A 57,671-nucleotide genomic window follows, 5' to 3' on the forward strand; every position below is an offset into this window, starting at 1 on the left:
CTTCATTCATACTCTTCTTAATCAAGTTTCCGTTTTATTCTTTACATATTTCCTTTCAATTTATACAGTGCATTCATCATCAAATACACTCTTATTCAGCTAGAAAGCCATCTTGAAAAAATTAGTCTTAGATGTCTTCAATCGTTATTTAACAATTTCTTTTGATCATTTAAATATTCTTCATGTCTCCCATTTTTATTTAGAAGGCTTTTAATTTTTCACTTATAACTATTCAATAAATCAAAAAATAGTCCCCTAATTGCACACTACTGTCACAACAACAGAAAATGGAAGTGCCTTAGGTCTCGCTCCTTAAAAAATGAGTGGAAACCTAAGTCTTTTTTAATGAATACTAAGCGCAAAATAGTCTTTAAAATTAAAATCTAATTAACTTTTTTTCTCAAAAATAATAAGTTATTAAATTTTCTAGGACATGTTAATATTCTTCTTGTTAAATAGTGGAATAATATGGAATACTAATGCTAATAACTATTATTTTATTTGTTGAATAATAACTTCAGGAGTGTCTTATGAATAAGATTCGGATTAGTAAAGTAGGTTTATTTAAACTATTTTTCATTTCAATATTACTAGTTACATTTATATTTGTTGGAAAAAACGTACTTTTAAACTTCGACTTTAAAATGTTCTTTAACTATATGGAGTCACTAACCTTAATACAGTACTTTTTGATTTTCGCATTAGGAATTATAGCCGTATCTCCAATGTTTTTATATGACTTTGTACTTGTAAGACTATTAAAATTAGATTTTAGTTTTCGAAAAATATTAATGGTAGCATGGCTTGCGAATACTTCCTCAAACCTAATTGGTCTTGGTGGGGTTGCAGGTACCACCATTCGAACTCTTTTTTATCGAAAAGATCGCACCGGACCCGAAATTGTTAAAGCAGTGAGTAGTGTAACGATATTCTTACTTTCTGGATTATCGATATTGAGCTTAGTTTTATTTACTGGAATATTTGATTTATCATTTTTAAATGAATATAAGTATTTATATATCGCTATAATCATTGCAATTTGTTATTTCCCGGTAATGTTTTTAGTCGTTTATTTAAAACGTAATTTTTTCTCGGAGGATTTTTCCGCAAAATATATGCTTTCACTGGTTGTCATTTCCTTATGTGAATGGTCTTTTATTTTTTTATTCATTTACTTTATTTGTTTATTTTTGCATATCGACATTTCAATCATAGAGGTATTACCAGTTTTTTTAGTAGCGTCTGTTGCAGCACTTTTAAGTATGATTCCAGGCGGTTTAGGATCTTTTGATTTTATTTTCCTACTAGGTTTTACATACTTTGGAATTGATAAGGAAACGACACTTCTTGTTTTATTGATTTATCGTTTCAGTTATTTCTTTTTCCCGTTTGCTTGCGGGATTGTTTTAGCTCTTAAATTATTATGGAATAAAATAAATCAATCATTTAATAATATTCCAAATCAAATTTCTACTTATATAGGACATAAACTTTTAACGATTTTAGTATTTTTATCTGGTGTTATTCTTTTAGTTTCTGCTGCCGTGCCAAGTATGCTTTTAAGAATTAGTCTCTTAAATTTAATTTTACCTTCGACAATTATTAATATTTCACATTTAATTTCGGTCACAGCAGGTTTTACATTGTTAGGGCTCTCTCGTGGAATTGATTATAAAGATAAAAGAGCATGGTATATTACACTATTCATGCTAATTGTTGGGGCAGTTACAACCTATTCAAAAGGATTAGATTATGAAGAAGCACTTTTTGTATTAGCAGTTGCTTTTATATTATTTATTTCAAAGAAACAATTTTATAGAGAAAGCTTCGTTCTAACTTGGGGTAAGCTTATTGTTGATAATTTTATTTTATTTTTCTTTTTAGGTAGTTATTTACTCATTGCTTATATCAATCTACCTCAAACAAATGTCAAAATACCTGCTAAATACTTACCTTATATCCTTGTTAATTCGAGAGATATCGTGATAAGTGCAGTACTTGGTTTTGCAGCTGCTTTACTATTTTTTTATATCGCATTTTTTAAAGTTAAAAGAAAACAATTTGAATTTATAAATACGAAAGCTGAAGAAGAAAAGATAAAAGAACATTTTAATAAGTATGGTGGCACAGAACTATCACATTTGGTTTTTTTACATGATAAATATTTATTCTGGGCTCAGGATGAGACAGTATTATTTATTTTTCAGCCATATGCAGACAAATTAGTTATTTTAGGTGACCCTGTTGGTGAAAAATCTCGTTTATATCCTGCCATTGAGGAATTATTAAACTATGCTGATCAATATGGGTATACCCTCGTCTTCTACCAAGTAAATTCAAATTCACTATCCTATTTACATGAAAACGGTTTTGATTTCTTTAAACTTGGTGAAGAAGGATTTACTGATATCTCAACATTCTCTTTATCAGGAAAACGTAATAAAGGTATTCGTGCACTCTATAATAAATTTGAACGAGAAGAATATAGTTTTGAAATGATTGAACCACCTTATTCAAATGAATTCTTTGCGGAATTAAAGGAATTATCACAAGAGTGGTTGAAAGGGCGAAAAGAAAAAGGGTTTTCACTTGGCTATTTTGATGAGGATTATATCAAACTTGCGCCAGTAGCTATCATTAAAAACAATGAAAATAGAATGATTGCTTTTGCATCCATTATGCCAAACTATAATGAGCATACGATTTCAATTGATTTAATGCGTCATAGAGTTGACGCTCCAAAAGGAATTATGGACTTTATGTTTGTTAACTTAATTGAATGGTTTAGGTCTAAAGGTTTTCATTATTTTAATGTCGGTATGACACCTTTAGCAAACGTTGGTCTATCTAAGTATTCATTTACAAGTGAAAAAATTGCAGCGCAAATTTATCAATATGGACAATTTTTATATCACTTTCAAGGTTTAAGAAGCTTTAAAGAAAAATATGTTAATTCTTGGACTCCTAAGTTTTTGGCATATCATAAAAAAACATCCTTACCAATCACCATGCTACAAATTACTTCATTAATTTCTAGGTCTAGAAAAGATTAAATTTACTGCCAGTTAATGTATTGAACATTGACTGGCTTTTTTTGAATAAACCGGTTTCCATTTCAAACCTACTCAATTATTAATCAAAATTAAAAAATTGGTAAAAAATAATAGTTATTATTGCTTGCAAAATCATTTCTTATCAATTATGATTGTGTCATATTAAATTGTGCACAACTAATATAGAAGGATGTTGATTGAATGAATAAAGAAAATCAGCTTTTGCTTGAAAATCAATTATGCTTTTCAATTTATGCTTGTTCTCGAGAAATTACCAAATTGTATCGTCCAATCTTAGATGAAATTGGTATAACGTATCCGCAATATCTTGCATTGCTTTCACTATGGGAAAAAGATCAACAAACTGTAAAAGAACTTGGGGAAACTCTTTTGTTAGACTCAGGAACTCTTACACCAATGCTAAAGCGAATGGAAACTGCGGGACTAATTTCCCGTATTCGTGATTCAAGTGATGAGAGAAAAGTATTTATCACATTAACTGAGGAAGGTATTAAATTAAAAGAAAAAGCTTTCTGTATACCTGAGAAGTTTTTTAAGGAAAGTAATACTACTCAAGAAGAATTTTTTACAATGCTAAATCAAACAAAGGCTTTATTAAAGAAAGTTCAATCTGCAAATGAAAATAAAAAATAGTAATTTATATTAAGGAGAGATTGTAATGGAAAAATTATATACTGCTACAGCAACTGCAACAGGTGGACGTGACGGAAGAGTTATTTCATCAGATGATTTTATTAATTTATCACTTAAACCACCAGTGGAATTAGGCGGACCTGGTGGAGCAACGAATCCTGAACAACTTTTTGCTGCTGGCTATTCCGCTTGCTTTGACAGTGCATTAAATTTAGTAGCTCGTAACCAAAAAATTAAACTAGAATCTACATCAGTAACAGCAAACATAACAATTGGTAAAGACCCTGCTGATGGAGGGTTCAAATTAGCTGCTCAACTTGATGTAAAAGTACAAGGTGTTCCAACAGAAGTAGCTGTAGAGCTAGTTAAAGCAGCCCATGGAGTATGCCCATATTCAAAAGCAACTAGAGGAAACATGGATGTACAATTAAGAGTAATTGGATAATATTTAGCATAAAGGGAGAAGTTTAATTGCCCCCTTCTCCCTCTATCATTATCCTTGTTCTATTAACGTTTCATATTTTAATGAATCGTCTTTTGTGAAGAATTTTCTATAGGATAGAAGTGTTGAGGAGAATACACTAATTGCAATAGCGCCAATTAAAATACACTCTATTAGCAATTGATATTTAATTGCATATAAAGGACTTATGCCAGCAAAAATCATTCCCGTCATTGAGCCTGGTAAAGTAACAATTCCTACAGTTTTAGCTCGATCAATTGATGGAATTAAGGCAGCTTTAATAGAATTTTTTATGACATGATTTGAAGCTTGTTTAGTTGTTGCCCCTAAGCATAATGCAGCTTCAATTTGATTTTTACTTGCCTGAATTTCCACTCTAAGTCTCGTTAATGCTAAACTATTTGCATTCATTGATGTGCTAATAATCATACTTGAAATTGGAATAACATATTGAGCCTTCAACGCAATTTTGTTTGCTACCAATACAACTCCTAAAGAAATTATGACACCTAGCAAAATACTAATAAATGAAATAAGAAATGCGCCTTGAATTTGTTGTGACCTCTTACTCGAAGTATAAGCACCGAATAAAATCATACAAAACAAAATAATGATTACCACCAATAAATGTTGAATTTGCAGAATATACTCAAGTACATAGCCCATAATCATTAATTGAATAACTGTCCTAACTGAAGAAATGCCAATGTCCTTTTCAACACCAAGTTTTTGATAATAGGATAAGGCAATAGCAATTATAATTAATAAAAATGTCAGAGATACTCCTGTAATAGGTAAATTACCTTCCAATTTTTCACCTCTTTAAGCAATTGTAGAAAGAAAATTTCTCCCTAATTCCGTGCTTGGATTCATAAAAAACTCATTAACTGGACTCACTTCTACTAATTTCCCATCAATCAGTAACCCTATTCGGTCAGCTATTTGTTGAACTAGATCCATATTATGTGTAACAAGAATAATCGTTAAATTTTCTTCTCTTTTTAAAGTTAATAGAAGCTCCTGAATATGTAGAGTCGATTGTGGATCTAATGCTGAAGTAATTTCATCACATAATAAAATAGTTGGTTTCATGGCTATTGCTCTAGCAATCGATACTCTTTGCTGTTGACCAATCGAAAGTGTTGAAGCATTCCGATCAAGTAAATTCGTTTCTAATCCTACTTTTTCTATTAAAGATTTCGCAACTATTTTCGAATCTGTCTTATCATAGCGTCCGTTTAACTTGGCTCCAAATAAAATATTATCCCCAACGGTCCCTTCAAATAATGAAGGTGTTTGTAGAATCATTACAGCACTTTTTCTTAAACTTTGAGGCGTCATTTTGTATATTGATTGTCCATTTAGTTGAATTTCACCTTTGCTAATACCCTGTAATCGATTTAATGTCCGAAGCAATGTTGATTTCCCCGCTCCTGACGTTCCAATTAGGCAAAAAACTTCACCCTTATTCGTTTGAAAAGTAATGTTTTTAAGGATCGGACTACCAAGAATTTCTACACTTATATTGTTTATTGATAAGGACATTTTATTTCACCTCTTAGTAAATGAAAGGTGCCCCATTCAAGGACACCACAGACTGTTGACATGCGCTTGCAATCAGTCTGAAAATCAAACGTAATTCTACAAACTGAGGTGCCCTACTTTTAGGACACCTTTTTAAAAGTGATTAAATTATTTTTCTTCCTCGCCCGTGAGGTATGCAAAGTGGCGTTCCAAATAATGGGTCCTTCACAATATCGCAATTCATACAGAAAACGTCACAGATTAAGTTCTGATTAATGATGTTTTCTGGATCGCCTTCTGCATAAACTTTACCATTTGAAATCGCTACAACGTTGTGTGCATAACGACATGCTAGGTTTATATCATGTAGTACCATAACAATGGTACGCTGTTCTTTTTCATTTAATTCGTAAAGTAAGTCTAATATCTCAATTTGATGTGTTAAATCTAAATATGTTGTTGGTTCATCTAGTAAAATTGTATCTGTATCCTGAGCCAATGTCATCGCAATCCATGCACGTTGGCGTTGTCCACCTGATAATGAATCGACTAATTGATCCTTTAATTCATACATATTTGTCATTTTCAAAGCATGATTTACTTTTTCTTCATCTTCTTTTGACCATTGTTTTAACCAAGTTTGATATGGATATCTTCCTTGTTTTACTAATTGAAACACTGTTAACCCTTCAGGTGCAGTAGGACTTTGAGGCAGGATTGAAAGAGTGCGTGCGATTTCCTTTGTAGGTCGCTTACTTATTTCTTTTCCATCAAGTAAGATCGTTCCACTTTTTGGTTGAAGTAATCTAGCAAGAGAACGAAGTAATGTTGATTTTCCGCACCCATTAGCTCCAATTAAAACTGTTATTTTTCCTTTTGGGACTTGAAAATTTAATTCGTTTATAATTGTACGATCATCATACGATAACGTTAATTTTTCTGTTTCGATTGCACTCGTTGACATCTTATCACCTTTTTCCAGTCTTAAATAATAAATAGATAAAATATGGTGCACCAATTACCGCAGTAAATACACCAGCAGGTATTTGAATTGGACTAAAAACCGTTCTTCCAATTGTATCAGCTATTAATACCATAATCGCACCGATTATTCCAGATAAGGGAATCAATGCACCGTAAGAAGCACCTACTATTTTCCGAGCAATATGAGGTGCAATTAGTCCAACAAATCCGATTGCTCCTGCAAATGCAACTGCACCAGCTACTAATGCTGTACTTATAAATAACAAGATTAGGCGATTTTTTTCTACTTGAACTCCTAAGCCTGTTGAAACTTCATCTCCAAGTTGCTGCGTATTAATATGTCTAATTAACGATAAAGCTAGCGTGATAAAAACTAAAGTCCAGACTGTAATGATTTTAACTTGTTCCCAGTTCGCTCCATATACGCTCCCGGTTAACCACATATTCGCTTCAGTTGCTCTAAAAATAGGTCCAATAATCATAAAGAATGAAGTTGTGCTCTGAGCTAATGCTGAAAATCCAACCCCTACTAAAACTAATCTTAAAGGCTTTAATTCCCCATCCTTATAAGCAAAAGCATAGACAAATACTAAACTTATGATGGCACCGATAAATGCCGCTAATGGTAGCCATTTTATACTTACTGTTAATTGATTCGTACGATTATCACTAAAAATAGCTAAAAATAATACAACCGCAGCACCTGCCCCACCTGTAATTCCAAGAATATCTGGAGATGCTAGTGGATTTCTAACTAGTCCTTGAAGAATTGCTCCAGCGATTGCTAATGAAATCCCAGCTAAAATTGCAATAATGATTCGTGGCATTCGAAATGCTTGTATAAATAATTCATCTATTTTTTCACCTTCACCTAGAATAACAGATAATACTTTTGGAATTGAGATATAGCGGTCACCTAGCGTTAAGCTCACTATAAATGAACTGATCAGTAAAAGAATGGCAATTATTAAAACAGAAAATGATTGTTTATTTAATAGTATTGAAAAGTACTTGTTTCTTAATTTGATCATGTTCATTTAAATGTACCGCCTTTTCTTGCTAAGTAAATAAAAAATGGTGCACCAATAACTGCGGTCATAATACCAACTGGCGTTTCTTCTGGCATTAAAATATAGCGAGATCCTACATCAGCTAAAAGAAGTAAAATTGCCCCGCAAATACCACAAAATGGAATCATCCAGCGATAATCATTTTTAATGAATGTTCTAACTATTTGAGGGACTATTATACCAACTAATCCTATAGGTCCTGCTATACTTACAGCACCACCTGCTAGTATGATGACTAATACAACTAATGTCGTTTTTAATAAAGCTGTATTTTGACCTAAAGCCCTTGAGACATCTTCTCCTAGCATAAATGTATTAATCTTTCCACCAAGTGCAAGTGAGATCACCCAGGCTATGACGATATATGGTAATACCATATGTAAAGTATCAAGTGAACGCCCTTGAACTGAACCCGCTAGCCAAAATAGTACTTGCTCTAATGCTACTTCATTTGTTACTAGTAAGCCTTGGGTGATGGAGCTAAACATAGCTGTAATTGAAACACCAGCTAAAGTAATTTTTAATGGTGTCGCCCCGTCTCTCCCTATTGAACTTAACCCAAAGACAAATACGGCTGATAATGTAGCCCCTATAAATGAAAGCCATATAGTCGCATTAGGAGATTGTAAATGGAAAAATGTCAGACTAAATACAATTAACATCGAGGCACCAGCGTTAATTCCTAGAACGCTTGGTGATGCTAGAGGATTTTTCGTTAAAACTTGCATTAATAAACCAGCTATTGCTAAACTTGCTCCAACTATTGAAGCAATGATTGCTCTTGGTACTCGTACATTTTTAATAATTAACTGTTCATTAGACCCATTAAATTGTGTAAATGAATGGATTAAATTTGTAAGACTAGTATGCGTATATCCTAGTAAAATACTAGAAAAAAAACAGATCATTAATAATAAAATAAAAATTACTAATACGATAACTTTTAATCTTGGGTGAATAAGCATTTTATATCTCCTACTATTCTATTCTCTTCTATTAGTCTAAATGATATGAATTATCAAGTCAATGAGAATGATTTTCATTTTCTTATTGACTTCTAATCAAATCTTAATCTATAATACTATTTGTCAAGACAATTGATAATCATTATCAACTAAAAAGGGAGACCATTCTATGAAAAAACTAAAATTTTCCTCACTAATTGCTCTATTCATTGCAGCAATTATGGTATTAGGTGCATGTGGCACAAAAAAATCAGACGAAGCTTCTGGTAGAGAAAGTAAAAAAGCAAATACAATTACGATTAAGCATGCAATGGGTACGACAAAAATTCCAGTTAATCCAAAAAGAGTCGTTATTTTAACAAACGAAGGAACAGAAGCTTTACTAGCATTAGGTGTGAAACCAGTTGGTGCTGTTAAATCATGGACAGGAAACCCTTGGTACGATCATATTTCTAAAGATATGGATGGCGTAGAAGTTGTAGGTGTGGAAAGTGAAGTTAACCTTGAGAAAATTGCTGGTTTAAAACCAGATTTAATCATCGGTAATAAAATGCGTCAAGAAAAAGTGTATGATCAATTAAGTGCAATTGCACCAACAGTTTTCGCTGAAACATTACGTGGAGATTGGCAAGAGAATTTCAAATTTTATGCAAAAGTTTTAAACAAAGAAGAACAAGGTAATACAGTATTAGCTGATTATACAAAACGTGTTGATGATCTAAAAGCAGAATTAGGTGATAAAGTAAATCAAAAAATATCAATGGTCCGTTTTATGGGCGCTGATGTACGAATCTATCACCAAGATACTTTCTCTGGTGTAATTCTAAAACAATTAGGATTCCAACGTCCTGAAGAACAAAATGCTCCTGATTTTGCTGAAAAAGGCGTAACAAAAGAACGTATTCCAGCAATGGATGGAGACTACCTATTCTACTTTACATATGATGACGGTAAGGAGTCTGGTTCTAAGCTTGAAAAAGAATTTATAGAAGATCCATTATTCAAAAAGTTAAATGCTTCTAAAAATGGACATGTCATAAAAGTAAATGATGTAACTTGGAACACTGCTGGTGGAATCAAGGCTGCTTACTTAATGTTAGATGACATTGAAAAGACCTTTACTAAATAAAACAATTTAAAAAGTTTACCTTTATTGTCAGATTAAACGACAATTTAGGTAAACTTTTTATTTGTTCTACGCCTGCAATACTTGCTTATCCTGCTTTCTCTGCATCTTCAGCAATTCCTGCAATTAACGTAAGCATCATATGCTCTTGGTCCCAATATTCATTGTTAAATTTTAAACTATTAGGGGTTTTTGCAAATGTTTTGAATCCTAGTTTTTCATATAGTTTTTTTGCTGTTTCATTACCTTCTATGATATTTAATGTAAGTTGTTCAAGTCCAAAGCTTTTTGCTAAGTGGATCGCTTCTTCAATTAGAAGATAGCCTGCCCCCATTTTCCGAGCACTAGGTGAAACATAGACAGACTCAATTTTTCCTTTATGCTCTGCTTTAACCTTTTCAAATGTTTTTAAAGTTGCTACTCCAATTAATTGACCTTTGTCAGTAAATGCACCAATCGTATAATTTTTATCTTGATCCAATATTTCTGCTTTGTATTCAATAGGGTCATCTTGATCAAGTATTTCATCCATAGTTGTAATAAAAACTTCAGGATTCTCTTTTAAACCTTCTAAACGAATATTAAGATAGATTTCTGCATCTTCTTTAGTTAATAAACGTATTTTCATACTATCCCTCCGTAGTTGTTGCAAAGTATATTTTATAGAACAAATGTCAGGTTTTCAACGCTTTCAAAAACTAAACTCTAGTAAACTCACATTGTCATAAACTTGTAAAAAACATAAAAAACGCTTGTGTACCAAGCGTTTAGACGATTCTCTTTTTATTATTTTTTTCAATTCCTGTTACAGAAATGTTAGGTTTGTCATAGTCATTAAGTAAACTTTACTTAATCAAATAAGCTAGTTTTTTATTAAATAAACCCTTTCTGGTCTACCGATCGTACCATATGCTAAATCCGCTAATACTTTTCCTTCAGATACTAGATATTCTAAATATCTCCGGGCAGTAGTACGACTAACGCCAATTTCCAGTCCTATATTCTCAGCAGTCATTCCGTTATGAACTTCATTTATCACTAGTAACACCTTATCTAAAGTAAGCTTATCTATGCCTTTAGGGTATATACTTTGTTCTTCAATCACCGAATTATTTTTTCCAATTAAACCGTCGATTTCTTCCTGAGTTAGATAAGCACTTTTTGATTGTAGGCTTTGCACTTTATTTGAATAATTTGCATAACGAATTAGAGACTTTTTAAAACGATCAAAAATGACTGGCTTAATAATAAAATCAAATACCCCATAATGTAACGCCTTATTAACTGAGTCGATTTCTTTGGATGCTGTAATCATAATAACATCTGCCAAAATTGAATTTTTCTTCATCCATTGTAAAAAATCTAAGCCATTCATATCTGGAAAATAAACATCTAATAATACTAGCTGCGGTTTTAGGATCTCAATTAAATCAACTGCTTCTTGATAATTGGTTGCAATACCGATTACACTAAACCCTTCTATTCTTTCAATAAATCGCTGATGTATTTCTGCAATTCTACTATCATCTTCAACTATTAACACTTCTATTTCTATTAAATTCTTTCTCATCGTATCTGTTACTCTCCTTTTGGCGTTTCGGAATGGCAACAATAAATGTAGTTCCCCCATGTTCATTTGAATGAAAAGTAATCTGTCCGTTTAATTTATGGAGTAATCTTTGAACTAGATGTAGTCCGATCCCTGAATTTTTAGATTGCTCCTTAGTAGTCATACCATATTCAAAAATCTCATCGATTAACTCTTCGGGAATTCCATTTGCATTATCCTCTATTTCAATTACTAAATCTTCACCTAAATCAGTTAGAAATAGTGAAACAAGTTTTTCTGTTTTATTCGTTTCTAATACTGCATCGAATGCGTTATTTAATAGATTTCCTATTATCGTTATTAAGTCTTCCCTATTTATTTCTTTAGGTACATCTGCAAAACTACTATTATAATCAATGTTAAAGTCTACTTTTAACTCATTAGCTAAACTTATTTTACCTAAAAGAAGTCCTGCAACGACTGGGTCTGAAATTTCTTCCATAATAAGGTGGATAATATTTTGAGTTATATTTGATTCCTTTGAAATCAATTCAATCGCTTCCTGATACGATTCAAGCTGTATTAAGCCTAAAATTGTATGTAACTTATTTGAATATTCATGTGCCTGTGCTCTAAGGCCTTCTGAATATGCTTTTATTTGCGATAGTTCATTTAGCAATTTATTTAATTCTGATTTTTCCCTAAAGGTTGTGACTGCTCCAACAATTTTAGAATTCACACCAACAATCGGTATACAATTAATAATCATTACTTTTTCATTTATTAAAAACTCTACATCATAAATTGGCTTACCCGTTTCAACTACTTTCTTCAGATGTGAATTAGGCAATATGTCTTCTATTTTTAATCCTCTGAGCTTTATATTATTAGAAATAGAAAGTACTTTATGAGCATTTTCATTTACTACCGTAATCTCTCCGTATTCATCAATCGCAATGATTCCTTCATGAATCGATTCTAAAATTGCATGTTTTTCTTTGTACATCCTTCCAATTTCCTTCGGCTCCAATCCGAATATCGATTTTTTAATATTAAATGAAATTAAAAAAGCTGCTCCAATTCCAAGAAGTAATATGACAATACTATTTTTTATTAGTTTTTTACTAAACGCATTTGCCTCATGATCGATATCTTTTATTAAGTAGCCTACAGAAACAACTCCAATTACGTTACCATTATCATCAAAAATAGGTGTTTTTCCCCTTAAAGAAGGGCCAAGTGTACCTGTCGATTCTGATACGATTTCCTGTCCCTTAAATACTTTATCATTATCTCCTCCAACCATTTTCTGACCAATTAGTAATGGGTTCGGATGTGAATAACGTAGTTCATTTAGATTTCCTACAACGATAAATTCCGCTCCAACTTTTTTTCGAATCTTTTCAACGATAGGCTGAATGATCCCAGATGGATTTTCACTTGAAAATGCTTCACGAACTTCAGGCATATTTGCCACTGTTTGAGAAATGGCTAAAGCCTTTAATCCCTTTTCATGTTTAAGGTTTTTTAGAAGCATTTCTTGAGATACTATTTCAAAAACACTACTTATAACTAAAATAAGAACAGAAATAAAGATGATTAACTTATAATGTAAACGCATAAAATTTCTCCTTATATTTTTATAATAATCAAAAAACTCCTTTAATAAAAGGAGTTTTGTTAGAATATTTTAAGCTTCTACATTAATAACTACTTCCTTACCCTTTAATTTCATAATAATTGGAATAAGAATCCAAAGTAATCCAATTATTAAAAATACTAATGAAATAGGATGAGTAAAGAAAATACTATAATCACCATTTGATACGGTTAAAGCTCTTCTTAAATTATTCTCAATCATTGGGCCTAAAACGATTCCTAATACTAGTGGCGCGATTGGAAAATCATTCTTTGAAAGGAAATAGCCAAAAATACCACATGCTATTAATAGAAATAAATCATTAACAGATACTTGAACGGCATAAACACCAAATATTGAAATGGCTACAATTAGTGGCAATAAGTATTTCTTCGGCGTCTGAATAATTTTTGCAAATATTTTTACTAAAGGCATATTTAAGATAATCAGCATTACGTTACCAATGAACATACTCGCAATTAACCCCCATGCAACGTCAGGATGTTCATCGAAAAGCAGTGGTCCCGGTTGTATGTTATACATCATTAAGGCACCCATTAGGATTGCAGTTGTTCCTGAACTTGGAATTCCTAACGTTAATAAAGGAATCATCGCACCACCAGACGCGGCATTGTTTGCGGACTCAGGAGATGCAACTCCGGCAATTGCACCAGTTCCAAATTTTTCTGGTGTTTTACTGACTTTCTTTTCTAAAATATAAGCAAAAAATGAAGCTAAAATAGCACCCGCTCCCGGTAATAAACCGACGAAAAATCCCAAAATAGAGCCCCTAGCGATCGGTGCTGCACTTTCTTTTAGTTCTTCTTTAGATGGTAATAAATTATTAATCTTTGCCATCTCGCCATCTTCAACTTCATTTTCAATAATGGTTTTAAATACTTCCCCAAGAGCAAATAATCCTACCGCTACTGTTAAAAATTCTAACCCTTGATATAGCCATGGAATGTCATATGTAAAACGAGAAACTCCTGATACAGAATCAATTCCAATTGTAGCTAGTAGTAGTCCGAAAATCGTCATAATTAATGCTTTTGTTACTGACTTCCCAGCTAGTCCACTTACTGCACATAAACCAAGAAGCATTAATGAAAAATATTCAGCTGGACCGAACTTAATTGCTAATGCCGATAATGGTTTTGCTAATACGATCAGCGCAATAAGAGTAAAAATCCCTGCCACAAATGAACCAATTGCAGCGATTGACAAAGCACTTCCCGCTCTACCTTTTTTAGCCATTTGATAGCCATCTAAAGTCGTCACTACGGATGAAGATTCGCCTGGAGTATTTAATAGAATTGAAGTTGTAGAACCACCATACATCGCACCATAATATACACCAGCTAATAAAATAATTGCACTACCCGCTGCTTGCTCTGGTCCTAAAAAGCCAGTTACCGAAGCAGTAACAGGTATTAGTAAAGCGACCCCACTCATTGGCCCAATACCAGGTAATACCCCTACTGCTGTACCAATTAATACTCCCGCAAAGGCAAACAATAAGTTGTACCATGTAAATGCAGTTTCAAATCCCTGCATTAAATATTGAAAAGTACTCAAGTTCATAACTCTCCCTTCTTATTTCTAAAACCAAATTGACCAAACAGGTAACGTACCTTTTAAAACATCGACGAAAATAAAATAAATAATGAGTGAATAACCTAAAGAAATCGAAAGTGATTTTATCCAGTTTCCACGCTCCATTGTTTGAATTGCTACAATTAGGAATAAAAACGAACTAATAATAAAACCGATTTTCTCAAGTAAAAGTGCATAAAGAATCGCTGAAACTAGAATGATAAAAAATTGCTTATAATTATATTGAGCTGCTTCCTTTTCTTTTTCTTTATAAGAAAATGTTTCGTAAAATAACCTACAGCTTAATAAAGAAAGCGTACAGCCAAGTATGAATGGAAAAACGTTCGGACCAACTACACTTCCATAAGCAGTAGCTGCTATACTCCGACTTTCTAAAATAAAAGTAATACCTGTAAGAAGAAAAATGATTGCTGCTAATCGATCAAATTTTTTATTCATATATCTCACCTCTTTAAGTTCAATAATGGAAAAGAAGGAGTGTTTTCCCCTTCTTTATTTCAACTATTTATTCATTCCTAATGCTTTTAATAAATCTTGAACTTGTGTTTGTTGTTCGGATAAAAACGAATTAAATTCTTTACCATCTTTATATTCCGGCTGCCAGCCTTGCTTTTCTACTTCTTCTTTCCATTCTTTTGTTTTAACTAATTTTGAAATTGTTTTTTCCCAATATGAGTATGCATCTTTAGACATTTTCTCTGGTCCAAACACCCCACGCCAAATGATAAACTCAGCATCAATGCCTTGTTCTTTAGCTGTTGGGAACTCAGACAATACATCTCCTTGTAAACGTTCAGGTGATGTTACTGCTAAAACTTTAACTTTACCTGATTTAACAAACTCAAGCGTACTAGAGACATCAGTCGAGATGACATCCGCATTGTTTCCTAATAATGCTGTTATTGCTTCTGAACCACCATCATAGGATACGTACTTAATTTTCGTAGGATCAATACCGTATTTATAAGCAGGTAAAATCCCAATTAAATGGTCCATTGACCCTGGAGCAGATCCCCCAGCTAAAGTAATATTCTTCGGGTTCTTTTTAATATCATCTAAAAGTGATTTTAAATCTGTATACTTAGAATCAGCTTTTACAACGATTGCACCATAATCCTTTGTTAGCTGAGCTAATGGGGTACTATTTTTATAGCCATATGGACTATTTCCTTCTTTTTTCAAGTTATTAATAATAATAGGTGGTGAGTTGACAAATAATTTTTCATTATTAGCTTTATCTTGAGTAGCATATTCGGCCATGAATACCGTACCGCCACCGCCTGGCTTATTTTCTACCGTCATAGGTTCTTTAACAAGTTTTGTTTCGCTTAATACTTTAGTGAACGATCTAGCTGTTAAATCCCATCCACCACCTGCTCCTGATGGTGCTACAACCGAAATTGCCTTATTAGGATAAGATGAGTTATTGCTTCCTGTTGTTACACTATTACTTTTACATGCTGCAAGACTTACAGTGATTAAAGAAGTCATTACAAATAAACCAGTCTTTTTAAATTTCACCTATAGTTCCTCCCTTTTTTGGAAACGCTTTCTTATACAAGTATTATAGTTTAATAATTCTGAAAAAAGTTTTTATGAACGTTAAAGACGTAAAATCCATTAAAACCATTTTGTTCATAAAAACCACGAAAAAGAAACTCTCCGATTGACGAGCCTTCAGGAGGAAACAGAAGCGTAGTTTGGATTTTGAAAGTTACTTTTACATAGTGGTTCATGAGGATCTTAATACGAAGGATTTTGTAATTTACTTATTCAAAACGAGATCTTAAGGAATACAAAAAAAGAATACGAGTCTGAAATTATATCAGACTCGCATTCTTTTTTCTTACTTATTTATGAATCCAAACTGCACCTGCTGAATTATCTTTCGCTTCTCCAATTACTTGGAATTTTAATCCGTAGTTAGGTACTTTTCTTCCTGCATCAGGAATTAAAGTATTTTGGTAACTATGTGAATCATCGAATTTTGTTACACCAGGTAGTCCATCATAGTCAAAAATCCCACGTGATGGTGAATTAATGTAGAATTCAGGTGATTTGTCATAACTGAAAGCAGCGTCAGCTACTTGGTAACGAGTACTTTGTGATACAGATGGTTTACCATTTAATGTACCAACGATAGCCTCTGGATGAGCATCTACTACACCTAAGAAACCTTCACCAGGGTGAACACCTACCCAGTTATCTGTATAGCTATTATCACCATACCAAACTACTAAGCCAGTATTATACTTAACTCCACGTGCATATTCTAATGCTTTATCAGAACCAGCATAGTTTCTCCACTCTAAGTAGTAGAAGTGATCTTTAAAATCAGTACCATTTGATACGGTTGCTTTGTCTAATGTAAATTCTGGAGTTCCTTCTGCACCATCAGTAAATTTAACTACACCGTCAACAGTTAATTTTGCTTCGTCGAAAGCAAATCCTTCAGGAGCCAGTCCACCATCTGTAACATATTCAAACTGAACTTTTACGTTTTTTCCTTTGAATGCAGATAAGTCATAAACTTTATCTACCCAAAGTCCTTTAGATGTTTCACGTCCACCTGCAGTATTTTCATCACCAATCGTATCAATTGTTGCAAGTTTATCACCTGTTGCTGCATCTAATACATTTACATCTAAATAATCATAACCAGTTTCAACTTCATAGTTTGCTTTTACAGAGAAGCTTGCATTTGTAGCTGTCGTTAAATTAAATATTGGTGAAGTCATTTTAGTGTGAAGGTCATCGCCTTTTGTACTATAGTAGTATTTTGCACCAAATTGAGGTTGAATTTTACTTTTTACTTCTTTCTTTGGTAAGTTAACTTTTACTACACCTGGGTTATTAGATTTAGTAACACTTTGGTCAATAAAAGTAGCAATACCTTTTTCGTCAATATCCTTATAATCTACTTCTGTCATATTAGCCCAGTTTCCACCGATCGTTTTTTGGAAATACTCTTTATTTTGCGGTGAAAAACTTGTAGGTGTTGTACCAGCGATTGCGCCGTTCCAACTACCACCACTCATGATTGACCAAGAAGCAACTGGTTCACCATTTCCAGTGTACCCAGTATCGTACTCATCTGGTAATCCTAAATCATGACCGAATTCGTGGGCAAATACACCAACTGCTCCGTCTTCTGGCTCAATTGTGTAATCATAAGCAGCCATTTGTCCTCCCCAATATGGAACTTTTGATTTAGTTCCTGAGAAAGTAGTTACTCCATTTAAAGTCCAACGGTGTGACCAGATTGCGTTATCACGTAACTTCCCTCCGCCAGCTTCTTGTCCAGTACCTGCGTGAAGTACCATTAAATGGTCTACTAATCCATCAGGCTCATTAATGTTGCCATCACCATCAAGGTCATAAATATCTAAATCATCGAAATCAGCTAAATTAATTCCTGAGTTGATTGCAGCACGTAATGATTCCTTTACAAGATCGCGTGGACCTAGTGGTGCAAGATTATCATGTCCACCAGATGGGCTATCATCACCATAATCAGCTGCCTTCCCAGAAACTGTTAACCAGTCTGTTACTGTACCTTTTACAGTATAGCTTCCACCAGATTGTTCTTCATAAAATTGTTTAAACGTTTTAATTTTTGAGCCATCGTTTAAAGTAAAATCTTTATCTCCAAAAAGCATATCTTCGTAATGTTTTTTACTGAAATCGTCAGTGTATATGTATCCATCTTGTTTATCAATATTGTTATGTTTGAAATCAGCAAATTCAGTTAAGATAACTAATACTTTATCTTCACGTACTCCTCCGTTATAGCCAGCTTGTTTTGCTGAATCAACTTTTACTACACCATTTGGTTTACCTTTTTTATAGTTTTCATGACCTTTATTTAATTGTGATAAAAGTTGAGCTTTACGTTTTTCTAATGTCGCTCTTTGTTTATCAGCAATTTCAGATTGTGACTGTGAATTTACTTTTTCCTTATATTCACCTTGTTTTTCCTTTATGTAAGCTTGTACCTTTGCATTAGCTGTTTCAGAGCTATCAGATTCTTTGATCACGCCTCTGTCTCTTAATGCTTTTTCTAATCTTTCTTCATCTACTACGTTTAAATCTAAATAAGGACTTTCAACTAATTGCTTACTTTCACTTTCAGTAGGAATTGCTGCTTTTGAAGTAACTCCTGTTGAAAAAATGGACATACTTAATGCTGTAGCAAGTGAGACACTCGATAATACCTTCCAGTAAGATGGTCTTGCCATAATTCTACACCCCTCTATTTGAATATTCTAACAATAAGTAAATAGTACAAGCTTCAAGGGGATTGTACAATGAGTAATTATAAATAATTTCTAATAATTCAGTTAATGTATTTAATCTAATTTTAATAGTTTTTTAATAATATGAATAGGCATATATACTTATTCATCTGACAAGAAAATACATTTTCTATTTAAATCAAACAATTTTCGAGGAGTTTTTTATGATTTCGACAATTAAGCAAGATTTCTTTTTAAAACCATCCATACAAGTAGCAAAGGAGCTTTTAGGTAAAATACTAGTTCATAATACTGATGAAATGGAACTTTCCGGAATAATTGTAGAGACTGAAGCATATATGGGTCCAGAAGATCGTGCTGCACATAGTTTTCAAAACCGACGTACGAAACGAACTGAAATCATGTTTCATGAGGCAGGTTACATCTACACTTATCAAATGCATACTCATACTTTAATTAATGTAGTTTGTGAAGAAATCGGCAAACCACAAGTAGTATTAATTAGAGCACTAGAACCTGTGAATGGGATTGAAAAAATGATTGAACTTCGAAAAAATCAGCCAATTTCTAATTTAACGAATGGACCAGGTAAGCTTACAAAAGCATTGAATATTACGATGGAGTCATATGGAAAACCGATTTGGCTTCCACCCGTTTACATCAAAGAAGGAATAAAACCAGAACATATTAGTAGTGGACCTAGAATCGGCATTGAAAATACCGGCGAGGCGAGGGACTATCCATGGAGATTTTGGATTACGGAAAACAAATTTGTTTCAAGATAAAAAATACCCAGGCTGTTGATAAACTCTCGCTTTTAAAACAGTCTGGGTCTTCTTAATTTCGGAACCTATTTTAAACATCATTCATCAGATGAAAAAACTGCATTTTTAATTTGCTCTTCCAATTCCAAACGATATTCGAAAATTTGGTACTTATTCCAACTTAATCTATTCGCCATATAACGAATCACTTCGTCTTTATACTTATGAACTAGATCAATTTGAAAATATAAAAATCCAGTTCTCCTAATAAAAAAGTCGACTGGCTTTACAATCATTTCGTTTTGAATTCCATATTCTAATTGTAAAAATAATGATAATGGTAGATTAGAATCACCTTTCAATTCACTAAATGATATACTCATTAAATGCTCAATATTTGATCCGTATATTTTACTTAATCTTTTATATTCAGATTCACTTAATCCAATTGCAATACCCGCAGATGAAAATCGTTTTTTAAAATAATTAAAACCTTTTGCCCCCCCAACATCGCCACCGGATATTGGTAAAGTTTTAGTCTGACATTTTTTAAATCTATTATCATTATCTTTTGATATAAGGTCTACAATTGTCTCCGCCATTTTCCGGTAGCCTGTTAACTTTCCCCCTGCTATTGAAATTAACCCAGAGGATGATTCCCAAATCTCATCCTTTCTTGAGATTTCAGAGGGATCCTTACCTTCTTCAAAAATTAAAGGCCGAATGCCAGCCCAACTTGATTCAATATCAGTATCTTCCAGTTTTATAGTTGGAAACATATACTGAATACAATTTAAAATATATTCCCTATCTTCATTACTTACTTTTGGATTAGCGGTATCTCGATCAAAAAATGTATCTGTTGTACCAACATAAGTCTTTCCATCTCTTGGAATTGCAAAGACCATTCGACCGTCTACTGTATCAAAATAGACAGACTGATTTAAAGGAAACTTTTTATGATCAATTACTAAATGGACCCCTTTTGTTAGTCTAAGATTTTTATCACTTTCTATTCGTTCCATTTCCCTAAGTTGGTCAACCCATGGTCCAGTTGCGTTAACAATCCTCTTTGCCCGAATTGTAAAAGGTACTTTCGTTATTAAATCGATTGCTTTGACTCCTACTATTCTATTATTTTCATAGATGAAATCTGTCACTTCTACATAATTGATTGCCTGTGCCCCGTGTTCAACTGCTTTTTTTATAACTTCGATTGTAAGGCGAGCATCATCAGTTCGATATTCAACGTAATATCCTCCAGCTCTAAGCCCCTCTCTTTTAACTAATGGCTCCTTTTCGATCGTTTCTTTTCGATTTAACATTTTTCTCCGCTCATCTTTTTTTACCCCAGCTAAGTAGTCATATAATCTAAGGCCAATAGAAGTAGTAAATTTACCAAAAGTTCCACCCTTATAGATGGGAAGTAACATCCTTTCAGGTGTAGTCACATGTGGGCCATTTTCATAAACAATTGCACGTTCTTTACCAACCTCTGCTACCATTTTGAATTCATATTGTTTTAAATATCGTAACCCACCATGAACTAGCTTAGTAGAACGACTAGATGTACCCGATGCAAAATCTTGCATTTCAACTAGGGCCGTACGCATCCCTCTAGTAGTTGCATCAAGTGCAATACCACAACCTGTTATACCTCCACCAATAACTAATAAATCGAACTCTCTTTCAGCTAATGTTTTCTTAATCCTTTTTCTATTTAAACTTGAAAATTGTTCTGCCATTGTATAACCTCACTTCAACAAATTTTCTAGTTGTCTAAAAAAAGCGACACAAAAGAAATCAATTTAAAATTAAAAAGGACCGCTACAATTACATCTATGTAGAAAGGTCCTAGAGTTTCGAATTTAAAAATAGTTAAGTGGTTTTCTTATTTAAATGCTAAAGTTGCTTTAATTGCTTTTTTCCAGCCTGAATATAACTCATTACTTAATTCAGTTGTCATTTGTTGTTCAAAGCATCGATCCATCTGCCATTGTCCGGCTATTTCTTCTTTACTTTTCCAAAATCCCACTGCTAAACCAGCTAAATAAGCTGCACCTAAGGCTGTTGTTTCATTTATCAAAGGTCGCTCCACAGGTACATTCAAAATATCACTTTGAAATTGCATTAAGAAATTATTCTTAACAGCTCCCCCGTCTACTCGTAACGTTTTTAAAGAAATAGTTGAATCCGCCTCCATTGCTGTAAGCACATCTTTTGTTTGATATGCAAGCGCTTCTAATGTAGCACGGATAAAATGTTCTTTAGATGTACCTCTTGTTAACCCAAATACTGCTCCACGGACATCACTATCCCAATATGGTGTTCCGAGACCTACAAAAGCAGGTACAACGTAAACTCCATCAGATGAGGTTACCCTAGTAGCATATCTCTCACTATCTACAGCGAACCCCAAATCTCATTTGCATTATGCTCTACCCAACCTGGGTGAGGAAAATATTGTGTAAACTCTTTTTGAGCTGTATGTACATTCTTACCTTTTTTATCAAATAAAATTGCTCTTGAGCTAGTCGTCCCTTGATCAAGTGATAAAATATATTTTTCCATCTCAGGATGACCTCCTTACTATTATTTTATGTAGGCGTGGTGTAAAAATGCGACTTAGTATCTATTTAAAGATGATTGTTGATTTCTACTCTTTTATGTAATAAAACCGGTACTAAATCAAAAGATATTTATGAGGTAATATCTATGAAAGAAGAGCGTTGATTTTAGCTACAGGAAATTACTTTCCATGGAGCAGAATCTGAGCCCCGATTTACCAAGTATACATCTCACTTATTTAAAAAAAACTTTAAAATTATACACATATTCACTTAAATAATTATTCTATTTAACATTTAATGATTTCTTTCTTAACAAAAGTACTGTATTGCAAATCCCTCACTTTTTCTACCAATAAAAAAACCTACTTAGTTCAGTAGATTTTCTAAAATTAATATTAAATTCATTTGATTTAATTAATTTATTGTAGTTTATCGTTATTTCTTAGGAAATAATGTCGGAAATATACTTTATTTTCTTGAGGAAATCATCAAATTACTTTCTTAAGTACTATATTGTCATTTAGCTGTTTTTTGAAGTGGACATAATCGGTAAAGATACTTCAAAACTAGTCCCTTCTCCTTTTTTACTTTGAACTTTGATTTTTCCACCATGTTCTTCAACAATCCATTTTGCAATTGATAATCCAAGTCCAATTCCATTTTTGGATGTACGTGAGACATCTTCTTGAAAGAAACGGTCAAAAATCCGAGGAAGGTTTTCTTCTTTTATACCCACTCCACTATCTATAACCTTAATTAGAAAATTATTTTTCACTTGATTACAGCTAATTTGAATCGTATCATTTTCGTTCGTAAATTTCATTGCATTATCAATTAAAATCACAAGTAATTGGTGAATTCTTTCTTGATCACCAAAATAAAAATACGTATCTTTAATCGATAAAAATATTTCTTTACTTTGAAATGAAATGATTTCAGAGAAGTGCGATACAACTTCTTCTAACAACTCATTTAAAGAAAATATCTTCTTATTTAATTGTATTTGCCCTGAATCTGATCTAGCTAATGTTAATAAGCTTGCAACAAGTTTGGAAAGGCGTCTATTCTCTTTTAACATAATTGAAAAATCTTGTGCCTTATCTTCGATTGTTGCGCCTGGCTCTCTAAGCAATAACTCCAAACGCGATTGAATGACAGTTAAAGGTGTTCGAATTTCATGAGAAGCATCCGATACAAACTCTTGTTGTTTTTGCCATGCGTTTGTTATTGGTATGAGTGCACGACCTGCCAAAATATAACCTGCTACAACAGATAAAGCACTGCCCAAAACCCAACCAACAATTAATATGATTAATAATGTATCAACTAAATCTTTTTCCGAGTCAATATTTCGTAAAATTTGTAGTGTAATCTTCCCTCGATTCGTCTCACCTTGAATTGAGATCGTTCGATAATTCATATCACCGATTTTATCATTGTATATTTCGTTTATTTTTGTAGGATATTTAAGTTCATCTTGTAGAATAATCGCATTCATACCTGGCATGGGATTTACTAATTTTTTATTTTCATCCCACATGATCATTAAAACACGTGGATCTCGATTGGAAATTGGTAAACGATTTGGATTATCACTATTTTGTATACGATTAATATTCCATAAAAGTGATTGATCAACTTCTTTATACAAACGATTATTAGTATATGAATAAATAATGAAAGAAAGGATTCCTATTATTAAGATAAATACTACTGAATTTATAATCGTTAATCGAATTTTTGTTTTCTTAAACATCTCTTCACCTAGTCATCTTTCATAATATATCCGATTCCTCTGACAGTCTTAATTATGCTTCCATAATTAAATGGCTCTAGTTTTTTTCGAAGCTGATGTACATATACTTCAACAATCGCAACAGTAGTATCAGAATCAAATCCCCAAATTCTATCAAAAATTTGTTCTTTCATTAAAATCTTGCCTTGATTTTGAATGAAGTATTCTAATAGTTCATATTGTTTGATTGTTAAATGAATCGATTCATTATTTATTTCAACAGGATGCTCTTTTCCTTTTAACATGATTCCTTGATACTTCAATGAACTATCAATTGCTAATTTACCACTTCTTCTAAGTAATGCATAAATTCTTGCAAGTAACTCCGGCCCTTGAAATGGTTTTACTAAATAATCGTCCGCTCCTATGTTTAATCCTTCAACACGATCTTCTAATGAATCTTTGGCAGTTAGAAAAAGAACTGGTGTATGTACCCCTGCTTTTCTCAAGTCCTTAACAATTTCAAAACCATTTTTCTCGGGCAGCATTACATCTAACACAATCACATCATATATGTTTTGCATCGCCAAGAAAAATCCTTCTTCTCCCTCTAATGCCTTATCTACCTTAAAATCATTTGATAATAATTCAACGATTGAATTTAAAACTTCTATATGATCTTCTACAACTAAAATTCTCATTTTTTGCCTCCATTAGACTAAAAAGAAGCGTTCATCATATCACAACGCTCCCCTTTATTTATTCAAATCGTACTGCTAGAATTGGTCTCATATTTGAAGTTCTACAGGGAAAACACTAAAAAGTTCCTCTATCTAATAGAGAAAATGTAAATAATAATAAGATAACATATAATGGGAATGCAATAACTGTACTAAACATAATTGAATACTGTTTTGTTACACTTATCATATCACCTTTATAATCCTTATTATATTCAACAAATGTGATTTTCCTATTAATTGCTGCTACCTGATGAACTTCCTGGTTGTTGATTAAAATAACCCCCGCTACCATTTTGTGGGAAGCCACCTCCATTTCGGAAGTTTCTCATCATTTCCGTTCGATTATTATTTTTATAACTTAAATAGCCAACACCAATTAACGTAAAAATGCCAATCACTAAATTGATAACTAATAAAATAGATATGAATTTAGGGGAAAACGCGCCCGTTGTTGAACGATTCTTTAAAGTCATTTTTTGATTTTTTTCCAGTAAATCTGATTCTAAATCTTCCATCTTGACTCCACTCCTTTAAATTCAATTAATTGAATTATGTATTAGAATCCTTAATTTTTACTTAACAACTAATTATTTTTGCCTTTTTTAAGATAAAAATCATAAAAAAAACCATCTATCTAAAGATGGCTTTCAGTCAATTTTAGTGATTAGTTTTTAACGAGATTAGTATTATAACGATTTTTAGGAATTTGTAATCCTAAGTTTCCTCTCAAAGTAGACGATTCATATTCTGTACGATAGATTCCTCGTTCCTGTAATAATGGAATGACTTGTTCCGTAAAATCCTTTAATGCACTTGGAATTGCAGAATATACCATTAAACCGTCAGCTGCTTCTTGTTCATACCACTCTTGAATTAGATTAGCTATTTTTTCTGGAGTGCCAATAAATGCACTTCTAGGAGTAGCAGCTTGTAATGCCACCTGTCTAAGTGTTAACCCTTTTTCTTTCGCATCTTTCTTTATTTTATCTGTATTACTTCTAAAACTATTTTTTCCTAAATCACCAATGTCTGGGAAAGGTTCGTCTAAAGGATATTGTGAAAAGTCATGATGCTCAAAGAAACGACCTAAATAATCCAATGCATTTTCAATACTTGTTAAATTAACAAGTTCTAAATATTTTTGCTCTGCCTCCTCCTCAGTAAGCCCAACTATTGGAGCAATGCCAGGGAAAATAACGATATCATCTTTTGATCTGCCATATGCTACTGCACGATTTTTTACATCTTTATAAAATTGTTTAGCTTCTTCTATATTGTCATGACCAGTAAATACTGCGTCAGCTGCTTTAGCAGCTAATTCCTTACCACTCTCTGAAGATCCAGCTTGAAAAACAACTGGTTGACCTTGTTTAGAGCGTCCGATATTAAGAGGACCTTCTACTTGAAAATACTTACCTTCATAGTTTAATCTGTGAAGCTTTTTTGGATCAAAAAATACACCTGATTCTTTATCACGAACAAACGCGTCATCTTCCCAAGAATCCCATAGACCTCTAGTTATCTCTAAATGCTCTTCTGCAATTTTATATCGATCATCATGTGAAGGGTGACCATTTCTACTATAATTTTTAGCAGAGCCTTCAAGTGGAGAGGTAACTAAATTCCATCCTGCACGCCCATTACTTATATGGTCAATTGACATGAATTGTCTTGCTACAGTAAATGGTTCACTATAGGTAGTTGAGAGTGTACCAACTAATCCTATATTCTTTGTTACTCCTGCTAATGCTGATAATATGGTAATCGGTTCAAAGCGATTTAAAAAATGTGGTATCGACTTTTCTGTTATATATAATCCATCTGCAATAAAAACTAAATCAAATTTTCCGTTCTCAGCTAATTTTACTTGCTCTTGGTAATAGGAAAAATTTACACTTGCGTCCGTTTGAACTTCTGGATGGCGCCAGCCAGACATACTGCCTCCTATTCCATGCACTAGTGCCCCAAGCTTTAGTTTTTTTCTTTCTGTCATTTTGTTCCCCTCCATTATTTTAATAATATTGCCGTATCTTTCATTTTTAGTTCATAGCTTTTAACAAGGATATCTCCATTCATAAACTCATATTGCTTAGCACGTTGAAACCCTATTTTTTCATATAAACGTATAGCAGATTTCATCATATCTGATGTATGAAGAACAATTCTGTCCGATCCCCATTCCAATGCAAGATTGCAGCTTGCTTTTATTAATTCTGTCGCAATCCCTAATCCTCTTGCTTTAGGAGAAACACCTATTAAGCGAATAATCGGATAATTAATCTCTAACTCAGGTAATCCATATGCTTTTTCTGCAGAGTCATAGATAAAACATGCGCCTAATAGTACATTCTCGACAGTCGCAACAAGCTTTGTCTTAGTATGGCTGTTATCCGTTGCATCAATAATACTATTTTTATAGTTTTCCCATTGTTCTTTTGATAGTATAGAAGCATATTGTTCGTACGCATCGATTAACACTTTTTTTATATTATCCTTTTCATTTGCTTGGGACTCTCTAATAATTAAGCGATTTGAAGACATAGCCTACCTCCTCAATTAAACTAAGCTGAATTCATACAAAATACGTTGTATTTGTTTTAAATGAAGATGAACATGTGAAATATAAGATTTAATTATGCTTTCAACTGTAACGATTGCATTTTGAGGATTTAATCCGCTCTTCTTCCAATCATCACTTGTTAGTCTTTTAAGCAATTGACTATTGTAATATAAAATAACACGATATGTTTCTAGTACGTCTGCAATATTTCCTTCGTTTGCATATTGCCCTGCAATCCATTTATCTTGATCAAAAGCAGGTAATTGAACACTTGAGCCAGCTAAAACTTCCCTTAGTCGAAAGTTCACTACAAATGAATGATCTAATAAATGAGTTAGCACTTCTACAATACTCCACGATCTTTCATTTTTCTTCCAATGCAGTTTCTCTTTAGAAAGATTGAAAGTTTTTTGCGATAGTAAGTCATAAAGTTGATTAAATTCACTTATTTCAATTGATAAAGTATTCATCTATTTCCTCCTATAATTTGACTACATTTTTTGAGAGTTCATTCAGTATTCTGATAGCAAAATCTGTAAAAAATCTAATACTTAGCGGGATTGCTTTCTCATCAAGATCAAATTTAGGATGATGCCACTCATATTTTCCTGAAGTTCCAAAAAATACGAATAAACCTGGAATCTCTTCTAAATAATAGGAAAAATCTTCACTTGCTGTAGATACAGAAGGCTCAATTACATGTAATCCTTGTTTAGTTGCTATATCTCTTGCAATTCGAGCTAATTTTTTATCATTAACTACAGGAGGTGGACCAGGATTCCAAATCGTATGAACATCCGTTCTAAAAGCATCGCCAACAGACTTGCTTATTTCATTTAATCGATTTTAAATAGTCTGTCTGACCTCCATTTTAAATGTACGAACCGTCCCACTAAAAACTGCTTTGTCTGCGATCACATTTGATGCTTTCCCACTATGGAACTTTGTTACACTTACAACTGCATTTTCAAGCGGACTAATATTACGGCTCACAATCGATTGAAGCGACGTAATAATATGCGATGCAGTAAGGATTGAATCGAGCCCTGCTTCCGGTACCGCTGCATGGCTCGATTTCCCGTTTATTTCAACAGTAAACCCGTCAGCAGCTGCCATTAAAGGACCTGATTTTATCCCAATGGTTCCAACTTTTAAATCAGGTTTATTATGCATACCAATAATCACTTTTGTATCCTTTAATACATTTGTTTTAATCATTTCTAATGCACCTTTACCAATTTCTTCTGCAGGTTGAAAAAGAATCTGTACTTTTCCCGGCAGCTCACTTTCAAATTCCTTCAATAAAATGGCTGCACCTAAGATTGCAACTGTATGAAAATCATGTCCACAAGCGTGCATCTTATTAGGATTTTTTGATGAAAAAGGTAATTCTGTTTCCTCCTGGATTGGAAGTGCATCAATGTCTGCCCTAATAGCGATTGTAGAACCTTTTTTATGATCACCGATTTCTGCAACAATTCCTGTTTTTAAAGGTAAAGGTAGGATTCGTATGTTATATTCTGTTAAAAGTTGAACAAGTGTGGCTGTTGTTTCATATTCTTCAAACGCTAACTCTGGATTTGCATGTAAACTCCTTCTTATTTGAATTAGCTTTTCAAGTAGCTCATCAGATAGTTCAAATTGCATGGTTTTCAACTCCTAAACTGTTAAGTCAGACAGTTATTTCTGTAAAAGCCTCTTTCATTAATTGCAGCGAACGAACTCTTCTTTCAAAATCTGGAATTAATGATGTAAAAATAAATTCATCAATGCCGTATTCTTTTTGATATTCAAAAACTCTTTTTTGAAAAGATTCTTTTGTTCCCTTTAGAACGTCTGCCTCTCGAACTTCTGTAGTATAAGTTTGACCGGCTTGTTTAGCGTATATCTCTGCTTGCTCAATCGTTCCGACATTTACAATTTGACCATTCCCTAATGTAACTCGGACAGTTTGTAATTGATCTGATAATTTTAGTGCTTCCTCTTCCGTTTCAGTCACAATCGTAGACAAGGCTAAAATAAACTTTGGTTTTCGATCACTTTGATGATTAAAGGAATTATGATAAGCTTTGATCGCATCCTTTGCTGCCACTTGGTCATTATTTATGAATAATGCAAATGCATATGGATACCCCTTTTCTGCTGCAAACTTTGCACTTGATACACTTGTTCCTAATAAGAATAGTGGAACTCTAATCTGTGGTAATGGAGAAGCCTGTAAAGAATCAAACGAACTTACTTCTGAAGCATCTTGATATAAAAAATTTTCTAGTTCATCAATTTTCTCTTCAAGAGATTGAAGTTCTTTCAAGTTTTTTTGGAGCTCTTGGCTAGATTTTGGAAATCCGCCCGGTGCTCTTCCTATACCAAGCTCTACTCTATTTGGTGACAAATTAGCTAATACATTAAAGTTTTCTGCTACTTTATAAGGACTATAATGCTGTAACATTACCCCGCCTGAACCAACTGAAATTCGGTCAGTTTTAGCAAGAATATGTGAAACAAGCACTTCTGGAGATGATCCAGCAATTCCTTGTGAATTGTGGTGCTCTGATACCCAAAATCGGTTAAATCCTAATCTCTCAGCTTCTTTTGCTAGATTTATCGTGTTTATAAGTACTTCATTTGCAGTTTGACCAGGAAAAATAATGCTTTGATCTAAGAATCCATATTTAAGTCCCATATTCTTTCCTCCATTTTTTTAAATATAGTACATATCTTCCTCTGAAAATCGTTTTAAAAACTGAATTGTTCTTTCTTCTTTAGGTGATTGGAAGATAGCCTTGGGATTCCCTTGTTCAACAATTATGCCGCCGTCCATAAACACAACATGATTTGCAACATCCCTAGCAAATGCCATTTCATGTGTGACAATAATCATTGTAATTCCTTCTTTTGCTATTTTTCGTATAATCGCTAGTACTTCACCTACTAATTCTGGGTCTAAAGCAGAGGTTGGTTCGTCAAATAAAATGACCTCTGGATTTAAAGCAAGCGCCCGAGCAATTCCTACTCTTTGTTGCTGTCCGCCGGATAACTGTAGGGGGTAAGAATCTAATTTGTTTCCTAAGCCTACTTTCTCAAGTAATTCAGCACTTTTTTTGTATGCTGCTTCCTTAGACCATTTTTTAGCTACTATTAATCCTTCCATTACATTTTCAACTACTGTTTTATTTTTAAATAAATTAAATTGTTGGAATACCATAGCTGTTTTCTGGCGCAATGAAAGGATTTCGATTTTTGAAGCTTGACTAAAATCTACTTTAAAATCGTCTATTGTAATTTTTCCTTTATTTGGTTTCTCTAAATAATTTATACAACGAAGTAAAGTTGTTTTTCCTGATCCACTAGGACCTAGAATTGCGACGACTTCGCCTTTATTAACAGTTAAATCTATTCCTTTTAACACATGATTTTTTCCAAAGGACTTTGTTACATTCGTTAACGTAATCATTTCACTCCACCTCGACTAAAGACACTAAATCTTTTTTCTAATAAACTTGTCATTCTTTCAATGACTAATGTAATTCCCCAAAAAATTAGTGCTGCTGCGATATAAGCCTCAAAAAACTTCCAATTTGTAGAAGCTACTATTTGTGCCTTTGCGTTTATATCTACAACAGAAACAATAAATGCCAAAGTTGATCCATGTAGCATTCCAATAAACGTATTTGATAAATTTGGTAAACTCACAGCGAAGGCTTGCGGAAATACAATTCTTCTTAGTGCTTGTGTTGTTGTCATACCAACTGAATAAGCTGCTTCAATTTGTCCTCGATCGATATTGGTAATTCCAGCTCTAACCACTTCAGATAAATACGCACCTGCTGTAATAGAAAAGGAAATAATTGCAAAAGCCGTCATAGGAATTGATGATGAATTAATAGCAAAATGATAATGCTCCGCAAGTGAATCTAATAGCATTGAGATTGAATAATAAATAATTAGCAAGTGTGTAATCATCGGCGTTCCTCGAATAATCGTAACGTAACTAGATGCTGCCTGACTCAATATTGGAACCTTATAAATACGAACAATAGCTGTAAAAGTTCCTATTACAAATCCAATAAGAACTGACAAAACAGTTATGAAAAGTGTAGTTGGAATTGCTGGTAGTATTTGTATAAATGCCTCCAAAATAAATGAGAAATCTAGTTTCATAATCTTGTACCTTCTTTCACGACAACGACATCTCGGTTCATTTTTCCAAATAAGCTACGGATTATAAAAGTTTTTTCTTTCTTTTCAACACTTGTTCTTTCATATTTTCCAAAGCGGTTTTCTAAAAAGATAAATCCTTTTTCAAGAAAGACACTTAAAATAAAATAAACGAGAGCTAGCGCAAGATAGGATTCAATAAAATGACGATTTAGTAAACCTAATGTTTGGGATTGGCCTGTTAACTCCATTACCCCCAGAGTAAATGCTAGTGATGTATCTTTTAGAGTTCCTATTAATAAGTTTCCTAAAATAGGGATCCATATAGCGAATGCTTGTGGTGCTATGATTCGCTTAAAAGCTTGATATCCATCCATTCCAACAGAATATGCTGCCTCAATTTGCCCTCTATCTACAGCACTAACTGATGCACGAATTCCTTCTGAAATAAAGGCTGCACTGTGTAATCCATAAGTTAAAATGACAAAGTATAAAACATCAATTCTACTAATATCTACTTCTACTAGTTTTAATATCTCAGGTACGCCATAATAAATTAAAAATAATTGAATTAAAATTGGAGTACCCCTAAAAAATGAAACATATATTTGAGAAATTCTTTGAAAAATTGGTACCTTATACATTCTAGGTAAGGCTATAAGTAACCCAACACCTAACCCTACTAAAATAGAACTCCCTACAATGATTAATGAAATCTTTATAAAAGGTAGTAATTTTATAAAGTATTCAAAGATCAAACCTGCTTTAAAATCAGCACCCATTCCTTCTCACCCTTTTGGTTTTAGCTTTAATTTTCTGTAAAATCAGCACCTAACCACTTTTTGCTTAAGTTAGCAAGTGTTCCGTCAGCTTTTATTTTTAATAGTGCATCGTCAATTGCATCTGCTAATTTTTGATCTTTTGTATCATTTTTTCTAAAGGCAAATAAAACATCAGCCTCAGTTAAAGCTGGCCCTACTGCTTTCAATTCGCCTTTTGGATCAATCAAAGATAAGGTAAAATCTGCAGAGACTGTAGCATCTACACGCCCTGACGTAATTTGTTGAACAGTGTCATTTGCTCCACCATTTTGATAAACAATTTTAATTGCGTTATTATGCTCTTTATTATAATTTTCAAGAATTTGTGCTTCTGCACTTGTAGCTGTTGTTAATACCTTTTTGCCTTTTAAGTCATCAATTGATTGAATTGAATTATTACCTTTTGCAACAACGATTTTATTTTTCCAATGCGCATAAGATTCTTTGTTAAATAAATACTTCTCTTCCCTCTCTGGATTTTTTTCAATTTCGTGTGCAACAAAATCTATTTTCTTAGTTTCTAGACTTAACAATAAGCTTGAAAATTCATATGTTTTTAAATCAAACTTGTATTCTGGTAATCTTTTATCAACTTCTTTTACAAGTTCAACATCAAAACCAGTTAGATTTCCATTTTTATCGATAAAGCACACATTTGGAAATTGTGTACCAGTACCTACAACAATTCTTTGAACTTTTGAACCAGTAGCGGTTGCTGCCTCTTTATCTTTATTTTTTAAAGCAAATGTAATGATTAAAACAACGACTCCCAAGGATACAAGTGTAATCACAAACTTTTTCATTCTAATTTCCTCATTTCTGAATAATTTTTTTAGGGTCTTACTGCTAGCCAAATTAACTCTTCCGATAATTCTTCCGTTGCTTTATTTAATCTCTCTGTTAATTCATTAGATAATGAAAAATGATTTTGATAATCTCTTATTACCCAATCATCAATTGCATAAACACCAGTAACATAATGATTTCCCCCAAGAACAGAGAGAACTGGTTTTAATGCATAATCTAAACTGAGTAAATGGGCAATTGTTCCACCGATGAAGATAGGAAGTACAACTTTATTCTTCAAGCCATTCTGAGGAATTAAGTCTAAAAATATTTTTAATAAACCTGAATAGGAGGCCTTATAGACTGGTCCAGCAATAACAACCCCGATCGAATTCTCAATTTTATTAAGGGCTTCTTTAATTTCTTCATTATTAAAATCGCTTTTAATTAAAGCTTCTGTTGGCAAATCTCCAATATTTACTTCGCATACTTTAATACCTTCATTAGTCCACTTTTCTTTTACAAATTGGAGTATGCCATGTAATCTTGAGTTTGGTGATGAGCTAGCAGAGATAATGACAAGATCCTTCAACGTGTTCCCTCCTTTTTTAAAAACCAACATTACTTATAGGTTAACTAGGAATTAATTGTTTTAAACTTTATCACTGACAGAATATTTAGTCAATGTAAATTCCAATAGAACTTTTCTATCGTTTTATTAAATATTTGAATTGCTCATTAATTTTTTGTTCCCCTAAGCATGAGCTAGTTGATTGTCATTTGAGGATGCTCCCAATACTTAAATCGCCTTATATTTTTTAGCTTATTTTAAAAGAAAAAAGAGTTGGCTATTTCACCAACTCTTTGCTTAATTCAACTATTTCATTCATTAAATCTGTATACTCTCCACGATTACAGAAAATATTTGTTTGAAGAAAGATTCCCTTTGTTTCTTCAATATGTATTGGAAATAGTATTCCTTCTTTAACTTCTTTTTTCACACTGATACTAGGCAAGAAAGCAATTCCAAATTGTTCTATAATAAGTTTTTTTGCCATCTCCGAACTATCAGTATGAATCCTTATATTTGGAGGGGCTTCTAGATTTTCAAATAAACGATGGATTCTAAGCCAATCTAATGAGCCGCATTCAAAGAATATAAGATTTTCCTGAACGATATCTTGAATTGTGATCGTTTTTTTTGAAATAAACGGATGATTTTTGTAAACATAAAGCGTAATTGGATCTTCAAATAATTTAATTGATTGTAAGCTAGGGTGACTAGTTTTCCGAACAAACCCAATATCAATCTCATTATTTAACACCTTATTAATTAATTCATCACTTTTACCTGTAATAACTTTATAATGTAAATCTTTATTATTTACCGAAAGTTTTGGTAGAATTTCTGAAATAACATAGTTTGATACCGAAACTGTGCAGCCAATTTTCAATTCGTTATTATGTGATTTTTTTTGATTAACGTGCATTTTCCCTTTTTCGTATATATAAACTAATTGTTGAGCATACGGTAAGAAGCGCTTACCCTCTTCTGTTATATTAACTTGTTTACTTGAACGGTGAAAAAGCTGACAATTTAATTCTCTTTCTAACGATTGAATTCTAGCTGTAACAGTTGGTTGTGACAGAAAAAGTGATTCTGCCGCTTTGTTAAAGCTACCATAGTGAATTACATGAATAAACGCTTCTATATTTTCAATATTAATTTCTTTCACATCCTTAAAAATCCGTCTATTTATAAACATTAAATATTCATCATTATTCAAAGTCTATTAGAAAATATTATTTATTTTAATCTTACATATTCTTTGAAGCTTCATAAAATCCTTTTTTAAGTTAATTACGATTATATAACTATTCAAGATAATTAAAAGAAAAACCCAAGTTCTTATATAGAACTCAGGCTATTAGTCAACAAATTAAGTATTTTAAAATAATAAACGTATAAGTACAAAAATCGTGGATCTATTCATTAGTTATTATTAAAATAAAAAGGTCACGTTAATTTAACCTTTCGAACTACTTGAATCTTGACGTGTTTAGGTATATCACCTTTAATCGTCACTTCTCCATTGGATAGAGCAATTTTTGCTCCCCATCCGTTTTTGAATTTTTTAATTTTTACTCGGAGTAATCTAATTTCCACCTGACCTAATCCAGATTTGTTTTTCACTTCTAATTCTGGTGTTTTTGCATTTCCAATATTATGAAGAAGTAGTTTTACTCTAATTAGAGGTTCTTCATCACTTTTTACGATTACATATGCGTTTCCTTGTTCATCCTCTTTAAATTGGTCGTAGGTTACTGAAAAACCTTTTGTACTTAAGTAAATTTCTCCATCATCATTTACTTTGTAAACTGGTGAAAACATATGTCTCTTCTCCTTGCCGTATATTCTTTATTATGTAAAATATAGAAAACTTCGATTGACTAACCTTTTTTAGGCGAAGTCAGAGATGAAGTGCAATTGGCTCTTACGCCCGCCTTCTCATCATCAAAGTGAAATAAAAAATTGACGATGAAATAATTGGGATTATTTTTACGTCAATTCTAATATTAGTATGGCTTTACGATTAAAAAATGTTCTTTCCAATATTTAATATGTGTCAAATATGAATCTTAGTACATCAGACAGATTATTCTAGTTTAGTAAAAATTAATAAAAAATGCAATTTTTAAACTCTGAATTTAATAACTAATTTTTGGAAAATCCCATTCTAAATATAGCCATTATTTTACATTAAAACTTAGTTCTAAAACATAGAATTTAATGAATAAATATGCTATTGTTCTAATGAATTATTTAAAAATTTCAAATCGAATATTTTATCTAAATTATGAAATTAAAAAGGAAGAAGGAACGTCAGTTGATTTACAGTAAACAAGATGTACTACATAATGAATCCCAGAGCATAAAAAATGGGGCTGCATCTACTATCGCAATCAGTTTATCAAATAACTATTTTATTTTATTTGCTATTGCAATTTTAGGTGCTACCAATTATCAAGTTGGTTTAATTTCTTCCTTACCTTCAATTGTCGGAATGGCCGCAATGCTCCCAGCTGCTTTTATGGTAAATAAGTTAGAAGAAAAAAGAAAATTCACTGCTTACTCTATATTCTTTACCCGTTCTTTTCTATTAATAATGGTTTTTCTTCCATTTATTAAATCAGAGCATATCGCATGGTTTTTTGTTATTTTAATTGCTTTAATGAATTTTCCTGGTACATTTCTAAATTTAAGCTGGCAAGCATTTATTGGTGATTTAATACCTGCGGACCGTCGAAATACATTTTTTGGAAATCGAAATAGAATACTTACCTTTACAGGAATGATTGTAACGCTTGTAGCAGGAATATGTATGAAATCCATTAGCCCAAAAAGTGCCCTTCCATATCAATTACTTTTTTTATTTGCGTTTATATTCGGAATGATTGAGTTCTTTTATCTATTGAAACATAAAGAGGAGAAGCAAAAAATTGAAATTTCTAATCATTATTCTCCTTTTTCAAAACATCTTTTTCAGTATAAACCCTATATCTCATTTTTAGTCTGTGCACTATTTTTTAACTTCGCTTGGCAAATGGCATGGTCTTTATTTTCGATCTATCAAATAAGATTTGCTCATGCAACTGCTTTTTGGATTAGTTTATTTACTGTAAGCAACCAACTTTCACAAATTGTTAGCTTTCGTTGGTGGGCAAAGATGGCGAATCGTTATAGTAATACTCAATTATTAATTTGGATTTCTATCGGAATGGCATCTGCACCTATTTTAAATATTTTATCAACAAATTATGTATACTTATTTATCGTAAACTTTACATCAGGATTTTTTGTATCTGGTACAGTTTTAATATTATTTAATAGCTTACTAGAAGCTACCGAGGAAGAACATCGTACCTCTTATATTGCCAATTATAATTTCTTACTTTCAATCGTTGCCTTCATCGCTCCACAATTTGGTGTTTTTTTACTTGAATCATTCAGTATGAATATTGCGATGATTATCTCAACAATATTCAGAGGATTGGCGGGAATATCATTTGGAGTGATGGCATATAAAATATCGCATTCAAAACAATTAGATTATAAGCAAAATAATATATCTCTTTAGTCAAATTTAAAGGAGTTCAAATTGAACTCCTTTATTTATGGTTTCAAAACCACTTTAATACAATTATCTTCTTTATTATTAAAAATATGATAAGCATGATTTGCTTCATCTAAAGATAATTTATGAGTAATAATTTTCGTCGGATCAATATTGCCACTAGTAATTTGTTCATACAAGTATGGCATATAATGTCTTGCTGGAGCTTGCCCCATTTTAATATTTATATTTCTATTAAAAAATGCACCTAAAGGAAACGCATTATAATTCCCACCGTAAACACCTGTGATTTGAACAGTTCCACATTTTTTAACCGCTTTTGTAGCGATTTGAATTGGTCCCAGTGTTCCACCTTGTAATTTTAATTTCTGTTCAATAAATTCTAATGGCGACTTCTTCCCATCCATACCTACACAATCAATGACAACATCCGCCCCACCTTTTGTGATCTCCTTTAAGGTTTCACCCATATCCGGATCTTTCGAAAAATCATAGGTTTCAGTTTTATTCATCTTTTTTGAATGCTCTAATCGGTAATCGATATAGTCTACTGCAATAACTCTTTTTGCACCTTTTTTCCAGGCAAACTCCTGGGCCATTAACCCTATTGGACCACATCCTAATACAATGACTGTATCTCGTTCTTTGACACCTGCATTTTCAACACTCCAATATGCAGTTGGTAAGACATCTGACAGAAAAAGTAGATGATCATCATCTAACTCACAACTTTCTTGTATTTTAAATGGTGTGTAATTGCCAAACGGTACCCTTAAATACTCGGCTTGTCCACCTGGATAATCTCCAAACTTAGAAGTATAGCCAAAATAAGCGCCAGAGTCGTAATGTGGATTCGCGTTATCACATTGACTTTGTAAACCATGATTACAATATGGACAAGTTCCGCATGCTACTGTAAATGGAATGACAACTCGATCTCCTTTTTTTAAATTAGTAACATCTGGACCAACTTCTTCAACTATTCCCATCGGCTCATGTCCAATAATATATCCTTCTTTTATTGGAAAATTGCCTTGATACAGGTGTAAATCAGAACCACAAATTGCTGTTGAAGTAATTTTAATAATGACATCATCTCTATGTTGAAGTTTTGGATCATCTACTTTTATCGTTTTAACATTATAATGTCCTTGATAAGTAACCGCTCGCATAGTACGCCTCCTAATTTAGGTCATTTACATAGGTTTACCTTTTGAATTGTAAATATGTAATTTTAAATAAAAAACCTAACATTCTTCTATAACAAAAAACCTATAGCTCGATAGCTCAAGTTTTACTGTACTAACGTTATTTTTGAAATGTCTTATTATTTTTATGAGCCATCTACTTTTATTTTTGACTAGTAGTTTTATATGTACTTATCTCCCCAATTTTATTTGCAGATTTAACTTTTTTAATTGAAGAATTGACAAATTTAATTGCAGTTTTAGGATTTTATTTCCACTTTTCAAAAATTTAATTGCACCTTTTATTCATGCCTTAAAAACTGCACATTACTTACAAATATCGTTTTAATAAAATCAATCATTTTATTCAGTGCTCTTTTTATAGGCAACAGAATGACTATAAAATCATACCTTAATTAATGTGATATTTATTTAATTGACCCTATTAGATGTTACTGATTTTTTAAGTAATATCGGCAATTCTTGAAGATTCAAATCCAAATGAATTTGATACTATAAAATTAGTACGATTTAAGAAAGGATATTGATATGACTATAGATTATCGTTTTTATGAGAGTCCAACAGATCTTGATTTGCAGTATAATTTTTGGAATAAGATGACCGAATCTCTACCATATGCTTGGAAACCAACTTTATCTCCAAAATTATTCGAACAACAATCTGAGTTTAATGAAAAATCTAGATGCTTTGCTTTTGACGGAGATCAGCTTGTCGGTTATATGAGTTTCTCTGGAAAAGGAGAGTTTGTTTCATTAGGTTATCCTTGGGTATTACCAGAATATGAGGATACTGTGCGGGATGAATTGTTTGAAAGAGTTTATCAATTTGCTGTTAGTGAGGAATACGGTGGAAAATTATTTGCACAGCGATTTAGAGGACAGTGGTCAAAACAAATAGACTATTTCTTATCAAAAGGCTTCAATATTACCAATCGTACACAAATAGTTGGTGCTCATTATCCACTTCTTATAAAAACAATCCAAATTATTCCTGGATTTTCGTATGAGGTAAAAGATCAATTTCAATTTAATGTTTGGAAAGATTTAAAAATGAAGCAACAAATTCTTACAAACGAACAAGTTGCCATGATGAATGAGTATTATAGCTCAATTGATTTTGATTTTGCTGTTGAATGTAAGCTAGATAATCAAGTCATTGCCTATTTTGGTATGACAATACGACCAGATACTAGGTATTCAGAAATATTAGCTGTTGCTTATACCGATGCAGCTATACCTTATTTTTATGATATAATGTCGATCATCCATAATGAAAACATCAATCGAAAAGTTACAGCAGTTACAATCACTAAATCACAAATTCCTAAAAGTGTATTACAAGAAAAACTTGGCTTTACTCCATTAACTGAAGATGTGATGATGCACAAGAGACAGGGTTAAATGACAGAAAAGATTCATCTTTAAAAAAGAGATTCCAAATAAATTGGAATCTCTTTTTTAGCTTACAGTAAAGTTATAAGTTCCACTTTCCACTCCATTGATCAGTATTGTGATACTATGTTGGCCTGGGTAGTGTTTTCTTGTTGATAAGTTTTTAAATGAGTGTGTTTTGTTATATGTTAATGTTTTGTCATTTTCAATTGTGTTTTCGGATATTTTAAAGATTTTTCTTGTACGGTTACCTTTTGACTTTACATAATCGATTGCGAATTCGATTCTAAGTTTTGTAGTGGTCGGTTCGTTACTATGAATTGTAAATGAAAAGTTTAAGTCGCCACCAATTTCGATCTTGTCTGATTGTAATTGGAATTGGTCTATATGGATTGCTTTTGTCGTTTGGAATCCAAAAATCGTCAAAGCTTCTATATTACCTTTTTTTAATAGGGTTCTACATGCGTGCTTTATAATCCAATTAGTATGTGGATTTTTACCATACCATTCTTTTGCAATCTTTAATACTAGAGATGGATGATCTTTAGATAGATCGTTTAAATTATTCGCAACACTTTTGCGAACATATAATGACTCGTCTTCCTTTAAATTTTCTAGAATAGGCAGTATTGGGGTTGGATCGTTTTTTAGATTTTTTAGAACCATCCCCCATGGTAATTTTGGACGGCATCCTTCACTTGCAAGTCTTCTTATATGTTCATCTGGATGAGTAGACCATTTTAGCATTTGTGTCATCATTCGTTCTTGGTCTTTTACAATGAACGGTCTAACAGCAAATTCTGATGTAGAGTGCTTTGTGAATAATTCAAGAGCTTCTATTGATTTTTCCCAATGTTCTAAGCCAAACACTTCAACAAAATCAGGAAAAAAAATGCTACTTAATTGGCCTTTTGGAAATTTCTCAACTATACTACTTAAAATATCTATTGATTGCTCATATTTGTTTGGAAGTGTCTCTCCCAAACAAATCGTAATATGTCTCATTCTTTCCTTTAATGTTTTTTCTGCCCAATTTTCATTGAAAACTTTATCCATAAATGATTCACGATTAAAATCTGTATACACATTACAGATCTCATTTGCAATTTTTGAAAGTAAATCGTAGTTATATATATCTTTTAAAGCGTCTGCCATATTAATTCTCCATATTTTTATTTCAATCGATTCATTAAACGATCTCACCTAATAAAGTAATTGGCTGTAAGATTTGCCTTTTTAATCCCTCAATCGCTTCCTTTTTAATAATTGCTAGTGCACATGTCGCGGGACCTGCCGATTTATGTAATGGGATAGTAGATTGATTTACTAATTTCATATCGATATTATTTGTTTCCATTAATAGATTCAATTCATACAAAACACCTTTTGAACCAATTGGTAATAGATCTGCGACATCTTCGCAATAAATTAATTGCTTTAATGAATTAAAATTAATGATTTCGTTTTTATTTTCATTTAAATCCTCTAATACTTCATTTCCTACTTTTGGATAACCAATTAATAGTACAACGTCCCCTGAACTGACCTCTTTTCGATTAAAAGGATTATAAATTTCTCCCATTAATGTAATTCCTAAACCTGTTTGTTTTGTTGGGATATTTTCTTCTGTACTTCCAGTAATATTTATTTCTAAGTTGTCTTCATAAAAATTTGCTTCATTATATTCTTTAATCGCTTTTTCAATCCCGTTTATTATTCGCTTACCTCTTCCGTTCATTTCTACACATAAAGTATTAATTAAAACAGTAGGCTTAGCTCGAAACGCTAATGTTTCAACTAAACATAATTTCGCTGTTAAATAACCTACTATTTCTTCATCAACTTTTATGAAATCAAGCTCACTCATCCCGATTCCACCGCAACTATCACAAGCAATTGTAAAATAACGATTCCCATCTATATGCATTAAAGTTAAATCTCTATATTTTGAAATCTGCACGTTTCATCACCTTTTGAAGTATAAATGCTAAAAGAATATTTGCCGCTGAAGCTAAAGTCAATGGCACAACCATTAAGATAAAAAAACTACTAACTGTCTTGACTGTAAACGAGTGATTCAAATAAGCAATTAATAGACCACTTAATAAAGTTGCCACTGGACCATTTAAAATAATTGCAACTACCATTGCTATGTATTGATTCATTTTTTTAAATAATACGCCAAAAATCCAAACAATCACAAGCATTTGTATTGCGATAAATAGATGCACTGGTACTGTAAATGGAAACCCTGAAGTAATTGCTGTAAGAAGATGACCAAGTGCCCCTACAATCCCGCCTGCAATCGGTGAAATCATCATAGCAGCAAGAAAAGCTGGCAATGAATCAAATGCAATCGAATAGACTATTTTTATATTAGACAGTACTGCACTTAATGCGATAAATAATGAAAGTAAAACAATTCTCTTTGTGTTCAAGTTTCTCCATCCTCTTAATTTTGTTGAATGATATTTTTCAAAAATCCAAATCCTTCGTTATACTCAATTTCAATAATACATCCATTACTCGTATAAAATTTCCAGAAATGACTTAAATCTAAATGAAGTAAATTTAAGAGTAGTAGCTTCATAATTCCTCCATGTGATACTACGATTACATCTTCGTTTTTTGATCTAATGTCATGACAAAATGTATTAACTCTTTCTGCACACTGCTTTAAGCTTTCCCCATTCGGAATTTGAAAATGAATCAAATCTTCATTCCACTTTTCTAAAACTTCAGGCACTTCATTTAAAAGATCTGTATATGTTTTCCCTTCAAATAGCCCAAAATTTGTCTCTTGTAAACGATGATCAACTATTTTCGATTCTCCTATTAAATCTTCAATCGCATCACTTAATAAAGTGCATCTACGAAGTGGACTAGAATACAAAGTATAGCGTGAAGAAGGCTCAATCATTTTCGTAAACTGGGTTATCACACCACCTATTTGACTTAAGCCTTTTTCTGTTAAATCATAATCAGTCATTCCTGCATAAACCTTTTGACTATTTCCAATGCTTTCTGTATGTCTAATTAAAAATATTCTCATACTAATCTCTCACCTATAACACTAAAAATTAAAAAGCATAATTGGGAAACTTCAATTGTAAATCCAATTACATCCCCTGTAATACCATCTAGTTTCTGATTGATTCTTTTCGTTACAAAAGTGATAAAAATAAACGTGGCACATACTGCAAAAATAATGGCTATTTCATTAATTAAGACACTACTTACACAAATGAGTAACACATATGCAATTAAAACAAATAATGAGTTAGATTTTTTGGCTTCGATTATAAATTGACTTCCAAATCCTTCATTTCTAGCATAAGTACTAATTCTGCATGTAAATAAAGCAATGCATCTTCCAATAATGGGAAATAAAAAAATAACAAATGTAGTACTCTTTGATATAAATAACCAATCTCCTAAAAATAAAACAATTAAAGAAATGACTCCAAATGCACCAATGCGACTATCTTTCATAATTTCTAGTATTCTTTCTTTTGAACGATAACTAAAAATTCCATCTGACGTGTCAGCTACTCCATCAAAATGTAATCCACCTGTTAAAAACAAATAGACTAATAGAATAAGAAATGCATTGGCTTCTTTATCCAAAACTAATGAAATTCCAGTATTTAAACTAACAAGTATTAAACCAAATAACACACCTACTAATGGAACCAATCTAATTCCCTTTCCTAGTTCGGCTTCAATAAAATCGTAATTTTTAATAGGGATGGTTGAAAAAAAACTGAGGATCATTTTAAATCGATTCATAATGGTACTCCTACTTTATTCTTAATGGTATACCAGCTGTAACGAGTATAACTTCTTCTGCTCTTGAAGCTATTTTTTGATTTATACGCCCAGCAATATCTCTAAAAATTCTTCCTAGTCGATAAGATGGAACAAGTCCATATCCTACCTCATTTGATACAATGATCAATGTCTTATCTTGCTGATCACAAACGTCTATCAACTCGTGCACTTCATTTTCTATATCGAATTCCAGTTTATTTATTTGCTCATTCTTAATAGTCTCAAAATCAATATCAGTATAATGATCAAACATTAAATTCGAAATCATAACTGTCATGCAATCTAAAATAACATACTTAGATTGTAAAAATGCTTTATTCATTTTTAATTGATTAAATTGTTTATATCGTTCAACAGTATGCCATTCATTTGGACGCTCTTCTTGATGTCTTAAAATTCTTTCATTCATATCTCCATCAAATGGTATTGCCGTAGCAATATAAACAACATCATTTTCGTTTGTTTGTAACTCTTTTATACGTCTTTCTGCATAGGAACTCTTTCCACTACGAGCTCCACCAATTACAAGAATCACTCTCTTCACCCCTTTAATTTGATCTTATTATTTAGTTCTAATTAACCTAACTCTCCAATTACAAAGAAACCTATTAATGAAATAATTATTAATATAACTGACCCAATTTTTTTCTTTAAACTGGGTCTCGGACCATCTTTTAACCTAAAAAAATCGCACCATTTAAAAAGCTAAGTGATTCTACCCCGCATGAAAAGTACGAGAAAATAGGACCTACTATTAGAGATAACCCATCTAACCAACGACTAGATACTAATTATCTTTTACTCTTTCATTCATAGCCCTTCTCCTTTTATTCAGTTCCTTTCTATCATAATTCATTTTTGAATAAAAATGAGTATAAAAAAGAAGGTTTTACGATAAAAATCGACCTACTTTTTTATACTCTGTTCATCTCTTATAGGCTTTACTTCCTAATATCCGCACCTGTACGTTAATATCTTTTATTGAATCCATATTTACTTCGTTCATTGCTTTTAAAGTCCAATCATGTCGATTAAAACGGTACGGCTTTTCTGATATATTAAGAAGATCTGTATGAATCTCTGCCCCCTTCTTAATCGTTTTTAAAATTTCTTTTTTTATCTTTTTACTCGCTTTCGAACTAATCTCTTTGTTACTTAAAAGATTCTCATTTTGAGAAATTGCTACTTCTGTCTTTACTTTGATAATATATTTTGGCTTTTTACCACCCTTGATAACTTTAACTGATCCTTTAGAGTTTCTTACCTCTAAATTAACATTGTCTTTCTTAAGCAAAAGAGTCGTACTGTAATTTTCTTGCTTCATATAATTTAGTGAATTTAAATCTTTTAACGCCAATTGACCTTTAAATTTTTTCTGGGAAATGGCAAAAGCACCATTTATAAAAGCCACTTTATCATTTACTTCTTTTTTTTCTTTAAAAACCTTTTCATCAATATCTAATAATGGGATTAAAACTGTACCGACTGGTTGAGTATATCTTGAAATAAATTGATGAAACTTTAGGCTAAGTAAAATCAAACTACCTCTACTTCTTTCATATGGATTATTTACGACAGTATATAAAAATGGTAAATTAAAAAAACTTTGACTTGTGAAAATATCTTTTATATTTCTTTCTGTTCCATAAATCCACACTGTATATCTTAATAGAGGACGTCCACTAATAAACGAATTGACTTCCTTCATCTTATTTTCAATTACTGATTTACTTAAAATAATACTACTGACATGACCATAGTATAACGGGATGGGGGACCTTTCCTCTATAATATTGAATGCCGACTGAATCGTTTTTCCTTTTGCTTGACCTATTAATGGAGGAGCTGGGACTTGTAGTGCTCCTCCCTCTTGCTTTGCAATATTTGAAAAATTAAGTGCTTGGACAGTTACAATATACTGATTATCTTTAAAATCAATTCCAAAACCTGTAATCAATGTTTGATCGATTATCGTCCGGTCACCCCAGCAACCTGTTAATATGAACAATTGAGAGAACATCAATAGAAAGATTAGTAATTTTTTCATTCTATTCATCACTCCTTCTGACGGTCAACATCAACTGGATGAAGTGATTGATTTCGCTTTTTCTTATATTCTTGTGGAATTTTAATCAGTATACTAAAAAAATCTGAAATACTTGGTACCGAATATAGAGTGAAATATGGTTGCCCTATGCTTTCTAATGAAACCAACATTGTAATTATTAGAAAAAAGCCTGTAAAATAGCCAATTAATCCTAATGTTGATGATAAAAATAAAATAAAAAAGCGAAGGAATACTATATTACCCGCGATATTTTGATTAATTAATGTATAACCAGAAATAACTGTTAGTGCTACCATTACAAGCATAGCAGGAGAAGTTAGTCCTGCACGGATTGCTGCATCACCAATAAATAACCCACCTAATACCGCGACAGTCTGTCCTACTGCCTTTGGCAAACGTATACCCGCTTCTTTAAACAATTCAAAAAATGTTAGCATTAAACAAGCTTCAAGTGGCGCTGAAAACGGTAATCCATTTCTAGACATCGCAATCGTGGCGAGAAAAGGATATGGTAATTGATCCATATGATACGTCACCAATGCAATATAGAATCCTGGTAAAAATATTGTCGTTAACATCGCAATTATTCTAAGATAGCGGACGACATTAACAAAATAAAAACTCGTATGTATATCTTCAGGCGAATAAACAAGTTGGTTTAAAGTGGTTGGACCGATTAAACATGTCGGATTTCCGTCAACGAGCACCGCAAACCTACCCTGATTTAAGGATTGAACAACAAAATCGGGTCTACCAATATTATCAAGAAGAGGGAAAATGGAGAATGGCTTGTCATATAACGCCTCCTCTATTTCATAACTACTAACAACCACGTCTTTTTCTATCGAACTTAGCCGTTTTTTTACTTCCGATAGTATTGCTGGATTTATAATATCTTCAATATAAACAAGCAATACCTTCGTCCTACTTCGTACACCGATATTAAACTCTATACTTTTTAAAGTCGAAGTCTTCAGTCTTTGACGTATTAATGCCATATTATCAGAAACATTTTCAACAAAACCATCTCTTGGTCCACGAATCGAATTTTCCAAATTTGATTCTTCTGGAGCTCTTTTTGGTGGATTCGCTACAGGAATAAAGAAAATCTCATTGTAGTAAGAATTAAAAATGACTAGATTACCTGAAAATAGATTTTCTTCCACTTCTGACTTTATATTAACTTCGGATCTTAACTTTTTAGCTTCTACAATATTACTTAGTAACTCAAAATTGAATTGATCTTCCTTATGTATCACATCAAAAATGTCGGTAATAATTTTGTTACTATATTGAATATCAATCAAGTTTGGACAAAACATTATAACTACAACATGCAATTTTTCGCCATCTTTGAATTTTTTTGTTCTAAATGCTATATCCGAAGAATGATTAAAAGATTCGAGAAACACTAATAAATCAGGTTGATCCGTTCTAGTTGATTCTCTTTTCATGCTGAATCACCTTTTAATTTTGACATGATTAATAAAATGATCATCATACAAAGTAAAAAACCTAAATTAAATTTAAAAAAATAATTTTGTAAAAAATTAGTAAAAGAAGTTGCATTCCAAGGAATCATTGCCCCAACTAGTAAAATGAGTGAAAGGACTGGTAAACTCCATTTTTTTCGCCCAGTATAATTAAGAATATGGTTTGCAAGATATAGATTTAAACTAATCCGAATAAAAGCTCCAGACAGCCACTGAAAAATCGATAAAAAATCTAATCTAGTAATATTTTCGCCTAAAGTTAATAGCTTCCATTGTTCATAAACTGGATTTCTCATTTTTTCTGCTTCGTTCATTCCAAATTCCATTATAGCCCCTGTAAGAGGACCTAAAATTAACATTAATAAGATTAAGCCAACCAAGATTAACCATTTTGCTTTTACTTTGTCTTTCAAATAAGAGTTTAAAAATAAAATAAAAATGATTTCAAAAAAACCTGAGCACGAATAAATAAAGCCATGAAAAAAATCATGATATCCATGTTCAAATATAGGAAATAATAAAGCGTAATTTTTATTCTTTACATTCCCCATTCCTACAGTGAAACCAAACAAGCTGACGATTGGTAATACTAAAAAAGCCATTGTACAAATCGAACGTATACCAGCATATGCCGCGTAAAAACAGATAATGGAAATTAAAAACACGACAACGAACAAGGGAATATCTTGAGTATAGTTTGTATAAGCCCAAATAATCGTAAAGCGTAAAGTTATAAAAGCAGTTATTAAAAAGTAAATGACGAAAATGATAGATAATAAGTAAGAAATTGGTTTATAAAATACTTTAAACATGACAGACAAAACGTCTTCATTTTTAAATTTTTTATATAAATAGAAAACTAAAGCAATCCAAATCATAAATGGGATTACGCTAGTAACTGTTGTTACCCATGAATCTCGATGTGAAGATGTCAATAGACTTGGAATGATAAATACATGCAGCATAAATCCTGTTGACATGATGAGTAATACATAGATATGAACTGAGTGAATTAGCTTCTTATTCATAAAAAATCTCCCTATAACTCCTTATTCCTTTAAGTTAACCCATCGACCGATCCAATATGTATAAATTTCCCAACTTATTCTTAAAAACAATTTCTTATAGATCAATAAAAAACCTTCTCCCAAAAGACAATCTGGAGAAGGCAACTTAATATCTTAAAAAAACTTTTACTCTTTATTACTTGTTTAATTCTAACTCTTTTAAAATACTATCTAATGTAGCACCTTTATATGAGTTTTTAGCTTTAGGAGGATTTGGAACTGTTGAATTTTGTAATCCAAAATTCTTCACTACATAATCCATATCTTTTGCATCAACTACTTTATCAAAGTTGAAGTCAGCGGATGCTTTATTTGTGCCCCAGAACGTTTGTACAGCTAATGCATCTAGTACGTCAATTACATCATCTTTATTTGCATCTCCAGCAGGTGCAACATCCAATAAGTAGCGTAATTGCTTACCGATTAAATCACCGCGGATATTATCAAATAAAGTTTCCATTGTTTGATTCATTGTAAAGTGACCTGGTACATCTACAGATAATGTATAAGGTTTACTGTCTACTTTCACACCATCGAATGCATAGTCACCTTGTTTTGATGTGATTGGAGCTTGTAAAACAGTTTTGCCATAATAGGATGTTAATGTAACTTTTGCACCTAATTTACTTTGATCGATTGCATAGTTTGTTTCACCTGTTACAGGATTTTTTGCTCCTTCTACTTGAAGTGTACCTGTAAGTTTTGAAACTGATGGTTTTACATTGTATCCTTCAATATAAGTGTACACATTTTTCGTTTCTACATTTGAGGTATCAATTGTAGTTGTACCGTTACCTGAGAAGTTAATCGCTGAACCTGTTGTAAATGATTGATCAATTGTTTTTATATCAAAATTAAATAATTGAGTATCCTCTGGTAACTTTGCAGAACCTGAGTAAGTAAAAGTAAAGTCATATTGCGTAATATAGTCCCAAGTTGTAGGAGATGTTTTTACCGTAACTTGTGAATTGCCATATTTTTTAACTGCATCACTCACTTGAATATTATCAATGATTCCTTGTTTATTATTCAATTGAAGTGTTAGTTTAGTTGTTTTTAAGTTAGTAATATTATTTGCTTTTACAGAGTAGTTTACTGTATCACCAGGTACTATGTTTTGCTTATTCGCTTTTAAGTAATAATACGGAGTTGTATTTTTTACAAAAGCAATTCTAATTTGAGCAGTTGGATTTAGCGCTGCATCCATTCCATAAAATGTTAAAGGTAATACTGAATATTTACTATCAACTAAAATTTGATCAGTATAATCCCCATTTTTATCTACGTTAATAGGTAATGATGGGAAGAAAGAATTATAAGTATAAACAATTGTGTTATCTGATTGTTCAGCTTTAATACCATATTTTTTCGCTTCGTCAATTTCTGGGTCATTTACGTTAATATTGAAGTCGTATAACATTTGTCCATTTTTATCTAGTTGACTATCATTATACTCGATAACTTTTTGATCTAACTTGTCAAAGCTTGAAGTCATGTTTGGCACTCCGTATTCCATCATAAAGTCTCTTGCTTCAGCAAATGTTTTTCCACTTTCACTCACACCAACTAGTCTTAATTTATAATGACCTGGCTTCATTAATTCATATTTACTGCTAATCGGGTTTTTGTCATCTCCAGTGAATGGGAAGTAATATGCCCCAACAAGTCTACCAATATTGTATACTACATCTTCTTTCATTACTGACGTATTAAATGAACCAATAATCCCTAAGTCTTGACCAGTTGTTGGGTCCTGAACGAGAACATCTAATGATTTCATATGTGTTTTTAAAGAAACACTTCCATCAATAAATGGGTACGCATAAGTTGGATTTGTAATTTTATTAGAATAAAGTGGGTTGATTAAGTTAAATGATTGGATACCCTCTTCAACTACACGAACGCCAAATGGAATTTGATATTGCTCAGTTGGATCTGCAATATTCGTGAATGTAACATAACCTTCATAGGTTCCTTTTTCAGCAGTTTTTGGAATGTTTAAATTAAACTTAATTGATTTAGAACTAATACCATTCAACTTTACTGATGCAGGACCTGAAAGTGTAACATTATTTGAAGCTGCATCCTTAGATCCTCTTAATCCAGTTTGATATTTCACGTCAACACTAAATGTCTTTGCTTTTTCACTACGATTCTTTAACGTAACACTGCGAGAATCTGCAATATCATTATCATTAAATCCATATGAACCAAAGCTCATCCCACCGGTTAACTCATTGATTAATTTTTCTTTGCCGTTTACAATCGTTGGTGTTTTATCTACCACTTCTAATTCTACATTTGAATGAATTGCTTCATAAGCATCTACACGTCCACTACCAACTTCAAATACGCTATATGCTTTTGATAATGGATCAGCAGTATTCATTAAGATTGATTTGATATCTTCTGGTTGTAAGTCTTTATTTGATTGAAGTAATAACGCGGCTACACCAGCTACATATGGTGTTGCCATTGATGTTCCAGACATACGCTCATATGCGTACGTATAATCTTCAGGTTTTGATCCATCGCCTGTTTTATTATTTACATAAAATGGTACACTTGAAAGAATCGAAACACCTGGAGCAGTTACTTCTGGCTTGATATCATAGTTTACACGAGATGGTCCTCTTGAACTAAACGTCGCTAATTCATCTGAAGCTGTTTGTAGTTTAGAATAGTCACCAAAAGTAACTTCATTTCTACCTGCTTTAACTGCCGCTGTAATTTTTAATCCTTCTTCATATGACACTGAGAATGAAGGAATTGCATCTACAGACTCACCTAAAAATGCTTGGATTGCTCCTTCACTTTGGTTTTCAATATTATTAGCCATTAATACCCCTACAGCGCCCGCCGCTTTTGCATTTTTGATTTTATCAATCAATGCAATTGTTCCACGTTGAATGTAAGCAATCTTGCCTTTTAAGTCTTTTCCTGTAAAATTCGATGGATTTGCTAAACCTACGTCAACTAGTTGATAGGTTTTACCTTTTAATGTCGGTAAATTATCAGAATAGTTTTGAGCTAATTGTCTAAAGTTGTATTTGTTTCCATCCTGTGTTCCATTAAATTGATAAAGATCAATTGCAACTGATGAAGCTCCGACAGTTAACGCTAAAGCAGCCGCTCCCGGTGAACCTAATGTATCCATTTTATCTCCATCATTTCCTGCAGCAACAACAGTCGTTACGCCACTTAATACAGCATTGTTAACCGCGATAGAAGTTGCATAAAGTGGATCATTTAATGATGCACCTAATGACATATTAATAACATCCATGCCATCTTTTACCGCTTTATCAATACCAGCGATAATAGCTTCACTTGTTCCAACACCACCAGGTCCAAGTACACGATATGAATAGATATCAGATTCTGGTGCTGCACCAACCTGTTTGTATTCACTATCTGACGCACCACGTCCACCAATGATACCTGCTACGTGAGTTCCATGCTCTGTATAATAATCAGCTCCATTTGCAGAACCTGGTTTTCCAGCTTTTACCCAATCAGCATAGGTAGTCTCCATTGGATCATTGTCATTATCTACAAAGTCATATCCACCCTTGAAAGCGTCTTTCAAATCAGGATGGTTATAATCGATACCCGTATCAAGAATACCTATTTTAATTCCTTTACCTGTGTAGCCTTCAGCATGTAACTTATCTAAACCATCATATGGTGTATAGTTTGCTACTTTAGACTCGTCAGCTTTTAACTCACTATTCTTATCTGATTCCTTAGGAGGGTCAATCGAGAACTTCTCATTACTCCATACAGTTTTAACCGCTTTTGATTTTAATAGATTCTTAATTTGATTCGCAGGTAGACTCATTGAAACACCGTTAAAGGCATTTTTAAATGAACGCTTAATTTTAAAGTCTACCTTTTTATTATTTTCATCTTTAAGAACTTGTCCTACTTCTTCATTAAAAGTGTCATGATCTTGATCAACTAATTCCTTAGCTTGTGCTTCAGTTAATGATTTACCTTCTACTTGCGCCTCGATTCGTGCCACTTTCGCTGGCTTATTTGCAAACTCTACAATAACTGAAGTTTGTTTTGTTGTCGTTTGATCTATGTCTGATGATAGCTGTAGTCCTGTCGCTTCATTTGTAGAAATTTGTTTTAAAGCAGCTCGTTGCTGGGAAGTTAAATTTGCAAGTATTGTTTCTGTCTTCGTTTTCCCGGCTGCCTTTGAAACATTTGTTACATGTGCAATCGGTGCAACAACAACACTAGATGATAGAGCTAATACGGTAAAGCCTGATACAAACTTACTTTTCTTTACTCTTTTCCCCATTCTTCTTCCTCCTGGCTTCTATTTATGTAAAGTAAAATTCAATAAAGAACTATGATTTATAAAATAGTAGGCTATTTTTCTCTTCATATTTACCTCTTTACATCAAATTTACTCTCTACATTTATTATCATTTTTTTGCAATTTTCGGTCAATTGGGTTATCCCTCCCCTCATTTACCAATCGTTCGAAATATCGCTCTCTACATTCGACAGGATTCCTCTAAATTCTCCCGTGAAAAACAATTAAAATAACCCAATTTTTCGATCATTTTAAAAGAAATGGCCAGCCTATTGAAAACGCTTACTATTTTAATTAAATTTTAATCGTTTTCAATAAACACCGGGATGATCGCTTTTTCTTACTAATTGAACATGATAATACTATTTTAGAATATTTTAATCTATCATTTATTAGGTCTTTTTTTCATATAAACTGGACATAAATTAACACATTTTTTGTGGAAAGTAACGAAAAAGTGAGAAGCTATTTTAATTGCACTTCACTACTTCTACATTCCACGTCTATTTCCATAACATAAAAAAGGGAAGCCAATCTAGTTGGCTTCCCTCTTCTAAATTAATTATTGATCTAAACCTAAATCTTTTAAAATACTATCTAAAGTTGCACCTTTATAAGTAGTTTTTGGTTTTGGTGCGTTATCAACTGTAGGATTTTGTAATCCAAAGTTTCTAACAACATAGTCCATATCCTTTTTATCTACTACTTTATCAAAGTTAAAGTCTGCTGTAGCTTTATTTGTACCCCAATACGTTTGTACAGCTAGTGCATCTAACACGTCAATTACATCATCTTTGTTAACGTCCCCAGCTGCAGCTGTTAATAAACCTATATTATATCTCATTCCTAATGTTTCCCCACGTACTTCATTTGATAAAAGTACTTGTCTGTTCATTGTAAAATGTCCAGGCACATCAACTTTATAAGTATAAGGTTTTGTATCTGCTTTTAAACCTTCAGCACTATATTGTCCACTTTTGTTGATTGAAGGTTGAACAGTTGTTTTTCCATCATAAGATGTAACTGTAACTTTAGCACCAATTACACTTTGATCAAGCGCATAATTTAGGTATCCTGTTACTGGATCATATGCTCCTTCTAAATTTAATGCTCCATCAATTCTAGAATAAGTATTTTTAATTTTATAAGATTCCATGTACGCATACACATCTTTTGTCTCAACATTTGATTGATCAATTGTTGATGCAGTCATTGTATACCAATCATGTGGGATAAAATTTGTATATTTCTCTGCTGTTTTCATATCGAAATTAAATAATTGTAAGTCTTCTGGTAATGCTTTTGTTCCATTGTAAGTAAATGTAAATGTATAAAGCTGACTAATGCCAGAAGGTACTGAAGTTACTGATACTTGTGCATCACCATATTGTTTTACTGCATCATTTACAACGACATTTTGAATTGTTGCTAGATTTGGATCAACTTTGAAATTAATTTTAGTAGTTTTTAAATTTTTAATATTATTTGAACGAACACTGTAATTTACAGTATCACCTGTTGTAACTATTTGTTTATTTGCTTTTAAGTAGTAGTATGGGAAATTTTGATCGACGAATACTAGTCTTAACATATTTGCAGCATTTCCAGTAAAGTTTCTTGCTGCATCCATACCATAGAAAGAAACTTGTAAAGGTGTAGATCGCTTCTTAACTAAAATCTGGTCTGTATAGTTTCCGTTCTTATCTGTTTTAATAGGATTAGCTGGGAACGGGCTATCGTAAAATGATACAACTTTATTAGAAGACTGATCTATAGGTATACCTAAACGATTAGCTTCAGCAGTTTCAGGATCATTTAGATTAATGTTAAAGTCATATAAGAATTCTCCTTTTGAATCAAATTGACTATCTTTGTATTCAATTACTTTTTGATCTAATGAGTCTAAACTAGTAGTCATAGTAGGTGCTGCAACATCATAAACGAAATCGGCAGTTTTTACGAATGTCTTACCGTTTTCATTTGTACCAATTAATTTCAATTTATAGTTTCCTGCCTTGGCTACTACTGGATCATAACTAATTGGATTTTTTGCATCACCAGTAAATGGATAGTAAAATGAACTAAATCCTCTTCCAATAAAGTAATCTTGATTTTCATTCAATGCGATTGGTGTAAATGAACCAACTAAACCAAGATCTTCACCCGTTTTAGCATCTTGTAGTAATACATCTAATGTTTTCATGTGTGACTTTAATGAAAAATCGAATGATAAGAATGGAAATGCATTTGCTGGCCAGCTAGTATCATTACCAAACATTGGATTGTCGATTTTAAGATAATCGATTCCTTCATCGACTACGCGACCACCAAATGGAATTTGATATGTTTCTGATGGATCCACAGTATTTGTAAATGTAATAAACCCTTCATATGTTCCTTTTTCCGCTGTTTTTGGAATATTTAAGTTAAACTTAACATTCTTTTGGCTAATTCCATTTAATTTGACAGATGTAGGACCAGTGAAAGTTACATTGTTTACAGCAGCATCTTTAGACCCTCTTAAACCAGATTGGAATTTCACGTTTACATTAAATGTTTTTGCTTTCTCACTACGATTTTTTAATGTAATATTGCGAGAATCTGCAATATCTTTATCATCAAAACCATAAGATCCGAAGCTTATGCCACCAGTTAATTCTTTAATTGATTTTTGTTTGCCATTAATATAGGTTGGTGTTTGATCTTCTACTTCTAATTCTACATTCGAATGAATTGCTTCGTATGCATCTACACGTCCACTACCTGCTTCAAATACGCTATACGCTTTAGATAATGGATCAGCAGTATTCATTAAAATTGATTTGATATCTTCTGGTTGTAGGTCTTTATTTGATTGAAGTAATAATGCTGATACACCTGCAACATAAGGTGTCGCCATTGATGTTCCTGATAAGCGCTCATATGCATATTTGTAATCTTCAGGTTTTGAACCGTCACCTGTTTTATTATTTACATAGAATGGTACGGTTGAAAGGATTGCCACACCAGGAGCTGTTACTTCAGGCTTAATATCATAGTTTACACGTGATGGGCCTCTTGAACTAAATCCAGCTAATTCATCTGATGCTGTTTGCACCTTTTTAAAGTCACCAAAAGTGAAGTCTGATTTACCAGCTTTGATTGCAGCTGCAATTTCGATCCCCTCTTGATTAGAAACAGAGAATGCTGGAATTGCATCAACTGATTCACCAAGGAAAGATTGGATTGCACCTTCAGCTTGATTTGTTTCGTCGTTGTACATTAAAACACCAACTGCACCTTTTGCTTTTGCATTTTTAATCTTATCGATTAGGGCAATTGTTCCACGTTTAATGAAAGCAATTTTCCCATTTACATCTTTACCATTGAAATCTGCTGGATTACCTAAACCAACATCAACTAACTGATATGTTTTTCCTTTTAATGCTGTTAAGTCATCTGAATAGTTACGAGCTAATTGTCTTACTGAATAGTTTTTGCCATTATTTACTCCAGCATATTGATAAACATCTAATGCGATTGACGATGCACCAACTGTTAATGCTAATGCTGCAGCACCAGGTGCACCAAGCGTATACATTTGATCGCCGCTATTTCCTGCTGCAACAACTGTCGTTACACCGCTTAACACAGCGTTATTTACTGCAATCGATGTTGCATAAAGCGGATCATTTAAGCTCGCACCTAATGACATATTAATAACATCCATGCCATCTTGAACAGCTCGATCGACTCCTGCAATAATGTCTTCCTCAGTTCCAGATCCATAAGCTCCTAACACTCGGTAAGAATAAAGGTCAGCTTCAGGTGCCGCACCAACTGTTTTATATTCACTATTTGCTACACCACGTCCACCAATAATACCAGCTACATGTGTACCATGCTCAGTGTAATAAGTTGATGATCCACTAATTTCAGGTTTTCCTGATTTTTTCCAATCCGCATACGTTGTTTCCATTGGATCATTATCGTTATCAACGAAATCATATCCGCCCTTATAAGCATCCTTTAGGTCTGGATGATGATAATCCATTCCTGTATCTAAAATCCCCACTTTAATTCCTTTACCCGTAAACCCTTCTGCGTGTAAACGATCTAACGCATCATATGGAGTATAGTTTGCAACATTTGATTCATCAGCTTTCAGTTGATCATTTTCTTTCGGTGGATCAATTGAAAATGTTTGATTGCTCCACACCTTTTTTACAGCTTTCGATTTTAATAGATTTTTAATTTGATTTGCTGGTAATGTCATAGAAACACCGTTGAATGCATGCTTATATGAATGATTAATTTTATAATCTACTTTTTTACTTTTACTAGTTGTTAACACATTGCTAACATCTTTTGTAAAAGTTTCATGGTCTTGATCAATTAGATCTTCAGCATCTGATTTTGTTAAAGTTTTACCTTCAACATTCGCTTCAATTTGAGCGACTTTAACTGGTTTATTAGCAAACTCTACAATGACACTTGTTTGCTCAGAAGAATCCAAATTAATTTCAGAGGATATTTGCATCCCAGTGTCTTCACTTGTTGAAAGTTGTTTAAGTGCTGCTCTTTGCTCTGAACTTAAACTTGACAAAATATCTTCTGCCTTACTTGGACTTGCAGCATTTGATACATTTGTTACTTGTCCTAGAGAACCTAAAATAAAACTAGATGTTAAAGCTAAAACAGTAAAACTTTTTAAAACTTTACCTTTTTCTTTCTTTTCCCCCATTTTTCTTCCTCCAGTTCATTATTCTGCCTAGTTTGCCTTTTACATTAATTACTAGAATTAAGTTTTTTGACAACTTCCTCTAGTAATTAACAAAATAGAATGACATTTGTCGTTTATTTCTATTAGTTATATTATTAAGAATTTTCTATTTTTAATCAATTGGGTTATAACAAACCTTGATCTTTCAATGTTTACTCAATTCCCCTTTAGAAAATCGACAAATTACAACATTTTTCCCCTTCCGATTAAACCAATTTCATGCAATAGAAATTCAATCTATTAATTTATTAGTTTTTTAAACGAACTAAATTATTAAAAAAGACAAAAAAATGGAGCCATCTCAAATGTCAGGTTATCTAACATGGGATGCCTCTTTAACGATTCTGGAA

The 57,671-nt window shown here is 32.5% G+C and carries 47 protein-coding genes and 2 pseudogenes; 7 read left to right on the forward strand and 42 right to left on the reverse strand.

Going from position 1 to position 57,671, the window contains the following annotated elements; translation table 11 throughout:
* Positions 1 to 530 precede the first annotated feature (530 nt).
* The 3 genes from mprF to RAH41_RS06030 all read left to right on the forward strand — a co-directional run bounded on the left by mprF (position 531) and on the right by RAH41_RS06030 (position 4,152).
* Positions 531 to 3,053, forward strand: coding sequence for a bifunctional lysylphosphatidylglycerol flippase/synthetase MprF (gene mprF, locus RAH41_RS06020; RefSeq protein ID WP_331221259.1), 2,523 nt, complete (start codon positions 531 to 533; stop codon positions 3,051 to 3,053).
* 201 nt (positions 3,054 to 3,254) lie between these two features.
* Positions 3,255 to 3,707, forward strand: coding sequence for a MarR family transcriptional regulator (locus RAH41_RS06025; RefSeq protein ID WP_331221260.1), 453 nt, complete (start codon positions 3,255 to 3,257; stop codon positions 3,705 to 3,707).
* A 25-nt stretch (positions 3,708 to 3,732) separates the two neighbouring features.
* On the forward strand, positions 3,733 to 4,152 hold the full coding sequence (locus RAH41_RS06030) for an organic hydroperoxide resistance protein (RefSeq protein WP_331221262.1): 420 nt from the start codon (positions 3,733 to 3,735) through the stop codon (positions 4,150 to 4,152).
* 48 nt (positions 4,153 to 4,200) lie between these two features.
* Here RAH41_RS06030 and RAH41_RS06035 read toward each other — a convergent pair whose 3' ends face one another.
* From RAH41_RS06035 to RAH41_RS06055, 5 genes are all read right to left on the reverse strand, one after another.
* Positions 4,201 to 4,980, reverse strand: a complete 780-nt coding sequence (locus RAH41_RS06035) for an ABC transporter permease (protein WP_331221264.1) — start codon at positions 4,978 to 4,980, stop codon at positions 4,201 to 4,203.
* 12 nt (positions 4,981 to 4,992) lie between these two features.
* Positions 4,993 to 5,715 (reverse strand): phosphate ABC transporter ATP-binding protein, encoded by a 723-nt coding sequence (locus RAH41_RS06040; RefSeq protein WP_331221266.1) that lies wholly within the window; start codon positions 5,713 to 5,715, stop codon positions 4,993 to 4,995.
* A 142-nt stretch (positions 5,716 to 5,857) separates the two neighbouring features.
* Positions 5,858 to 6,658 (reverse strand): ABC transporter ATP-binding protein, encoded by an 801-nt coding sequence (locus tag RAH41_RS06045; RefSeq protein WP_331221267.1) that lies wholly within the window; start codon positions 6,656 to 6,658, stop codon positions 5,858 to 5,860.
* A gap of 4 nt (positions 6,659 to 6,662) precedes the next feature.
* Positions 6,663 to 7,715, reverse strand: coding sequence for an iron ABC transporter permease (locus tag RAH41_RS06050; protein ID WP_331221268.1), 1,053 nt, complete (start codon positions 7,713 to 7,715; stop codon positions 6,663 to 6,665).
* Complete coding sequence (locus RAH41_RS06055) at positions 7,712 to 8,713, reverse strand: iron ABC transporter permease (protein ID WP_331221269.1); 1,002 nt, start codon at positions 8,711 to 8,713, stop codon at positions 7,712 to 7,714. Before RAH41_RS06055 ends, RAH41_RS06050 begins: the two co-directional genes overlap by 4 nt.
* Before the next feature lie 169 nt (positions 8,714 to 8,882).
* Here RAH41_RS06055 and RAH41_RS06060 point away from each other — a divergent pair, with 169 nt between their 5' ends.
* A complete protein-coding gene (locus tag RAH41_RS06060; protein ID WP_331221270.1) occupies positions 8,883 to 9,842 on the forward strand; it encodes an iron-siderophore ABC transporter substrate-binding protein in 960 nt (319 codons plus the stop codon).
* 85 nt (positions 9,843 to 9,927) lie between these two features.
* Here the strand turns inward: RAH41_RS06060 and RAH41_RS06065 are convergent, their stop codons facing one another.
* The 7 genes from RAH41_RS06065 to RAH41_RS06095 form a co-directional block, all read right to left on the reverse strand.
* Complete coding sequence (locus RAH41_RS06065) at positions 9,928 to 10,467, reverse strand: GNAT family N-acetyltransferase (protein WP_331221272.1); 540 nt, start codon at positions 10,465 to 10,467, stop codon at positions 9,928 to 9,930.
* 234 nt (positions 10,468 to 10,701) lie between these two features.
* Positions 10,702 to 11,409, reverse strand: coding sequence for a response regulator (locus tag RAH41_RS06070; protein WP_331221274.1), 708 nt, complete (start codon positions 11,407 to 11,409; stop codon positions 10,702 to 10,704).
* Positions 11,369 to 13,009 (reverse strand): sensor histidine kinase, encoded by a 1,641-nt coding sequence (locus RAH41_RS06075; protein WP_331221276.1) that lies wholly within the window; start codon positions 13,007 to 13,009, stop codon positions 11,369 to 11,371. Before RAH41_RS06075 ends, RAH41_RS06070 begins: the two co-directional genes overlap by 41 nt.
* 69 nt (positions 13,010 to 13,078) lie before the next feature.
* Complete coding sequence (locus RAH41_RS06080; RefSeq protein ID WP_419471572.1) at positions 13,079 to 14,584, reverse strand: tripartite tricarboxylate transporter permease; 1,506 nt, start codon at positions 14,582 to 14,584, stop codon at positions 13,079 to 13,081.
* 45 nt (positions 14,585 to 14,629) lie between these two features.
* Entirely contained in the window at positions 14,630 to 15,082 is a 453-nt protein-coding gene (locus RAH41_RS06085; protein WP_331221278.1) for a tripartite tricarboxylate transporter TctB family protein, read from the reverse strand.
* Between the two features lie 63 nt (positions 15,083 to 15,145).
* Complete coding sequence (locus tag RAH41_RS06090; protein WP_419471565.1) at positions 15,146 to 16,165, reverse strand: Bug family tripartite tricarboxylate transporter substrate binding protein; 1,020 nt, start codon at positions 16,163 to 16,165, stop codon at positions 15,146 to 15,148.
* A gap of 329 nt (positions 16,166 to 16,494) precedes the next feature.
* Positions 16,495 to 18,882 carry an immune inhibitor A domain-containing protein gene (locus tag RAH41_RS06095; protein ID WP_331221279.1) on the reverse strand — a complete coding sequence of 796 codons (2,388 nt, stop codon included), beginning with the start codon at positions 18,880 to 18,882 and terminating at the stop codon, positions 16,495 to 16,497.
* Positions 18,883 to 19,103: 221 nt separating this feature from the next.
* On the opposite strand from RAH41_RS06095, the gene RAH41_RS06100 reads away from it, so the two are divergent.
* The gene (locus tag RAH41_RS06100; protein WP_331221280.1) at positions 19,104 to 19,685 is read left to right on the forward strand and encodes a DNA-3-methyladenine glycosylase; all 582 of its coding nucleotides are present in this window, start codon (positions 19,104 to 19,106) and stop codon (positions 19,683 to 19,685) included.
* Between the two features lie 77 nt (positions 19,686 to 19,762).
* On the opposite strand, the gene RAH41_RS06105 is transcribed toward RAH41_RS06100, so the two are convergent.
* The 18 genes and pseudogenes from RAH41_RS06105 to RAH41_RS06185 all read right to left on the reverse strand — a co-directional run bounded on the left by RAH41_RS06105 (position 19,763) and on the right by RAH41_RS06185 (position 35,429).
* Positions 19,763 to 21,409, reverse strand: coding sequence for a glycerol-3-phosphate dehydrogenase/oxidase (locus tag RAH41_RS06105; RefSeq protein ID WP_331221281.1), 1,647 nt, complete (start codon positions 21,407 to 21,409; stop codon positions 19,763 to 19,765).
* A 146-nt stretch (positions 21,410 to 21,555) separates the two neighbouring features.
* Positions 21,556 to 22,065: pseudogene (locus RAH41_RS06110) on the reverse strand (FGGY-family carbohydrate kinase); the annotation flags it as partial.
* Positions 22,066 to 22,067: 2 nt separating this feature from the next.
* Entirely contained in the window at positions 22,068 to 22,235 is a 168-nt protein-coding gene (locus tag RAH41_RS22590; protein WP_419471566.1) for an FGGY family carbohydrate kinase, read from the reverse strand.
* Positions 22,236 to 22,754: 519 nt separating this feature from the next.
* Entirely contained in the window at positions 22,755 to 23,990 is a 1,236-nt protein-coding gene (locus RAH41_RS06115; protein WP_331221282.1) for a HAMP domain-containing sensor histidine kinase, read from the reverse strand.
* An 8-nt stretch (positions 23,991 to 23,998) separates the two neighbouring features.
* Positions 23,999 to 24,670, reverse strand: a complete 672-nt coding sequence (locus RAH41_RS06120) for a response regulator transcription factor (protein ID WP_331221283.1) — start codon at positions 24,668 to 24,670, stop codon at positions 23,999 to 24,001.
* 275 nt (positions 24,671 to 24,945) lie between these two features.
* Complete coding sequence (locus tag RAH41_RS06125) at positions 24,946 to 25,227, reverse strand: hypothetical protein (RefSeq protein WP_331221284.1); 282 nt, start codon at positions 25,225 to 25,227, stop codon at positions 24,946 to 24,948.
* A gap of 149 nt (positions 25,228 to 25,376) precedes the next feature.
* Positions 25,377 to 26,705 carry an LLM class flavin-dependent oxidoreductase gene (locus RAH41_RS06130; protein WP_331221285.1) on the reverse strand — a complete coding sequence of 443 codons (1,329 nt, stop codon included), beginning with the start codon at positions 26,703 to 26,705 and terminating at the stop codon, positions 25,377 to 25,379.
* A 14-nt stretch (positions 26,706 to 26,719) separates the two neighbouring features.
* Positions 26,720 to 27,253, reverse strand: coding sequence for a GNAT family N-acetyltransferase (locus RAH41_RS06135; RefSeq protein ID WP_331221287.1), 534 nt, complete (start codon positions 27,251 to 27,253; stop codon positions 26,720 to 26,722).
* A 15-nt stretch (positions 27,254 to 27,268) separates the two neighbouring features.
* A complete protein-coding gene (locus RAH41_RS06140) occupies positions 27,269 to 27,742 on the reverse strand; it encodes a DinB family protein (RefSeq protein ID WP_331221288.1) in 474 nt (157 codons plus the stop codon).
* A 10-nt stretch (positions 27,743 to 27,752) separates the two neighbouring features.
* Positions 27,753 to 28,919 (reverse strand): annotated as a pseudogene (locus RAH41_RS06145) (amidohydrolase).
* Between the two features lie 25 nt (positions 28,920 to 28,944).
* On the reverse strand, positions 28,945 to 29,955 hold the full coding sequence (locus tag RAH41_RS06150; RefSeq protein ID WP_331221289.1) for an LLM class flavin-dependent oxidoreductase: 1,011 nt from the start codon (positions 29,953 to 29,955) through the stop codon (positions 28,945 to 28,947).
* Between the two features lie 18 nt (positions 29,956 to 29,973).
* Positions 29,974 to 30,726 (reverse strand): amino acid ABC transporter ATP-binding protein, encoded by a 753-nt coding sequence (locus RAH41_RS06155; RefSeq protein WP_331221290.1) that lies wholly within the window; start codon positions 30,724 to 30,726, stop codon positions 29,974 to 29,976.
* Positions 30,723 to 31,433, reverse strand: a complete 711-nt coding sequence (locus tag RAH41_RS06160) for an amino acid ABC transporter permease (protein WP_331221292.1) — start codon at positions 31,431 to 31,433, stop codon at positions 30,723 to 30,725. Before RAH41_RS06160 ends, RAH41_RS06155 begins: the two co-directional genes overlap by 4 nt.
* A complete protein-coding gene (locus tag RAH41_RS06165) occupies positions 31,430 to 32,212 on the reverse strand; it encodes an amino acid ABC transporter permease (RefSeq protein WP_331221293.1) in 783 nt (260 codons plus the stop codon). The genes RAH41_RS06160 and RAH41_RS06165 overlap by 4 nt, the downstream gene beginning before the upstream one ends.
* A gap of 26 nt (positions 32,213 to 32,238) precedes the next feature.
* On the reverse strand, positions 32,239 to 33,054 hold the full coding sequence (locus RAH41_RS06170; RefSeq protein ID WP_331221294.1) for a transporter substrate-binding domain-containing protein: 816 nt from the start codon (positions 33,052 to 33,054) through the stop codon (positions 32,239 to 32,241).
* Positions 33,055 to 33,083: 29 nt separating this feature from the next.
* Positions 33,084 to 33,629: an NADPH-dependent FMN reductase gene (gene ssuE / locus RAH41_RS06175; protein ID WP_331221295.1), complete on the reverse strand. Its 546-nt coding sequence runs from the start codon at positions 33,627 to 33,629 to the stop codon at positions 33,084 to 33,086.
* A gap of 256 nt (positions 33,630 to 33,885) precedes the next feature.
* Entirely contained in the window at positions 33,886 to 34,764 is an 879-nt protein-coding gene (locus RAH41_RS06180; RefSeq protein ID WP_419471573.1) for a LysR substrate-binding domain-containing protein, read from the reverse strand.
* A 290-nt stretch (positions 34,765 to 35,054) separates the two neighbouring features.
* The gene (locus RAH41_RS06185) at positions 35,055 to 35,429 is read right to left on the reverse strand and encodes a hypothetical protein (RefSeq protein WP_331221297.1); all 375 of its coding nucleotides are present in this window, start codon (positions 35,427 to 35,429) and stop codon (positions 35,055 to 35,057) included.
* A 496-nt stretch (positions 35,430 to 35,925) separates the two neighbouring features.
* On the opposite strand from RAH41_RS06185, the gene RAH41_RS06190 reads away from it, so the two are divergent.
* Positions 35,926 to 37,176 (forward strand): MFS transporter, encoded by a 1,251-nt coding sequence (locus tag RAH41_RS06190; RefSeq protein WP_331221298.1) that lies wholly within the window; start codon positions 35,926 to 35,928, stop codon positions 37,174 to 37,176.
* A gap of 35 nt (positions 37,177 to 37,211) precedes the next feature.
* Here the strand turns inward: RAH41_RS06190 and RAH41_RS06195 are convergent, their stop codons facing one another.
* Entirely contained in the window at positions 37,212 to 38,345 is a 1,134-nt protein-coding gene (locus RAH41_RS06195; protein ID WP_331221299.1) for a zinc-dependent alcohol dehydrogenase, read from the reverse strand.
* Between the two features lie 564 nt (positions 38,346 to 38,909).
* Between RAH41_RS06195 and RAH41_RS06200 the strand changes: the two genes are divergently transcribed.
* Positions 38,910 to 39,782: a hypothetical protein gene (locus RAH41_RS06200; protein WP_331221301.1), complete on the forward strand. Its 873-nt coding sequence runs from the start codon at positions 38,910 to 38,912 to the stop codon at positions 39,780 to 39,782.
* A gap of 57 nt (positions 39,783 to 39,839) precedes the next feature.
* Here RAH41_RS06200 and RAH41_RS06205 read toward each other — a convergent pair whose 3' ends face one another.
* The 11 genes from RAH41_RS06205 to RAH41_RS06255 all read right to left on the reverse strand — a co-directional run bounded on the left by RAH41_RS06205 (position 39,840) and on the right by RAH41_RS06255 (position 57,282).
* On the reverse strand, positions 39,840 to 40,928 hold the full coding sequence (locus tag RAH41_RS06205) for a DNA alkylation repair protein (RefSeq protein WP_331221303.1): 1,089 nt from the start codon (positions 40,926 to 40,928) through the stop codon (positions 39,840 to 39,842).
* 34 nt (positions 40,929 to 40,962) lie between these two features.
* Entirely contained in the window at positions 40,963 to 41,733 is a 771-nt protein-coding gene (locus RAH41_RS06210) for a hypothetical protein (RefSeq protein WP_331221304.1), read from the reverse strand.
* Positions 41,714 to 42,211 carry an ECF transporter S component gene (locus RAH41_RS06215; RefSeq protein ID WP_331221305.1) on the reverse strand — a complete coding sequence of 166 codons (498 nt, stop codon included), beginning with the start codon at positions 42,209 to 42,211 and terminating at the stop codon, positions 41,714 to 41,716. The genes RAH41_RS06210 and RAH41_RS06215 overlap by 20 nt, the downstream gene beginning before the upstream one ends.
* A 14-nt stretch (positions 42,212 to 42,225) precedes the next feature.
* Complete coding sequence (locus tag RAH41_RS06220; RefSeq protein WP_331221307.1) at positions 42,226 to 42,825, reverse strand: histidine phosphatase family protein; 600 nt, start codon at positions 42,823 to 42,825, stop codon at positions 42,226 to 42,228.
* On the reverse strand, positions 42,822 to 43,562 hold the full coding sequence (gene cobS / locus RAH41_RS06225; RefSeq protein WP_331221309.1) for an adenosylcobinamide-GDP ribazoletransferase: 741 nt from the start codon (positions 43,560 to 43,562) through the stop codon (positions 42,822 to 42,824). The genes RAH41_RS06220 and cobS overlap by 4 nt, the downstream gene beginning before the upstream one ends.
* A 10-nt stretch (positions 43,563 to 43,572) precedes the next feature.
* Positions 43,573 to 44,139, reverse strand: coding sequence for a bifunctional adenosylcobinamide kinase/adenosylcobinamide-phosphate guanylyltransferase (cobU, locus tag RAH41_RS06230; RefSeq protein ID WP_331221310.1), 567 nt, complete (start codon positions 44,137 to 44,139; stop codon positions 43,573 to 43,575).
* 390 nt (positions 44,140 to 44,529) lie between these two features.
* The gene (locus RAH41_RS06235; RefSeq protein WP_331221312.1) at positions 44,530 to 45,651 is read right to left on the reverse strand and encodes a Ger(x)C family spore germination protein; all 1,122 of its coding nucleotides are present in this window, start codon (positions 45,649 to 45,651) and stop codon (positions 44,530 to 44,532) included.
* An 8-nt stretch (positions 45,652 to 45,659) separates the two neighbouring features.
* Positions 45,660 to 47,126, reverse strand: a complete 1,467-nt coding sequence (locus RAH41_RS06240; protein WP_331221313.1) for a spore germination protein — start codon at positions 47,124 to 47,126, stop codon at positions 45,660 to 45,662.
* Entirely contained in the window at positions 47,123 to 48,193 is a 1,071-nt protein-coding gene (locus tag RAH41_RS06245; RefSeq protein ID WP_331221314.1) for an endospore germination permease, read from the reverse strand. Before RAH41_RS06245 ends, RAH41_RS06240 begins: the two co-directional genes overlap by 4 nt.
* A 175-nt stretch (positions 48,194 to 48,368) precedes the next feature.
* Positions 48,369 to 52,541: a S8 family serine peptidase gene (locus tag RAH41_RS06250; protein ID WP_331221315.1), complete on the reverse strand. Its 4,173-nt coding sequence runs from the start codon at positions 52,539 to 52,541 to the stop codon at positions 48,369 to 48,371.
* A gap of 580 nt (positions 52,542 to 53,121) precedes the next feature.
* Positions 53,122 to 57,282, reverse strand: a complete 4,161-nt coding sequence (locus RAH41_RS06255) for a S8 family serine peptidase (RefSeq protein WP_331221316.1) — start codon at positions 57,280 to 57,282, stop codon at positions 53,122 to 53,124.
* Between the last annotated feature and the right edge of the window lie 389 nt (positions 57,283 to 57,671).

Origin of the sequence: Gottfriedia acidiceleris (assembly GCF_036421055.1) — a bacterium.
Taxonomy (GTDB): Bacteria; Bacillota; Bacilli; order Bacillales; family Bacillaceae_G; genus Gottfriedia; species Gottfriedia acidiceleris_C.

Bases quoted from the DNA above. Each gene is read 5' to 3' on its own strand.
- RAH41_RS06065 (WP_331221272.1), bottom strand. From the start codon at position 10,467: ATGAAAATACGTTTATTAACTAAAGAAGATGCAGAAATCTATCTTAAT.
- RAH41_RS06080 (WP_419471572.1), bottom strand. From the start codon at position 14,584: ATGCAGGGATTTGAAACTGCATTTACATGGTACAACTTATTGTTTGCC.
- RAH41_RS06120 (WP_331221283.1), bottom strand. From the start codon at position 24,670: ATGAGAATTTTAGTTGTAGAAGATCATATAGAAGTTTTAAATTCAATC.
- RAH41_RS06220 (WP_331221307.1), bottom strand. From the start codon at position 42,825: ATGAGAATATTTTTAATTAGACATACAGAAAGCATTGGAAATAGTCAA.
- RAH41_RS06085 (WP_331221278.1), bottom strand. From the start codon at position 15,082: ATGAATAAAAAATTTGATCGATTAGCAGCAATCATTTTTCTTCTTACA.
- RAH41_RS06070 (WP_331221274.1), bottom strand. From the start codon at position 11,409: ATGAGAAAGAATTTAATAGAAATAGAAGTGTTAATAGTTGAAGATGAT.
- RAH41_RS06165 (WP_331221293.1), bottom strand. From the start codon at position 32,212: ATGGGTGCTGATTTTAAAGCAGGTTTGATCTTTGAATACTTTATAAAA.
- RAH41_RS06095 (WP_331221279.1), bottom strand. From the start codon at position 18,882: ATGGCAAGACCATCTTACTGGAAGGTATTATCGAGTGTCTCACTTGCT.
- RAH41_RS06135 (WP_331221287.1), bottom strand. From the start codon at position 27,253: ATGTCTTCAAATCGCTTAATTATTAGAGAGTCCCAAGCAAATGAAAAG.
- RAH41_RS06245 (WP_331221314.1), bottom strand. From the start codon at position 48,193: ATGAATAAGAAGCTAATTCACTCAGTTCATATCTATGTATTACTCATC.
- RAH41_RS06240 (WP_331221313.1), bottom strand. From the start codon at position 47,126: ATGAAAAGAGAATCAACTAGAACGGATCAACCTGATTTATTAGTGTTT.
- RAH41_RS06170 (WP_331221294.1), bottom strand. From the start codon at position 33,054: ATGAAAAAGTTTGTGATTACACTTGTATCCTTGGGAGTCGTTGTTTTA.
- RAH41_RS06160 (WP_331221292.1), bottom strand. From the start codon at position 31,433: ATGAAACTAGATTTCTCATTTATTTTGGAGGCATTTATACAAATACTA.
- RAH41_RS06185 (WP_331221297.1), bottom strand. From the start codon at position 35,429: ATGTTTTCACCAGTTTACAAAGTAAATGATGATGGAGAAATTTACTTA.
- cobS (WP_331221309.1), bottom strand. From the start codon at position 43,562: ATGAATCGATTTAAAATGATCCTCAGTTTTTTTTCAACCATCCCTATT.
- RAH41_RS06155 (WP_331221290.1), bottom strand. From the start codon at position 30,726: ATGATTACGTTAACGAATGTAACAAAGTCCTTTGGAAAAAATCATGTG.
- RAH41_RS06130 (WP_331221285.1), bottom strand. From the start codon at position 26,705: ATGACAGAAAGAAAAAAACTAAAGCTTGGGGCACTAGTGCATGGAATA.
- RAH41_RS06055 (WP_331221269.1), bottom strand. From the start codon at position 8,713: ATGCTTATTCACCCAAGATTAAAAGTTATCGTATTAGTAATTTTTATT.
- RAH41_RS06115 (WP_331221282.1), bottom strand. From the start codon at position 23,990: ATGTTTAAGAAAACAAAAATTCGATTAACGATTATAAATTCAGTAGTA.
- RAH41_RS06205 (WP_331221303.1), bottom strand. From the start codon at position 40,928: ATGGCAGACGCTTTAAAAGATATATATAACTACGATTTACTTTCAAAA.
- RAH41_RS06255 (WP_331221316.1), bottom strand. From the start codon at position 57,282: ATGGGGGAAAAGAAAGAAAAAGGTAAAGTTTTAAAAAGTTTTACTGTT.
- RAH41_RS06150 (WP_331221289.1), bottom strand. From the start codon at position 29,955: ATGGGACTTAAATATGGATTCTTAGATCAAAGCATTATTTTTCCTGGT.
- RAH41_RS06250 (WP_331221315.1), bottom strand. From the start codon at position 52,541: ATGGGGAAAAGAGTAAAGAAAAGTAAGTTTGTATCAGGCTTTACCGTA.
- RAH41_RS06075 (WP_331221276.1), bottom strand. From the start codon at position 13,009: ATGCGTTTACATTATAAGTTAATCATCTTTATTTCTGTTCTTATTTTA.
- RAH41_RS06100 (WP_331221280.1), top strand. From the start codon at position 19,104: ATGATTTCGACAATTAAGCAAGATTTCTTTTTAAAACCATCCATACAA.
- RAH41_RS06040 (WP_331221266.1), bottom strand. From the start codon at position 5,715: ATGTCCTTATCAATAAACAATATAAGTGTAGAAATTCTTGGTAGTCCG.
- RAH41_RS06200 (WP_331221301.1), top strand. From the start codon at position 38,910: ATGACTATAGATTATCGTTTTTATGAGAGTCCAACAGATCTTGATTTG.
- RAH41_RS06235 (WP_331221312.1), bottom strand. From the start codon at position 45,651: ATGAAAAAATTACTAATCTTTCTATTGATGTTCTCTCAATTGTTCATA.
- RAH41_RS06060 (WP_331221270.1), top strand. From the start codon at position 8,883: ATGAAAAAACTAAAATTTTCCTCACTAATTGCTCTATTCATTGCAGCA.
- RAH41_RS06125 (WP_331221284.1), bottom strand. From the start codon at position 25,227: ATGGAAGATTTAGAATCAGATTTACTGGAAAAAAATCAAAAAATGACT.
- mprF (WP_331221259.1), top strand. From the start codon at position 531: ATGAATAAGATTCGGATTAGTAAAGTAGGTTTATTTAAACTATTTTTC.
- RAH41_RS06050 (WP_331221268.1), bottom strand. From the start codon at position 7,715: ATGAACATGATCAAATTAAGAAACAAGTACTTTTCAATACTATTAAAT.
- RAH41_RS06045 (WP_331221267.1), bottom strand. From the start codon at position 6,658: ATGTCAACGAGTGCAATCGAAACAGAAAAATTAACGTTATCGTATGAT.
- RAH41_RS22590 (WP_419471566.1), bottom strand. From the start codon at position 22,235: ATGGAAAAATATATTTTATCACTTGATCAAGGGACGACTAGCTCAAGA.
- RAH41_RS06025 (WP_331221260.1), top strand. From the start codon at position 3,255: ATGAATAAAGAAAATCAGCTTTTGCTTGAAAATCAATTATGCTTTTCA.
- RAH41_RS06195 (WP_331221299.1), bottom strand. From the start codon at position 38,345: ATGCGAGCGGTTACTTATCAAGGACATTATAATGTTAAAACGATAAAA.
- RAH41_RS06105 (WP_331221281.1), bottom strand. From the start codon at position 21,409: ATGGCAGAACAATTTTCAAGTTTAAATAGAAAAAGGATTAAGAAAACA.
- RAH41_RS06140 (WP_331221288.1), bottom strand. From the start codon at position 27,742: ATGAATACTTTATCAATTGAAATAAGTGAATTTAATCAACTTTATGAC.
- RAH41_RS06030 (WP_331221262.1), top strand. From the start codon at position 3,733: ATGGAAAAATTATATACTGCTACAGCAACTGCAACAGGTGGACGTGAC.